The sequence below is a fragment of the Variovorax atrisoli genome, assembly GCF_014195185.1.
GTDB classification, from domain to species: domain Bacteria; phylum Pseudomonadota; class Gammaproteobacteria; order Burkholderiales; family Burkholderiaceae_C; genus Variovorax; species Variovorax atrisoli.
Map to the genome: position 1 here is coordinate 552657 of NZ_JACIBG010000001.1, position 55415 is coordinate 608071.

Annotated in this window: 56 protein-coding genes (2 of these 56 cut by a window edge); 39 read left to right on the top strand and 17 right to left on the bottom strand. The window is 68.4% G+C overall.

Annotation, left to right across the window (positions count from 1 at the left end):
• The 8 genes from FHY06_RS02770 to FHY06_RS02805 all read left to right on the top strand — a co-directional run.
• Positions 1–249, top strand: the final stretch of a protein-coding gene (locus FHY06_RS02770; protein ID WP_184603249.1) for a sensor histidine kinase. It extends 1233 nt beyond the left edge of the window; only the last 249 of its 1482 coding nucleotides appear in the window; the start codon falls outside the window, past its left edge; its stop codon occupies positions 247–249.
• A gap of 23 nt (positions 250–272) precedes the next feature.
• Positions 273–917 (top strand): response regulator transcription factor, encoded by a 645-nt coding sequence (locus FHY06_RS02775; RefSeq protein WP_019652780.1) that lies wholly within the window; start codon positions 273–275, stop codon positions 915–917.
• Positions 918–1035: 118 nt separating this feature from the next.
• The gene (locus FHY06_RS02780; RefSeq protein ID WP_184603250.1) at positions 1036–1548 is read left to right on the top strand and encodes a GlcG/HbpS family heme-binding protein; all 513 of its coding nucleotides are present in this window, start codon (positions 1036–1038) and stop codon (positions 1546–1548) included.
• A complete protein-coding gene (locus tag FHY06_RS02785) occupies positions 1548–2246 on the top strand; it encodes an ankyrin repeat domain-containing protein (protein WP_184603251.1) in 699 nt (232 codons plus the stop codon). Before FHY06_RS02780 ends, FHY06_RS02785 begins: the two co-directional genes overlap by 1 nt.
• Positions 2247–2299: 53 nt before the next feature.
• Positions 2300–2944 (top strand): FMN-binding negative transcriptional regulator, encoded by a 645-nt coding sequence (locus FHY06_RS02790; protein ID WP_132750945.1) that lies wholly within the window; start codon positions 2300–2302, stop codon positions 2942–2944.
• 1 nt (position 2945) lies between these two features.
• Positions 2946–3170 carry a hypothetical protein gene (locus FHY06_RS02795; protein WP_145759274.1) on the top strand — a complete coding sequence of 75 codons (225 nt, stop codon included), beginning with the start codon at positions 2946–2948 and terminating at the stop codon, positions 3168–3170.
• 19 nt (positions 3171–3189) lie between these two features.
• On the top strand, positions 3190–4278 hold the full coding sequence (tadA, locus tag FHY06_RS02800; protein WP_260309825.1) for a tRNA adenosine(34) deaminase TadA: 1089 nt from the start codon (positions 3190–3192) through the stop codon (positions 4276–4278).
• Positions 4275–5243, top strand: coding sequence for an LD-carboxypeptidase (locus FHY06_RS02805; protein ID WP_184603253.1), 969 nt, complete (start codon positions 4275–4277; stop codon positions 5241–5243). The genes tadA and FHY06_RS02805 overlap by 4 nt, the downstream gene beginning before the upstream one ends.
• Before the next feature lie 61 nt (positions 5244–5304).
• On the opposite strand, the gene FHY06_RS02810 is transcribed toward FHY06_RS02805, so the two are convergent.
• Positions 5305–5640: a hypothetical protein gene (locus tag FHY06_RS02810; RefSeq protein WP_019652773.1), complete on the bottom strand. Its 336-nt coding sequence runs from the start codon at positions 5638–5640 to the stop codon at positions 5305–5307.
• Between the two features lie 340 nt (positions 5641–5980).
• Between FHY06_RS02810 and FHY06_RS02815 the strand changes: the two genes are divergently transcribed.
• The 5 genes from FHY06_RS02815 (at position 5981) to FHY06_RS02835 (ending at position 11393) form a co-directional block, all read left to right on the top strand.
• Entirely contained in the window at positions 5981–6928 is a 948-nt protein-coding gene (locus FHY06_RS02815; protein ID WP_019652772.1) for an adenylate/guanylate cyclase domain-containing protein, read from the top strand.
• A gap of 141 nt (positions 6929–7069) precedes the next feature.
• A complete protein-coding gene (locus tag FHY06_RS02820) occupies positions 7070–7420 on the top strand; it encodes a hypothetical protein (protein WP_019652771.1) in 351 nt (116 codons plus the stop codon).
• A gap of 208 nt (positions 7421–7628) precedes the next feature.
• Positions 7629–9473: a DUF1800 domain-containing protein gene (locus FHY06_RS02825; protein ID WP_184603254.1), complete on the top strand. Its 1845-nt coding sequence runs from the start codon at positions 7629–7631 to the stop codon at positions 9471–9473.
• Between the two features lie 25 nt (positions 9474–9498).
• Entirely contained in the window at positions 9499–10995 is a 1497-nt protein-coding gene (locus FHY06_RS02830) for a DUF1501 domain-containing protein (RefSeq protein ID WP_019652769.1), read from the top strand.
• The gene (locus FHY06_RS02835) at positions 10992–11393 is read left to right on the top strand and encodes a hypothetical protein (protein WP_260309829.1); all 402 of its coding nucleotides are present in this window, start codon (positions 10992–10994) and stop codon (positions 11391–11393) included. The genes FHY06_RS02830 and FHY06_RS02835 overlap by 4 nt, the downstream gene beginning before the upstream one ends.
• 4 nt (positions 11394–11397) lie before the next feature.
• Here the strand turns inward: FHY06_RS02835 and FHY06_RS02840 are convergent, their stop codons facing one another.
• Genes FHY06_RS02840 through FHY06_RS02860 form a run of 5 tightly spaced genes read right to left on the bottom strand, consistent with a single transcriptional unit; the run spans position 11398 to position 17995 of the window.
• Positions 11398–11757 (bottom strand): response regulator, encoded by a 360-nt coding sequence (locus FHY06_RS02840; protein ID WP_019652767.1) that lies wholly within the window; start codon positions 11755–11757, stop codon positions 11398–11400.
• On the bottom strand, positions 11754–13001 hold the full coding sequence (locus tag FHY06_RS02845) for a hybrid sensor histidine kinase/response regulator (RefSeq protein ID WP_019652766.1): 1248 nt from the start codon (positions 12999–13001) through the stop codon (positions 11754–11756). The genes FHY06_RS02840 and FHY06_RS02845 overlap by 4 nt, the downstream gene beginning before the upstream one ends.
• Entirely contained in the window at positions 12991–13608 is a 618-nt protein-coding gene (locus FHY06_RS02850) for a chemotaxis protein CheB (RefSeq protein ID WP_184603257.1), read from the bottom strand. Before FHY06_RS02850 ends, FHY06_RS02845 begins: the two co-directional genes overlap by 11 nt.
• Positions 13605–14477 carry a CheR family methyltransferase gene (locus tag FHY06_RS02855; RefSeq protein WP_080647815.1) on the bottom strand — a complete coding sequence of 291 codons (873 nt, stop codon included), beginning with the start codon at positions 14475–14477 and terminating at the stop codon, positions 13605–13607. The genes FHY06_RS02850 and FHY06_RS02855 overlap by 4 nt, the downstream gene beginning before the upstream one ends.
• Before the next feature lie 14 nt (positions 14478–14491).
• Positions 14492–17995 carry a response regulator gene (locus FHY06_RS02860; protein WP_184603259.1) on the bottom strand — a complete coding sequence of 1168 codons (3504 nt, stop codon included), beginning with the start codon at positions 17993–17995 and terminating at the stop codon, positions 14492–14494.
• Positions 17996–18144: 149 nt separating this feature from the next.
• Between FHY06_RS02860 and FHY06_RS02865 the strand changes: the two genes are divergently transcribed.
• From FHY06_RS02865 to FHY06_RS02875, 3 genes are all read left to right on the top strand, one after another.
• On the top strand, positions 18145–20469 hold the full coding sequence (locus FHY06_RS02865) for an ATP-dependent DNA helicase (RefSeq protein ID WP_184603261.1): 2325 nt from the start codon (positions 18145–18147) through the stop codon (positions 20467–20469).
• Between the two features lie 233 nt (positions 20470–20702).
• Positions 20703–22058 (top strand): family 16 glycosylhydrolase, encoded by a 1356-nt coding sequence (locus tag FHY06_RS02870; RefSeq protein WP_184603263.1) that lies wholly within the window; start codon positions 20703–20705, stop codon positions 22056–22058.
• Positions 22059–22067: 9 nt separating this feature from the next.
• Positions 22068–22757 (top strand): alpha-ketoglutarate-dependent dioxygenase AlkB, encoded by a 690-nt coding sequence (locus tag FHY06_RS02875; RefSeq protein ID WP_019652760.1) that lies wholly within the window; start codon positions 22068–22070, stop codon positions 22755–22757.
• On the opposite strand, the gene FHY06_RS02880 is transcribed toward FHY06_RS02875, so the two are convergent.
• Genes FHY06_RS02880 through FHY06_RS02890 form a run of 3 tightly spaced genes read right to left on the bottom strand, consistent with a single transcriptional unit; the run spans position 22654 to position 23890 of the window.
• Positions 22654–23361 (bottom strand): UdgX family uracil-DNA binding protein, encoded by a 708-nt coding sequence (locus FHY06_RS02880; RefSeq protein WP_184603265.1) that lies wholly within the window; start codon positions 23359–23361, stop codon positions 22654–22656. The two genes, FHY06_RS02875 and FHY06_RS02880, sit on opposite strands and share 104 nt — an antisense overlap.
• Complete coding sequence (locus FHY06_RS02885) at positions 23334–23690, bottom strand: four-helix bundle copper-binding protein (protein ID WP_184603267.1); 357 nt, start codon at positions 23688–23690, stop codon at positions 23334–23336. The genes FHY06_RS02880 and FHY06_RS02885 overlap by 28 nt, the downstream gene beginning before the upstream one ends.
• A complete protein-coding gene (locus FHY06_RS02890) occupies positions 23687–23890 on the bottom strand; it encodes a hypothetical protein (protein ID WP_126181747.1) in 204 nt (67 codons plus the stop codon). Before FHY06_RS02890 ends, FHY06_RS02885 begins: the two co-directional genes overlap by 4 nt.
• Positions 23891–24124: 234 nt before the next feature.
• On the opposite strand from FHY06_RS02890, the gene FHY06_RS02895 reads away from it, so the two are divergent.
• The 5 genes from FHY06_RS02895 to bioD all read left to right on the top strand — a co-directional run bounded on the left by FHY06_RS02895 (position 24125) and on the right by bioD (position 28984).
• On the top strand, positions 24125–24436 hold the full coding sequence (locus FHY06_RS02895) for a hypothetical protein (protein ID WP_019652756.1): 312 nt from the start codon (positions 24125–24127) through the stop codon (positions 24434–24436).
• Between the two features lie 14 nt (positions 24437–24450).
• On the top strand, positions 24451–25317 hold the full coding sequence (locus FHY06_RS02900; RefSeq protein ID WP_184603269.1) for an NmrA family NAD(P)-binding protein: 867 nt from the start codon (positions 24451–24453) through the stop codon (positions 25315–25317).
• Between the two features lie 307 nt (positions 25318–25624).
• The gene (locus tag FHY06_RS02905; protein ID WP_184603271.1) at positions 25625–27010 is read left to right on the top strand and encodes an adenosylmethionine--8-amino-7-oxononanoate transaminase; all 1386 of its coding nucleotides are present in this window, start codon (positions 25625–25627) and stop codon (positions 27008–27010) included.
• On the top strand, positions 26994–28229 hold the full coding sequence (locus tag FHY06_RS02910) for an 8-amino-7-oxononanoate synthase (protein ID WP_184603273.1): 1236 nt from the start codon (positions 26994–26996) through the stop codon (positions 28227–28229). The genes FHY06_RS02905 and FHY06_RS02910 overlap by 17 nt, the downstream gene beginning before the upstream one ends.
• Positions 28226–28984, top strand: a complete 759-nt coding sequence (gene bioD / locus FHY06_RS02915) for a dethiobiotin synthase (RefSeq protein ID WP_145759288.1) — start codon at positions 28226–28228, stop codon at positions 28982–28984. Before FHY06_RS02910 ends, bioD begins: the two co-directional genes overlap by 4 nt.
• On the opposite strand, the gene FHY06_RS02920 is transcribed toward bioD, so the two are convergent.
• On the bottom strand, positions 28967–30019 hold the full coding sequence (locus FHY06_RS02920) for an aldo/keto reductase (RefSeq protein ID WP_184603275.1): 1053 nt from the start codon (positions 30017–30019) through the stop codon (positions 28967–28969). The two genes, bioD and FHY06_RS02920, sit on opposite strands and share 18 nt — an antisense overlap.
• Positions 30020–30276: 257 nt before the next feature.
• Here FHY06_RS02920 and FHY06_RS02925 point away from each other — a divergent pair, with 257 nt between their 5' ends.
• The 4 genes from FHY06_RS02925 to FHY06_RS02940 all read left to right on the top strand — a co-directional run bounded on the left by FHY06_RS02925 (position 30277) and on the right by FHY06_RS02940 (position 35152).
• On the top strand, positions 30277–31269 hold the full coding sequence (locus tag FHY06_RS02925) for an AraC family transcriptional regulator (RefSeq protein ID WP_019652750.1): 993 nt from the start codon (positions 30277–30279) through the stop codon (positions 31267–31269).
• 27 nt (positions 31270–31296) lie between these two features.
• Complete coding sequence (locus tag FHY06_RS02930; protein WP_184603277.1) at positions 31297–32226, top strand: cation diffusion facilitator family transporter; 930 nt, start codon at positions 31297–31299, stop codon at positions 32224–32226.
• A 125-nt stretch (positions 32227–32351) separates the two neighbouring features.
• A complete protein-coding gene (locus tag FHY06_RS02935; RefSeq protein ID WP_019652748.1) occupies positions 32352–33584 on the top strand; it encodes a class I SAM-dependent methyltransferase in 1233 nt (410 codons plus the stop codon).
• Between the two features lie 74 nt (positions 33585–33658).
• Entirely contained in the window at positions 33659–35152 is a 1494-nt protein-coding gene (locus tag FHY06_RS02940; RefSeq protein WP_184603279.1) for an MFS transporter, read from the top strand.
• Between the two features lie 6 nt (positions 35153–35158).
• On the opposite strand, the gene FHY06_RS02945 is transcribed toward FHY06_RS02940, so the two are convergent.
• The gene (locus FHY06_RS02945) at positions 35159–35587 is read right to left on the bottom strand and encodes a GNAT family N-acetyltransferase (RefSeq protein ID WP_184603280.1); all 429 of its coding nucleotides are present in this window, start codon (positions 35585–35587) and stop codon (positions 35159–35161) included.
• A 137-nt stretch (positions 35588–35724) separates the two neighbouring features.
• Here FHY06_RS02945 and FHY06_RS02950 point away from each other — a divergent pair, with 137 nt between their 5' ends.
• The 3 genes from FHY06_RS02950 to FHY06_RS02960 are packed head-to-tail and all read left to right on the top strand — an operon-like array spanning position 35725 to position 38688.
• Positions 35725–37344, top strand: coding sequence for an FAD-dependent oxidoreductase (locus FHY06_RS02950; RefSeq protein WP_184603281.1), 1620 nt, complete (start codon positions 35725–35727; stop codon positions 37342–37344).
• A complete protein-coding gene (locus FHY06_RS02955) occupies positions 37341–37670 on the top strand; it encodes a 4Fe-4S dicluster domain-containing protein (RefSeq protein ID WP_019652744.1) in 330 nt (109 codons plus the stop codon). The genes FHY06_RS02950 and FHY06_RS02955 overlap by 4 nt, the downstream gene beginning before the upstream one ends.
• Before the next feature lie 34 nt (positions 37671–37704).
• Positions 37705–38688 (top strand): ABC transporter substrate-binding protein, encoded by a 984-nt coding sequence (locus FHY06_RS02960; protein ID WP_184603282.1) that lies wholly within the window; start codon positions 37705–37707, stop codon positions 38686–38688.
• An 18-nt stretch (positions 38689–38706) separates the two neighbouring features.
• Here FHY06_RS02960 and FHY06_RS02965 read toward each other — a convergent pair whose 3' ends face one another.
• The 4 genes from FHY06_RS02965 to FHY06_RS02980 are packed head-to-tail and all read right to left on the bottom strand — an operon-like array spanning position 38707 to position 42278.
• Complete coding sequence (locus FHY06_RS02965) at positions 38707–39582, bottom strand: substrate-binding periplasmic protein (protein ID WP_184603283.1); 876 nt, start codon at positions 39580–39582, stop codon at positions 38707–38709.
• Positions 39575–40402 carry an ABC transporter permease gene (locus tag FHY06_RS02970; RefSeq protein ID WP_126181759.1) on the bottom strand — a complete coding sequence of 276 codons (828 nt, stop codon included), beginning with the start codon at positions 40400–40402 and terminating at the stop codon, positions 39575–39577. The genes FHY06_RS02965 and FHY06_RS02970 overlap by 8 nt, the downstream gene beginning before the upstream one ends.
• Entirely contained in the window at positions 40399–41208 is an 810-nt protein-coding gene (locus FHY06_RS02975; RefSeq protein WP_132798813.1) for an ABC transporter ATP-binding protein, read from the bottom strand. The genes FHY06_RS02970 and FHY06_RS02975 overlap by 4 nt, the downstream gene beginning before the upstream one ends.
• Positions 41209–41222: 14 nt before the next feature.
• Complete coding sequence (locus FHY06_RS02980) at positions 41223–42278, bottom strand: ABC transporter substrate-binding protein (RefSeq protein WP_184603284.1); 1056 nt, start codon at positions 42276–42278, stop codon at positions 41223–41225.
• Between the two features lie 243 nt (positions 42279–42521).
• On the opposite strand from FHY06_RS02980, the gene mgrA reads away from it, so the two are divergent.
• The 10 genes from mgrA (at position 42522) to FHY06_RS03030 (ending at position 52264) form a co-directional block, all read left to right on the top strand.
• Entirely contained in the window at positions 42522–43562 is a 1041-nt protein-coding gene (mgrA, locus tag FHY06_RS02985; RefSeq protein WP_019652738.1) for an L-glyceraldehyde 3-phosphate reductase, read from the top strand.
• A gap of 76 nt (positions 43563–43638) precedes the next feature.
• Positions 43639–43878, top strand: coding sequence for a hypothetical protein (locus tag FHY06_RS02990; RefSeq protein WP_020722953.1), 240 nt, complete (start codon positions 43639–43641; stop codon positions 43876–43878).
• Positions 43879–43916: 38 nt separating this feature from the next.
• Positions 43917–44453 (top strand): P-loop nucleotide/nucleoside kinase family protein, encoded by a 537-nt coding sequence (locus FHY06_RS02995; RefSeq protein WP_184603285.1) that lies wholly within the window; start codon positions 43917–43919, stop codon positions 44451–44453.
• A 104-nt stretch (positions 44454–44557) separates the two neighbouring features.
• Positions 44558–45571, top strand: a complete 1014-nt coding sequence (locus FHY06_RS03000; RefSeq protein WP_184603287.1) for an LLM class flavin-dependent oxidoreductase — start codon at positions 44558–44560, stop codon at positions 45569–45571.
• A 54-nt stretch (positions 45572–45625) separates the two neighbouring features.
• Complete coding sequence (locus tag FHY06_RS03005; protein WP_132750968.1) at positions 45626–46981, top strand: LLM class flavin-dependent oxidoreductase; 1356 nt, start codon at positions 45626–45628, stop codon at positions 46979–46981.
• Positions 46981–47523, top strand: a complete 543-nt coding sequence (locus tag FHY06_RS03010) for a GNAT family N-acetyltransferase (protein WP_184603290.1) — start codon at positions 46981–46983, stop codon at positions 47521–47523. Before FHY06_RS03005 ends, FHY06_RS03010 begins: the two co-directional genes overlap by 1 nt.
• The gene (locus tag FHY06_RS03015; RefSeq protein WP_184603292.1) at positions 47520–49343 is read left to right on the top strand and encodes an amino acid ABC transporter permease/ATP-binding protein; all 1824 of its coding nucleotides are present in this window, start codon (positions 47520–47522) and stop codon (positions 49341–49343) included. Before FHY06_RS03010 ends, FHY06_RS03015 begins: the two co-directional genes overlap by 4 nt.
• 35 nt (positions 49344–49378) lie before the next feature.
• Complete coding sequence (locus FHY06_RS03020) at positions 49379–50299, top strand: ABC transporter substrate-binding protein (RefSeq protein WP_184603295.1); 921 nt, start codon at positions 49379–49381, stop codon at positions 50297–50299.
• Between the two features lie 10 nt (positions 50300–50309).
• On the top strand, positions 50310–51248 hold the full coding sequence (locus tag FHY06_RS03025; RefSeq protein ID WP_184603297.1) for an ABC transporter substrate-binding protein: 939 nt from the start codon (positions 50310–50312) through the stop codon (positions 51246–51248).
• On the top strand, positions 51245–52264 hold the full coding sequence (locus tag FHY06_RS03030; protein ID WP_184603299.1) for an LLM class flavin-dependent oxidoreductase: 1020 nt from the start codon (positions 51245–51247) through the stop codon (positions 52262–52264). Before FHY06_RS03025 ends, FHY06_RS03030 begins: the two co-directional genes overlap by 4 nt.
• 131 nt (positions 52265–52395) lie before the next feature.
• Here the strand turns inward: FHY06_RS03030 and FHY06_RS03035 are convergent, their stop codons facing one another.
• A complete protein-coding gene (locus tag FHY06_RS03035; RefSeq protein WP_184603301.1) occupies positions 52396–54048 on the bottom strand; it encodes an ankyrin repeat domain-containing protein in 1653 nt (550 codons plus the stop codon).
• A gap of 252 nt (positions 54049–54300) precedes the next feature.
• Between FHY06_RS03035 and FHY06_RS03040 the strand changes: the two genes are divergently transcribed.
• Positions 54301–55104 carry a tetratricopeptide repeat protein gene (locus FHY06_RS03040; RefSeq protein WP_184603303.1) on the top strand — a complete coding sequence of 268 codons (804 nt, stop codon included), beginning with the start codon at positions 54301–54303 and terminating at the stop codon, positions 55102–55104.
• 12 nt (positions 55105–55116) lie between these two features.
• Here the strand turns inward: FHY06_RS03040 and FHY06_RS03045 are convergent, their stop codons facing one another.
• Positions 55117–55415: the 3' end of an esterase/lipase family protein gene (locus FHY06_RS03045; RefSeq protein WP_184603305.1), read on the bottom strand. Its footprint extends 1648 nt past the window's final position; the window shows 299 of its 1947 coding nt (coding positions 1649–1947); the start codon falls outside the window, past its right edge — the gene reads right to left on this strand; it ends in the stop codon at positions 55117–55119.

The following is a 55415-nucleotide window of genomic DNA, read 5'->3' on the forward strand; positions in this document are numbered from 1 at the left end:
GTGTTGTCCGTCGATCGCAAGGGACGGGAAGGCGTCCTGACCGTGACCGACAACGGCCGCGGCATCGCCCCCGAGGCGCTGCCGCGTCTCTTCGAACCCTTCTTCAGCACGCGCGAGGGCGGGCTTGGCCTCGGCCTGAGCCTCAGCGAGACGCTGGCCAGCGGCATGGGCGGCAGCCTGAGCGCCGCCAATGCCTCGCCGCGCGGCGCGTGCTTCACCTTGCTGCTGCCGCTGGCCGATCCGCCGTAGTCGCCGTAGTCGTCTTCCTCGTCGTGAACACTACAAGCATCCATCCGCCGCAATCCCCGCTCATCCACCTGATCGACGACGACCAGGCGGTGCGCGACGGCCTCTCGCTGCTGATCGGCACGGTCGGCCTGCGCGTGCAGGCGTGGGCCGACCCGCAGGCCTTCATCGACGGCTTCGACCGCGCCAGCGTCGGCGCCATCGTGCTGGACGTGCGCATGCCCGGCATCAGCGGGCTCACCGTGCTCGACCGGCTGGTGGCGCAGGGCGTCGACCAGCCGGTGATCATGCTGACGGGCCACGGCACCGTCGAGATGTGCCGCCGCGCCTTCAAGGCCGGCGCGGCGGAGTTCCTCGAGAAGCCGGTGGACGACGAGCAGCTGCTCGAGGCGCTGCAGCAGGCGGTGCGCCAACATGTGCGCTCGCGCGAGCGCTCGCAGGCCGACAACGCCGCGCGTGAGCGTGTGGCGCAGCTGTCGGAGCGCGAGCGCGAGGTGCTGGCCTTCATCGTGCAGGGGCTCACCAACAAGGAGATCGCGCGCACGCTCGCGCTGTCGCCGCGCACGGTCGAGACGCACCGTGCCAACCTGTTCGCCAAGCTCGACTGCGATTCGCTCGCGCAGCTGATCCGGCGCTATGCGGTGCTGGTGGACGGGGAGGGCGCTCCGTAGAACTACGGAGCGCCGGGCGTAGCCGTACGAATGGCACGCGCGGACAGCGTTTTCTACAGTGGCACAGCCGTCGGCAAGGGCCGGCGCAACAACCCGAATCCACTGGAGATAACGAACAATGCAATCCATCTTCCGCCTCGGCGGCGTCGCCGTCCTGCTCGCAGCCTCCGCCGCCCAGGTGCAGGCCCAGGCCCAGGCGCCCGCGCCGGCCGTGCGCACCGAGAAGAACATCTCGCTCGCCCTGGCCAACCAGATCGCCGCCGAAGCCGTGGCCGCCTGCGCCGCCAACGGCTACAACGTGGCTGCCACCGTGGTCGACCGCGCCGGCACCGTGCGTGCCGTGCAGCGCGCCGACAACGCAGGCCCGCACACATTGGCATCGAGCGAGCGCAAGGCGTGGACCTCGGCTTCGGCCAAGAGCCCCACGCAGGCCATGATGGAAGGCGCGCAGAAGAACCCTGGCGCCGCCAACCTGGTGTACCTGCCGGGCTTCCTGCTGCTGGGCGGCGGCGTCCCGGTCAAATCGGGCAATGAGGTGATCGGCGCGGTCGGCGTGGGCGGCGCGCCCGGCGGCCACCTCGACGAGCAGTGCGCCAACGCGGCGCTCGAGAAGGTCAAGGGCCAGCTCTGATGACCGCACGCGGTATCTGGCCGGGCCTGCTGGCGGTTGCGCTCGGGCTGGGCGTGCCGGCCGCTGCGCCTGCCCAGGTGCCGCCGCTGGCGGCCGAGGTGCTGGCCTTCGAGGGGCTGCACCAGGCCGCCTGGCACGGCGACCTGCAGAAGCTGAAGTCGCTGATCGCCTCGGGTGCGAACCTCGATGCGCGCGATTCGCGCGGGCGCACGCCGCTGCACGTCGCCACCTTCGCCCGGCAGCGCGAGGCGATCAGGCTGCTGGCCAAGGCCGGCGCAGACCTCGACCTGCTGGAGGACGACCGCTACGACGCCGTCACCATCGCCGCCGTGGCCGACGATGCGGCCACGCTCTCGGTGCTGCTCTCGCTCGGCGCCAAGGCCGGGCAGACCACGAGCCGCTACGACGGCACCGCCCTCATCGCAGCCGCGCACCTCGGCCACGACGAGGTGGTGCGCAGGCTCATCGCCGCGGGCGCCCCGCTGGACCACGTCAACAACCTGCACTGGACGGCGGTGATCGAATCCATCGTGCTCGGTGACGGCGGCCCGCGCCACCAGCGCACGCTGGCCGCATTGGTCGAGGCAGGCGCCGACCTCAAGCTCACCGACCGTCAGGGCAACACGCCGCTGCAACTGGCGAAGGCGCGCGGCTACACCGCGATGGCCAAGCTGCTGGAGGCACCGCGCGCAAAGTAGGCGGCTCGGGGAGAATGGGGCCTCGCCACGAGGCGCCAGGAGGAAATCGCCCCATGTACATGCCCCCGCAGTTCAATGCGAAGGACCCGGCCATCGCGCTGGAGTTGATGCGTTCGCATCCCTTCGCAAGCCTGATCTCGAACGACGACGACGGCCTGCCGTACGTCACGCACCTGCCGCTGGTCGCCGAGCAGCGAGCGGGCGACGAGCTGGTGCTGTGGGGCCATTGCGCCAAGCCGAATCCGCACTGGCGTTACCTGCAGGCCAGGCCTCGGGCGGTGGCCACCTTCCTCGGGCCGCACTCCTATCTCTCTCCTTCCGTCTACCCGGACCTCGCGCGCGTGCCGACCTGGAACTACCTGGCGGTTCACTGCACCGTCGAGGCGCGGCTGATCGAGGAGCCCGCCGAAAAGGATGTGCTGCTCAAGAAACTCATCCATGACCACGAGCCCGCCTACGCGCAGCAATGGCGCGACCTCGGCGAGGAGTTCCAGCTCAAGATGCTTGCCGGCATCGTGGGCTTCGAGCTGCGCGTGACGGCGCTGCAATGCAAGATCAAGCTCAACCAGCATCGCCGCGAATCGCATGCCGCGATGCATGCCGTCTACAGCGCGGGCACGCCCGACGAGCAGGCGCTGGCAGCGTGGATGGGGCGCCTGGGCATGACGGCCGGGGCGCCGGTCGCGGAGGGCGGCTGAGGTGCGGGGACTCGGTCTGATCGGACTCGTGCTCGTGCTGGCGATCGTCGGGCTGGTCGCGAAGAAGCAGCTGAACGGCGTGGCCTCTTCCGCTCGGCCGGCGGTGCCCGGCGTCGAGGCGCCCGCTGTCGGCGGTGCGGCTGCGAACCCGCAGCAGGTGCAGCAACAGGTCAAGGAAGCGCTGGACGCCGCCGTCAAGACGCGCCAGATGCCGGATGACAACTGAGGCGATCCACTCCCAGGAGATGCACGACGACGCACACTGGATGGCGCTCGCGCTCGCCGAGGCGCGCCTCGCGGCCGAAGCCGGCGAAGTGCCGGTGGGCGCGGTGCTCGTGAAGGACGGCCGGCTGATCGCGACAGGGCGCAACACGCCGGTCGCGCAGCACGACCCCAGCGCGCATGCCGAGATCAATGCACTGCGCGCAGGAGCCCTGGCGCTGGGCAACTACCGCCTCGACGGCTGCGAGCTGTTCGTGACGCTCGAGCCCTGCGCGATGTGTTCGGGAGCGATGCTGCATTCGCGGCTTGCCCGCGTGGTTTACGGCGCAGCCGATCCGAAGACCGGTGCTGCCGGCTCGGTGCTCGATCTTTTCGCAGAGCCTCGTCTGAACCACCGCACGCTGGTGCAGGGTGGGGTGCTGGCCCAGGAGTGCGCCGAGGTGCTGCAGGCTTTCTTCCAGCAGCGGCGCAGCGCCGCGCGCGCACAGGCCGAGCCCTTGCGCGACGACGCGCTGCGCACGCCGCCCGCACGCTTCGATGCGCTCGCCGGCTACGACTTCGCACCGCACTACGTGCAGGACCTGCCGAGCCTTCAGGGCTGGCGCATGCACTATGTCGACGAAGGCGCCGGTGACGATCCGGCTTGCTGCCTCTGCCTGCATGGTCCGGGCGAATGGGGCTATCTCTTCAGGCACCTGGTGGGCGTGACGGGCCTGCGCACGCTGGTGCCCGACCTGATCGGCTTCGGCAAGAGCGACAAGCCCAAGCGCGAGGCAGCGCATCGCCTGGAGTGGCATCGCGACGTGCTGCTCGAATGGCTGGACCGCGTGCGGCCCGATGCGTCGGCGCTGGCGCTCGTCCACAGCCGGGCTGCCTCCGGACTCGCCACGCTCCTGCAGGCGGCAGCGCCCGGTCGGTTCGCGGTGGTGCTCGTCGCGCCCGACGGGCATGAGCGCGCCGATGATGCATGGCGCGCGCCCTTTCCCGACAGAGGGTTCGAGGCAGCGCTGCGCGCGCTCGGCCCTGTCTCCAAGGCCTCGGGGCCGACGCCGGAACAGGCTGCGGCGCTCGCGCTGCAGCTGAGAAACGCAATGGGATACTCGAACGCGTGACCAAACACATCTACATCTACTCTCCCTCCAGCGCGGTCCGCGACAAGGCCGCTTTCCGGCGCGGCGTGAAGCGGCTCAAGGCTCTGGGCCATGAAGTCGAGGTCGACGATGCGGCACTCTCGGTGCACCAGCGCTTCGCGGGCGACGACGCCACGCGGCTCGCGGCGATCTCGCGCGCGGCTGCCAGCGGCGCCGACGTGGCGCTCATCGCGCGCGGCGGCTACGGCCTCACGCGCATCCTCGACGCCATTCCCTACAAGGCCCTGGCCAAGGCGATCGAGAAGGGCACCGAGTTCGTCGGCTGCAGCGACTTCACCGCGCTGCAGAACGCGCTGCTGACGAAGACCGGCGCGGTGACCTGGTCGGGTCCTGCGGTCGGAGAAGACTTCGGCGCCGAGGCCGGCCCCGACGACATCATGGAAGCCTGCTTCGACGACCTGATCACGGGGCAGGGCGAAGGCACCGGATGGCGCATGCCGGCGCGAGACGTCGACCTCGAGTTCAAGCCCGTGCAGGATGCGGTCCTGTGGGGCGGCAACCTTTGCGTGCTCACCAGCCTGCTCGGCACGCCGTACTTCCCGGCGGTGGACAAGGGCGTGCTCTTCATCGAGGACGTCAACGAGCACCCTTACCGCATCGAACGCATGCTCGATCAACTGAAGATGGCCGGCGTGCTCGCGCGCCAGCGTGCCGTCGTGTTCGGGCAATTCACGGGCATCCGCAAGGTGCCGGGTTACGACCGCGGGTTCGGACTGAACACGGTGATCGACCGGCTGCGCGCGTCGCTGAAGGTGCCGGTGCTGGCTGGCCTGCCATTCGGTCACGTTCAAACAAAAGTTTTATTGCCGGTGGGGGCGAAGGTGTCGATGGCCGCAGAGGGGCGTGATATTTTTCTCGTTTGGGGCCACAGGGACGCACATGGCCATGACGATCACGATGGACATGACCATGATCACCCCCACTGATTGAGACACAAAGGGAATAAAACGTTAAAAATAAAAACGGCCCCGAGGGGCCGTTTCAGATTCAATTGTTTTTGGTGAAGCGCTGATGCGTTCGCGGCCCCATCGAGCCGGGCAGTCCGCCCTTGAACATGCTATTGATCGCTTTCATCTGGCGGCGCGCGGCGGTTTCACCGTCGATGGCGCTCAGCGCGATCATGACGTCCTGCCGCAGGTACCACAGCGCCTCGACGTCGGCGGCAAACCGCACGCGCTGGCTCACCCGCTGGACCGAGTGACCGCCATGGCCCTGGAGCGCCGAAAGCATCGCGGTACGGATGCGCCCCAGCTGGCTCTCCGTCGCTCGGTGCGATCCGGAGCCGGGTACGTTCAGCAAACGAAGAAGACGGCGAAAGAACATGGGACGGGCGTTGTGGCGCCGAAAGCGGGAACGGACGCTACCTTAAGCCTGAGTTAACCATTCCACAAGATGTGAAACGATGTTTCTTGTTTGCAAACAACACGCTTTACTTATCGTTTTCGCTGGCCGTTGAATTTTGTTTTCCAAAGTACTACAAATTGAGCGTGACTCCTTTTATGCCCGTCTCGCTGCCACTGACACTTGCTGAATACTGAAGCCATCGATCCATTTCGTGCGTATAGGAACGGATGGAGATGGAATGTCCGCAAAGGTGGCGGGACCGGGGTACGAGGGGCCCGGGCATTTACAACGATCGACAGAAATCGAGAATCAAAACGGTATGGGTGTCAATTCCACAGTCGTGTTCGCTGATTTGACGGGAAGCACGAGGGTCTTCGAGGCGATGGGCAACGCGCGCGCCACGGAAACCGTGACCCGTCTGACGCAGTGGATCGGCGGCGTGTGCCAGGCGCACGGCGGCCGCGTGGTGAAGTCGCTCGGCGACGGCGTCTTCGCGATCTTCTCCAGCGGGGCGGCGGCCACGCATGCCGTCATCGAGCTGCAGCGCTATCACCAGAAGCGGCTGCTCGCATGGCCGGCGCCCCTGCGCATGGCGCTGCAGATCGGGGTGGCCAGCGGCGAGGTGGTGGAGGTGGAAGGCGACTGCTATGGCGATGCCGTGAACCTCGCCTCGCGGTTGAGCGACCTTGCGGGGCCCGGCCAGATCTGGGTGACGGCCGCCGTGATTTCACAGCTGCGCGAAGGCTCCGTGCAGCATCGCGACCTGGGCCTGATCAACATCCGCGGGCGCAGCGAGATGTCGGTGGTGCACCGCATCGACTGGCAGGAGGACGTGACGTCCTTCCTCACCGTGCCGGCCGCGCTCGCGCCGCTGCGGATGCCCGATTCCTCCTTCGGCCAGATCGAGCTCGCGTGGCTCGACGTGCGCTCCATGTTCCGCACCGAGGAGCTCCCGATCCATCTCGGCCGCGTCGACGACGCGCAGTTCGTGGTGAAAGACCCGCGCGTCTCGCGGCTTCACGCCCGCATCGAGTTGCGGCACGGCAGCTGCGTTCTGATCGACGTCAGCACCTACGGCACCTGGGTGCGCTTCCACGGCAACGACGGGCCCAGCACCGAGATAGCGCTGCGGCGCGAGGAGTGCGTGCTGCATGGCCGGGGCGAGATCGGCCTGGGCGCGCCACTGAGCGATTTCAGCGCGCCGACCATCGCCTTCAACACGAGCAGCGGCGACGTGCTGCTGTCGCGCCGCGAAATCGCACGCTGAGCGTCGATCTGCGCTGCAGCGTCACTGCCTGCGGTGCCGACATTTGGCTAGGATGCCTGGCTGACACCGGGTGCACCGCGCGCACGTATCGGGCGTTGCGTATCCACTCGGGCGTGTCCGCCCCTCAGGCCTGGAGCCACTGTGAACCTCAAATCGCAATCTTCTGTTTTCAAGCTGGCGGCCATCGGTGCCGTCGCCTTCGGTGCGCTGCTGGCGGCGGGAGCCGCCGATGCGCGCGGAAGCTGGTCGGTGCAGATCGGCACTCCCGGCTACGTGGTCGGCGGCTATCCGGCGCCGTACTACGCTCCGCCGCCGGTCTACCCCTATCCGGCGCCGATCTATTACGAACCGCCCCCGCCGGTGTACTACCGGCCACCGCCTCCTGTGTACTACCGCCCCGCACCGGTCTACACGCCGCCTCCGGGACGCATCTACTACGGGCCCGGCTATCCCTACCGCCCGCCGAACGGCTGGGACGACGAGCGCGACTGAAGCGCCCCCTGCTGAATCCTTTCTGAAGCGCTGGCATGCCCTCTGGCATGCCAATTTTGTTTCAAGGAGTGACTAAAAAGTCACATTGCTACACATTTTTGTGGCGACCTGACCGCTCCTGGACACCTGTCCTGCCGTTTTTGCGCAGGGCATGCCGCTTGCCTTTGATCGCTCCGACAGGCGCCGATGCGCCACAGGAGCGAGGATCATGTTGGAACAGCTGGAGGCCGGGCCCGCAACACCGGCCGACGAGGTGGTGTACGTCGCGCAGACGGCAAACGCCCGGGAAGACGCAGCGGCGCCTCACGGCTCCCGCCCACTGAAGGCAGCGGCTGCGTTCTCGATCGCATCGGCGCTGGCCGCCTGCGGCGGCGGAGGTGGAGGAGGGAGCGGCGGGGCCGGCGGCTTCGGCTTTCCTATCGGCGGCGGTGGCGTCGCACCCGGCTCCAACCCGGCCACCCCAACGCCCGATACCGGCCCCTACCACTACACCCAGGCCCAGTCCGACGCGGAGGCCGCGCGCTTCCTGCTCCAGGCCCAGTTCTCCGCTTCCGAGGACGAGATCGTCGCCGTGCGCGCCAAGGGCTACCTGCCGTGGCTCAGCGAACAGCTCGCCGCGCCGCGCCAGCCGTCGGCCTGGGAGTGGGTCAACAGCAAGACGTATGGCAAGGTGGAAACCGATGCCATGATCTGGCGCCAGCTCATGATGGCGGCGGATCCGGTGCGCAAGCGCATGGCGCTGGCGCTCAGCGAAATCTTCGTGGTCTCGGGCACCGAGATCGGATCGAGCTGGCCCACGGCCATGATGGCCCAGTACTGGGACATGCTCGCCAACGGCGTCACCGCCAACTTCCGCCAGCTGCTGGAAGACGTGACGCTGAATCCCGCGATGGGCTTCTATCTCAACACCCGCGGCAACAGAAAGGAAGACGCTTCCGGCCGCCAGCCCGACGAAAACTACGCGCGCGAGGTCATGCAGCTCATGACCATCGGCCTCTACCAGCTCGAAGCCGACGGCGCCGTGAAGACCGGCGCCGATGGCCAGCCGATCGAGACCTACGTGCAGAACGACGTGACCAACCTCGCGCGCGTGTTCACCGGCTACGACCTCGACATCCGCTCGTCCGAGCGCAACGGCTTCACTCCTCCGGGGGCCAGCTACACCATCGAGACCAACGCGTGGACCACGCGTCCCATGGCCTTCACGGCCGCCAACCACTCGATGCTGGAGGCACGCTTCCTGGGCGCCACCGTTCCCGCCGGAACGGCCGGCCCGGCGGCGCTGAAGATCGCGCTCGACACGCTCTTCAACCATCCGAACGTCGGGCCCTTCATCGGCCGGCAGCTGATCCAGCGGCTGGTCACCAGCAACCCGAGCCCAGCCTATGTGAAGCGCGTGGCCGACATCTTCGCGAACAACGGCGCGGGCGTGCGCGGCGACATGAAGAGCGTGTTCGCCGCCGTGCTGATCGACGACGAGGCGCGCGGCCCCGCTGGCCTTGCCGATCCGAACTTCGGCCACCTGCGCGAGCCCATGCTGCGGTTCGTGCAATGGGGGCGCACCTTCGGCATCGGCTCGGCATCGGACAACTGGAACATCGGAAATACCTTCGATCCGAGTTCGAGCCTGGGCCAGTGCCCGCTGCGCTCGCCCTCGGTCTTCAACTTCTTCCGGCCGGGCTACGTGCCGCCCTCGACCGCGATCGCCAGCAACAAGATGGTCGCGCCCGAGTTCCAGCTGGTCAACGAGACCAGCGTGGGCGGCTATCTCAACTTCCTGCAAGGCAAGCTGCAGAACGGCTTCGACAACAAGGACGTGATCGCCACCTATACGGCCGAGAAGGCGCTGGTGAACGATCCCGCCGCGCTGGTGCGCCGGCTCAACCTGCTGCTCACCGGCAACCAGCTCTCGGCCGCCACGGTCGCGCTGATCACCGACGCGCTGAGCAAGGCGCCGCTGGCGAACCCCACCACCGACGCCCGCAGGCTAGACCTCATCTGCGCCGGCGTGCTGCTGGTGATGGGCTCGCCCGAATACCTCGTGCAGAAATGAAGACAGAAGCCGGAGCGAACCGAACATGCACCTGATCGATCCCGCCCGCCACACGCGCCGCGCGTTCCTGCGCCGCTCGGGCCAACTCGCGATGGCCGGCACCGCGCTGCCTTTCGCGCTCAACCTCGCCGCCATGGGCGAGGCCGCGGCCCAGGCCGCACCGGGCGACGACTACAAGGCGCTGGTCTGCGTCTTCCTCTTCGGCGGCAACGACTACGCCAACACGCTCGTCAACTTCGACACCGACAGCTACAACAAGTACAGCACCATCCGCGGCGGCATCGCGCTGCCGTACGCGGGCCTCGCAGCCACCGAACTCAAACCCGACGTGGCGCTCGGCAGCGGCCGCAAGTACGCGCTGAACCCGACGATGGGCGGCCTTGCCACGCTCTTCGACCAAGGCAAGATGGCCGTGCAGCTCAACGTCGGCCCGCTCATCAAGCCGCTCACGCGCGCGCAGTTCAACAGCACGAACCGCCGGGATTTCCCGATTCCGCCCAAGCTCTTCTCGCACAACGACCAGCAGTCGATCTGGCAGTCGTCGTCGCCCGAGGGCTCGACCATCGGCTGGGGCGGCAACCTCGGCGACCTGATGCTCGGCGGACAGCGCAATGCGTCGCTGTTCACCTGCATCTCGGTGGCGGGCAACGCGGTGTTCCTGTCGGGCGACGAGGCGCTGCAGTACCAGGTCGGCACGGGCGGCGCGGTTCGCATCAACAGCGTGAGCCCGGCAACCGGCAGCGTGTACGGCTCCTCGGCCGTCAAGGCCGCCATGCAGCAGATCGCGCAACAGGCGCGCGGCCATACGCTGGAGAACGAATACAACAAGGTCACGCTGCGCGCGGTGGAGGCGGAAGGAAGGATCACCTCCGCCATCCAGTCCGATGTCATGGACGTCACCTTTCCCACCAACGGCAACAACCTGGCCGCCCAGCTCAAGATGGTCGCCCGCCTCATCCGCGGGCGCGCCTCGCTGGGCGTGAAGCGCCAGGTGTTCTTCGTTTCCATGGGCGGCTACGACCTGCACGACGACCTCGACACCAAGCAGGGGCCGCTGATGCAGCGCCTGTCCGACGCCCTGGTCGCATTCCAGGCGCAGATGGAAGCCCTCCAGATCGCCGACAAGGTCGTGGCCTTCACCGCCTCGGACTTCGGCCGCACCCTGTCGAGCAACGGCAACGGTTCCGACCACGGCTGGGGCAGCCATCATTTCGTGATTGGCGGTACCGGCCCTGACAAGGGTTCGGGCAAGGGCCCGGGCGCGGTGAAAGGCAAGGCCTTCTACGGCACGCCGCCGCCGGTGAGCGTGGGCAACACCTCGGCCGACGACGACCAGTGGCACGTCGGGCAGGGGCGGCTGCTGCCGACCACCTCGGTCGACCAGTACGCGGCGACGCTGGCCAAGTGGTTCGGCGTGCCCGATTCGGACCTCAACGGCATCCTGCCGAACCTGAAGAATTTCAACAACATCACAGCGCCGAGCGGCATCAGCTACCCGCGCGACATGGGGTTCATGACATGAACACAGCAATGAGCAGCATGGCCAGCATGAGCGCCATCGGCGGCCTCAACGGCATGGAGGGCGGCGCCAGCGTGAACTTCAGCGCCGAGCCCCACGACGAACCGCGCACTCCCGAGCGCAGCAAGGGCGTGACCCACGTGCGCCCCTTCACCAGCGTGGACGCGGCCATCGCGGCGGTGGAGTCGCTGGACCGCGAGCTCAGGAAGTTCGAGCTCGCCGTGGCCGACAGCCTGCAGGACTACCTCGGCGTGCAGATGGCGCAGATCACCGACTGCGCGCTGGCGCGCGGCTGGGAGCCGGTGAGCTTCATGCAGCGCGAGGGCTTTCGCGTCTATCGCTACGAGGCGATGCGCAGCCCGCGCAAGGGCAGGAAGGAAAGGCGCAGCCGCGAGGGCTGAGCGCCTAGCCGCCGGCCGCGAGGATCTGCTCGAGCCTTGCGAAGTCGACCGGCTTCTGCAGATGGTGGTCGAAGAGCCCTTCGGCAGAGCGGCCGTTGGAGTCCTGCACCGAGAAGCCCGAGATCGCGATCAGCAGCCTGGGCGTGCCTTCGCGGGTGCTCTCGCGCAGTTGTCGCGCCACTTCGGTTCCCGGCAGGTCGGGAAGGCTGAGGTCGATCAGCGCCGCATCGAAGCTTCCGGCGGCGGCCGCGTCAAGCGCCTGCCGCGCCGTGTAGGTGCAGCGCGCGGTGTGGTCGAGCAGGCTCAGCAGCTCCTGCAGCAGGTCGGCCGAGGCCTGGTTGTCGTCGACGATGAGCACGTTCACTGGGAGCTCTTCTTTCCGTCAGGTTGGGTGTCAGATGGGTTGGCAAGCACGGCGGGCACCTGCAGCGGCAGCTCGACCGTGAAGCGCGACCCCTCTCCGGGTGCGCTCTCCACGTCGATGCGCCCGCCGTGCAGGTCGACGATCTTGCGGGTGATGAAGAGGCCGAGGCCCAGGCCGGCCGCGTGCTTGCGGCTGTCGTCGGTGCGCTCGAACTGCTCGAAGATGCGGGCCTGGTCTTCCGGCGCGATGCCGATGCCCTGGTCGCGCACGCTCACGCGGGCCGTGTCGCCCGACTGTTGCACGAGCATTTCGACGGGCTTGCCGCCGCCGTAGCGCATCGCGTTGGTCAGCAGGTTGGTCAGCACCTGCTCGATGCGGAATTCGTCCCATGCGCCGCGCAGCTCGGCCGGCGCCGACAGCGTGACGACCGTGCCCGCGGCCTCGGCCTGCTGGCGCAGGTTTTCCACCACTGCCTTCGCCAGGGCCGAGAGATCCGTCGGCTGGGGCTTGATGGACAGCGCGTCGCGCCTGAGCCGCGTGACGTCGAGCATGTCGTCGATCAGCCGCACCATGTTGCGGATCTGCCGCTGGTCCCGCTCGATCATCGCGGGCAGCCGTTCGGGCGAGAAGCTGGCGAGGTTGCCCTTCGAAAGATGCAGCTGCCGCAGTTGCGCCTCGAGGTAGAGGGTGTTCAGCGGCGTGCGCAGCTCGTGCGACACCATCGACATGAAGTCGTCGCGCATGCGCACCGCGCGCTCCAGGTCGTGCTGCGTCTGCTGCAGCTGCTGCACCAGCTCTTCCTGCTTCTTGTGCGCGGCGGCCAGCAGGTCCATCTCGTGGCGCAGGGCCTTGCGGTGCTGGTAGAGGTCGACGAACACGTTCACCTTGCTGACGACGGCGTGCGGGTCCAGCGGCTTGTGCAGGAAGTCGACCGCGCCGCTCTCGTAGCCCTGGAAGGCGTAGTTCAGTTCGCGGCCCGCCGCGCTCACGAAGATGATGGGAATGTGCCGCGTGCGCTCGGTGCCGCGCATCAGTTCGGCGAGCTCGAAGCCGTTCATGCCGGGCATCTGCACGTCGACGATGGCCAGCGCGAATTCGTGCTCCAGCAGCAGCGCGAGGGCGGCCTCGGCCGAGCCCGCGCGGTAGGCGGTGCGGCCGGGCGCGCGGATCAGCGCCTCCAGGGCCAGCAGGTTTTCCGGCAGGTCGTCCACGAGCAGCAGCTTGCTTTCGATGTCAATGTTCATGGACGGCCTCCAGTTGGAGCAGCAGGGCGCGCAGGTCGCGCAGCGGCAGCACGTAGTCGGGGAGATGGCGCGCGATGGCGGCCTGGGGCATGGTGGGAATCTGTGCTTCCTCCGGTTCCTGGACGGCCGTGAGCCCGCCGGCCAGATGGATGCGGTGCAGGCCTTCGGCGCCATCCTCGTTCGCGCCGGTCAGCAGGAAGCCGGCCAGTGCCGATCCGTAGACGTCGGCGGCGGAGCCCATCAGCAGGTCGATGGACGGGCGCGAGAAGAGCACCGGCGGTTCGCAGCTCAGCGAGAACGCACGCTCGCGCTCGATCGACAGGTGATAGCCCGGCGGCGCGAAATACAGGCAGCCGGGCGCGAAGGGCATCTTGTCGTTGGCCTCGTGCACGGGAATGGGCAGCCGCTGCGCGAAGATCTCGGCCAGTCGGCTCTCGTGTTCCTCGGGCAGGTGCAGCACCACCGCCATCGGAATGTGCCAGCTGGCGGGCAGGTCTTCCAGCAGCACCGAGAGCGCATCGATGCCGCCGGCCGAGGCGCCCAGCACCACGGCATCGACGCGCTTGCGCACCGGCGAACGCAGCTGGCGTTTCATCTGGCGCGTCATGTGGCTTTCTTGCGGTAGATGCGTTCGGCGCGCGCATGCGCGTCGAAGCGGTCGGCGTAGCTCGAGAAATCGATGCTTTCCTTCGACCCGAGCCCGAGAAAGCCGCGGTGCGACAGCGACTCGTGGAACAGGCCCAGGGCCCGGTCCTGCAACTCGCGGTTGAAGTAGATCAGCACGTTGCGGCACGACACGAGCTGGGTTTCCGCGAACACGCTGTCCGTCGCCAGGCTGTGGTCGGCGAAGATCACGTCGGCGCACAGCGAGGGGTCGAAGCGCGCGGCCTCGTAGGCGGCGGTGTAGTAGTCGGAGAACTCGCCGCGCCCGCCGGCTCGCTGGTAGTTCGCGGTGTAGCCGCGGATGGCCTCCAGCGGGAAGATGCCCTGCCTGGCCTTCTCCAGCGATGCGGGGTTGATGTCGGTGGCGTAGATCTGGGTGCGCGCCAGCAGCCCTTCCTCGCGCAGCAGGATTGCCAGCGAGAACACTTCCTCGCCCGTGCTGCAGCCTGCCACCCAGACCTTGACCGAAGGGTAGGTGTGCAGGATCGGCACCACGTGCTGCCTGAGCGCCAGGAAGTAGGACGGGTCGCGGAACATCTCGCTCACCGGGATCGTCAGGAACTGCAGCAGCCGCCCGAAGAGCGCCGGGTCGCGCAGCACGCGCTCCTGCAGCGCGGAGATGTTGGCGAATCCCAGCTGGTCGAGCGCGTACAGCACCCGGCGCTTCTGCGAGGCGGTGGTGTAGTTGCGGAAGTCGTAGCTGTACTTGAGGTAGATGGCCTCCATCAGCAGGCGCAGCTCGATCTCGGTGTCGCTCAGCGGAGGCAGCGGCGCTGCATTCGCTGCAGTCGCCGGTGCGCCGGCCCTGGACATGTCGTTGCGTGCGATCACAGCCGCTCCATCTTCGGCAGCCAGACGCGCAGCAGCGAGAACAGGCGCTCCAGGTCCACCGGCTTGGCGAGGTAGTCGTTGGCGCCCGCGGCCAGGCACTGCTCGCGGTCGTCCTTGGTGGCCTTGGCGGTGATGGCGATCACCGGCATGTCGGCGAAGCGCGGGTTGCCGCGCAGGCGGCGCGTGGCTTCCAGACCGTCCATCTCCGGCATCATCACGTCCATCAGCACCAGGTCGATCTCGCTGACCTGGTCGAGCCGCTCGAGCGCCTCGCGGCCGTTGCGGCCGATCTCGACGATGGCGCCGCGCTGTTCCAGCGCGCTGGTCAGCGCGAAGATGTTGCGCACGTCGTCGTCCACCAGCAGGATCGTGCGGCCCTCGAAGATGCGGTCGCGCCCGCGCGCCGTCTTCAGCATGCCCTGGCGCTCGCTCGACAGCTCGGCCTCCACCTTGTGCAGGAACAGCGTCACCTCGTCGAGCAGGCGCTCGGGCGAACGTGCGCCCTTGATGATGATCGAGCGCGAGTAGCGCTGCAGCTCGGCTTCTTCCTCGCGCGTGAGGTTGCGCCCGGTGTAGACGATGACCGGCGGAAACGACACGATCTCCTCCGCCGCCATCGCCTTCAGCAGCTCGCTGCCCTGCATGTCGGGCAGCTTGAGGTCGGTGATCATGCAGTCGAAGACGCGGGTGCGCAGCAGCTCCAGCGCCTCCTCGCCGGAGCCGACGGCGACGATCTCGATGTCGTCGTCGCCGATCAGCTGGATGACGCTCTCGCGCTGCAGCTCGTCGTCTTCCACCAGCAGCACGACCTTGACCTTCTGCGTGAGCTTTTCCTCCAGCCGTGCGAACACCTTCATCAGCTCGTCGCGGGTGGCCGGCTTCAGCGCGTAGCCGACCGCGCCCATCTGCAGCGCCGCGCCCTGGGCGCTCTCGGCGGCCGACACCACGTGGATCGGGATGTGACGGGTGTGCGGCGAATCCTTCAGCCGCTGCAGCAGGTCGAGGCCGGTGCTGTCGGGCAGGCGCATGTCCAGCAGGATCGCGTCGGGCAGGAACTGCGTGGCCAGCTCGAAGCCATCGGCCGCGCCGTGAGCCACGAGGCACCTGTAGCCCAGCTCGTGCGCCAGGTCGTAGAGGATGTGGGCGAACTGAGGCTCGTCCTCGACCACCAGCACGCGGCGGACCTGGTCGCGCGGCAGGCTGCGGTCGTCGGCGAACTGCGGCGCCGGCACCGGGGCAGGGGGCTTGGGTGCCAGCGAGGGATGCGCGGGCTGCGCAGGGGCCGGCGAGTGCGCGGCCCGGTGCGCCGGAGTGGCCGGCGGCCTGGGCTGCTGCTGATGGCCGGGCGAGGCCTGGGGCGCCTGCGCCGGCAGCTGCAGCGTGAAGGTGCTGCCCTGGCCGGGCGTGCTCTCGACCGTGAGCGTGCCGCCCAGCAGCTGCGTGAGGTCGCGCGAGATCGACAGGCCGAGGCCGGTGCCGCCGTAGCGCCGGCTGGTGGTGCCGTCCGCCTGGCGGAAGGCCTCGAAGATCAGCTCGTGCTGCGTCGGGTCGATGCCGATGCCCGAATCGGACACCGCGAAGGCCGCGCCGCCGTCGGCCGTGGGCGAGATGGCGAGCCTCACTTCGCCGCTGTCGGTGAACTTGATCGCGTTCGACAGCAGGTTCTTCAGGATCTGCTCCACCCGCTGCCGGTCGGTCAACAGCGAAGCCGGCGCGTCGGGGCTCAAGTCGAGCCTGAAGCCGAGCTTCTTCTGCATGCAAAGGGGCGCGAAGGTGTTCTCCAGGCTCTCGGCCAGCTTGGCCAGGGGCACGTTCTCGGTCACCACTTCGAGCTTGCCGGCCTCGACCTTCGCGATGTCGAGGATGTCGTTGATCAGCACCAGCAGGTCGTTGCCCGACGCGTAGATCGATTCCGCGAACTTCACCTGCTCGGCCGTCAGGTTGCCCTGCGGGTTGTCGCCCAGCAGCTTGGCGAGGATCAGCGCGCTGTTTAGCGGCGTGCGCAGCTCGTGCGACATGTTGGCAAGGAATTCCGACTTGTAGCGGCTCGCGCGCTGGAGTTCGTCGGCGCGGTCCTCCAGGTCGCGCTGTACGCGGCGCAGCGCGTTGTTGCGCTGGTCGAGCGCCTCGGTGCGCTCGGAAAGCTGGCTGTTCGTCTGCTCCAGCTCGGCCTGCTGGTTCTCGAGCATGGCCTGGGAGGCGCGCAGCGCGCGCGACTGTTCCTCCAGCTCCTCGTTGGCGGTGCGCAGCTCTTCCTGCTGCACCTGCAGCTCCTCGTTGAGCTGCTGGGTTTCGGCCAGCACATCCTGAAGCTGCTCGCGGTAGCGCGCGGCCGCCAGCGAGGTGCCGATGTCGTCCGCCACCATGTCCACGAGCTGGCTGCCGCGCTCGTCCAGCGTGCCGGGCAGGCCGAGCTCGACCACGCCGTTGACCATGCCGCTGCTGCCCACCGGCACCAGCAGCACCGCCTTCGGCGCCATCTCGCCCAGGCCGGAGTTGACCTTCAGGTACGCGGCGTCGATCGGATCGATCAGCATGCGCCGGTTCTCGGCGGCGGCCTGGCCGACCAGGCTTTCGGTGGGCGAGAAGACCTGCGGCATGGCCTCCGCGGCACTGGAGAAGCCGTAGCTCGCCGCCCGGCGCAGCGGACCGTGGCGCTCGCGCACATAGATGGCGCCGACCGAGGTGCCCAGGTGGCGGGAGAAGAAGGAGAGGATCTTGCGCCCCATGTCCGGTGCGCTGAGCTCCCCGACCAGGTCGCCGACCAGCTCGGTCTGCGTACCGCGCAGCCAGGCTTCGTGCGCGAGCCGGTCGTTGTGCTCGGCCTGCTTCTTGAGCACCACGTCGTAGCTGTCGGACAGCCGCACCAGCTGCCTGCGCCCGAAGTAGGCCACCAGGCCGGTGAAGCCCAGCGTGAACAGCAGGAAGAGCCCGACCACCCACCAGGCGGTGCGGTTGGCGTCGCTGTTGCGCTGGAAGCGCAGGGCCTGCTCGGTCTCCATGAAGGCGGTGAACTCGGCCCGCATGCTGTCGGTCAGGCGCTTGCCGCGGCCCACGCGCACCTGCAGCTGGGCGTCGTCGCCCTTGCGGCGGGCGGCGATCAGGTCGGCGGCGTACTGGTTCCAGGTCTCCTGGATGGCCGCGATGCGGTTGACCCGCTCCACCTGCTGGCGGTTGTCGGAGACCAGTTCACGCAGCGCCGTCGTCCCGGCCTTGACCCGAGGCAGCGCATCGCGATACGGATCGAGGAAGCTCTCGTCCCCGGTGATCACGAAGCCGCGCATGCCGGTTTCCATGTCGATGCTCTGGCGCTGGAGCTCGCTGGCGGCGCGGCTGACCCGGTCGGTGTGCTCGACCCATCCGATGGTCGACAGCAGGAACAGGATCAGCCCCACGAACACCACGGCGCCGAACAGACCGCCGATCAGGGGAAGCTTGATGTTGCGGCTCAGGAGCCGCTCGAAGTCGTCGGGATCGATCGCGGTGGGTGTTGTCGTCATCGGTGCCGTTTGTAAGCAAATCTTTTCAAGTTTGACCGAGAAAAACGCGCGCCCCTGTCGGAGAAGTTCCCGACAGACGAGCCCGGGCTGCGCAGCGACGAGAAAAAAGGGCGCCTCGCTATACTGTGATTTCGTACAGTGAGTGCCAGATGGGCTCCGAACCCCTCCATCCGCAAGACGCGCCTCCAGCTCCCGCCGTCCATACCGTGTCCGTCAAGGCCCTGTGCGCCTTCGGCGCGAAGGCGGGCGACCTGGACCTGCGCTTCGTGCCGGCGCCCAGCGCGCTCGAAGGCATGGCCGGCCATGCGCTGGTGCAGCACAGGCGCGGCGGCGACTACGAGTGCGAGGTCGCCCTCGAATCCACCTGCGGCAGCGTGCATGTGCGGGGCCGCGCCGACGGCTACGAGCCCGACAGGGCCAGGGTCGAGGAGATCAAGACCTTCCGCGGCGACTTCGACGCCATCCGCGGCAACCACCGCGCGCTGCACTGGGCGCAGGCCCGCACCTACGGCTGGATGCTGTGCGAGCGCGACGGACACGACGAAATGGCCGTGGCGCTGGTCTATCTCGACGTCGCCACCGGCGAGGAAACCGTGCTCGAAGAGCATCACACCCGCGAGGGCCTGCGCGAGCACTTCGAACTGCTGTGCGGCCGCTATGCCGCCTGGGCCGCGAGTGAAGCCGAGCACCGCGCCGCGCTCGACGGTACGCTGGCCACGCTTTCGTTTCCGTACGGCAGTTTCCGGGCCGGCCAGCGCGAGCTTGCCGAGGCCGTCTACCGAGCCGGCGCAGGGGGACGCTGCCTGCTGGCGCAGGCGCCCACCGGCATCGGCAAGACGCTGGCCACCATCTTTCCGCTGCTGAAGGCGCGCGCGGCCCGGAAGGTCGACCGCCTGTTCTTCCTCACTGCCAAGACCTCGGGCCGGCCGGTGGCGCTGCACGCGCTGCGCATGCTGGACAAGGGCAGGGGGCCGGCCAGGCTGCGCGTGCTCGAACTCGCGGCGCGCGAGAAGGTCTGCGAATACCCCGACCGCGCCTGCCACGGCGACGCATGCCCGCTGGCCAGGGGCTTCTACGACCGCCTGCCGGCCGCGCGCGAGCAGGCCGTGCAGGTGGCATGGCTCGATCGCGAGGCGCTGCGCGAGATCGGCCTTGCGCACGAAGTCTGCCCGTATTTCCTTGCGCAGGAGATGGCGCACTGGGCCGATGCCGTCGTCGGCGACTACAACTACTACTTCGACAGCAGCGCCTTCCTCTATGCCGTGATGCGCGAGGCCGGCTGGCGCGCCGCCGTGCTGGTCGACGAAGCCCACAACCTGCTCGAACGCGCACGCGGCATGTACACGGCCGAGCTCGACGGCGGCGCACTGGAGGAGGCCCACCGCGCGGCGCCCGCCGTGCTGCGCGGTCCGCTCGCGCGGGTGTTCCGCGAATGGGACACGGTGCAGCAGTCGCAGCAGGCCGACTACGAAGCGGCAGACGAGATCCCGGAGCGCTTCCTGCGCACGCTGCAGGCCGCCAACACCGCCATGGCCGAGCATTTCGCCGCCACGCCCGAGTCTTCGCAGGGCCCCTTGCAGCGCTTCTTCTTCGACGCGCTGCACTTCGCCCGGCTGGCCGAGGCCTTCGGCGACCACTCGGTGTTCGAGCGCACGCTAGGCGCCACGCAGCAGGCGCGCCGCCTGGCCATCCGCAACCTCGTGCCGGCGCCGTTCCTGCACAGCCGCTTCGCGGAGGCGGCGTCGGTCATCTGCTTCTCGGGCACGCTGTCGCCTTTCGAGTTCTATCGCGATGCCCTTGGCGTGCCGGAGGACGCTGCATTGCTCGACGTGGCCTCGCCGTTTCGCAGCGCGCAGCTGCACGTGGAGGTGGCGACCGGCGTGTCGACGCGCTTTCGCGATCGCGCGGGCTCGCTGCGCGACGTGGCCGACATCATCGGCGCTCAGTTCGAGCGACTGCCCGGCAACTACCTGGCCTTCTTCAGCAGCTTCGACTACCTCGAGAAGGCCTGCGCGGCTTTTTCGCTGAGGCACCCCGGCGTTCCCGTGTGGACCCAGACGCGCGGCATGCGCGAGGCCGACCGCCAGGGCTTCGTGGCGCGCTTCGAGGAGGGCGGGCAGGGCATCGGCTTCGCGGTGCTGGGCGGCGCTTTCGGCGAGGGCATCGACCTGCCGGGCAGCCGCCTGATCGGGGCCTTCGTGGCCAGCCTGGGCCTGCCTCAATACAACGCGATCAACGAGATCACGCGCGAGCGCATGCAGGCGCGCTTCGGCAAGGGCTACGAATACACCTACCTCTACCCCGGCCTCCAGAAAGTGGTGCAGGCCGCCGGCCGCGTCATCCGCACCGAGGAAGACCAGGGCGTGCTGCACCTGCTGGACGACCGCTTCGCACGCGCCGAGATCCGAGAGCTTCTGCCGCGGTGGTGGCAGGTGCAACTGGTTGGCCGGAGTCAGGAATACCGACATGGATGAGCGTGGCGTGCGCGTTATCGGCGGCCGCTGGTCGGGTCGAATTGCGGTGCGACTGAGCCGTTCGTGCTTGCATATCTTTTCTGTCTGCAAATTGCGAGTTGTTGGCGATTGTTTTCGGTTTTCCGGATAATGAATTTATGTGATTTAAACGATCGAAATGAGCAGTTTTTCTCTGGGCCGTCTTTCAGGCTGCTTAGACTCGAAGAGGTAATTCATCAATTAGCTATCTCTTCATGAAATCAATCTTTTCAAACTCTGAATCGGAAATCCCGAAAAACTCTCGCCGGCAGTTCCTGCAAAAGGGCGCACAAACTGCCACTGCGATTTGGGGCGGCCTGGCGCTGACGGGATGCGGAGGAGGAGGAGGAGGAGGAGGAGGAGGAGGAGGAGGAGGAGGAGGAGGAGGCGCCATCACTCCAAGTGGTGCGGGACTGTTTCCGGCTTCCGGGAACTCAAATGGACAGGCGGCGGTGCCGGCTCTCGAAAACTCGGCGCCGCAATCCGTAAACAATTCGAATGCCGAGAATTCGCCTGGACCCGCTGCAGGTGGCACTGTCGACGAGAGTTTTTCCTCTGTCACGACACACCCGGTCATTCAGTCTTTCGTTCCTTCGGCCGAGGTTCCGGGAAAATTGATTGTTATCACTGGCGCCAAATTCGACTCTACAGCTGTCGTCAGCTTCGGCGGGGTGGCGGCAACGAAAGTCAGCGTCGATTCGGACACGCGGATTTCGGTCACGGTGCCCGCGTTGGCCGCGTCCGGGCCAATCACCGTAAAGACGACGGCGGGAGCCAGTCAGTCGAGCGCCCAGTTCTCCGTGCTGTCGGCACCCGCGCCGGCTGCTGGTTATCGGCTCGCCTGGCACGACGAGTTCGATGGCACCAGCTTGGACAAGAGGCGCTGGAGAGCACATGGCGGTACCCGGGGCGATGCCACCCATGCGCCCGATGCGATTGAGGTCGCCAACGGCGTCCTGACGATTTCGACCTATACGGATCCCGAGACGGGCAAGCACTGCACGGGCTTCCTGGACACGAACACCGGTGACCAAGGCAGGTTCACCTTCGGCTATTTCGAGGCCCGCGTGCGCTTCGTGAGCATGCCCGGCCAGTGGTCGGCCTTCTGGCTGATGTCGAACATGAACAAGGTCTACGTGCCCGAGGACCCCAGTCTCGGGGTGGAGATCGACATCATCGAACATCGCGCGGTCGTGGAGAACAACGCAGGAAACGTCCGCAACCAGCATTCCAGTGCAATTCACTGGAATGGCTACGCGAAGGACGAGATGCAGACAGTCGGCAGCGGGCAGAAGCAACTGCCGGCGGGCCAGTCGTTCGCCGAATGGCATACCGTGGGTGTACTTTGGACTCCCTCGGGCTACCAGTTCTTCTTCGATGGAAATCCATACTGGGACACGACGATGGGGCTCTCCATGTCCCCGGAGTTCATCCGGCTCACCAGCGAAATCAAGGATCTCTACTGGGCTGGCAATATTCCGGCCGAAGGCTACGGCCGGCTGGGCGCCAGCACCAACGGGACCATGCAGATCGATTGGGTTCGCGTCTGGCAACTTCCCACACCTCCCTGACGGACCCTCATGACGCGCGCCGCCAGACGCCTCGAACACGCCGGACAGCCTGACCTGTTCGGCGAAGCGCCTGCGGCTGCGATCGAAGGGCTGCGCTATGAGAACGGGTTCCTCTCGCGTGAGGAGGAAGCCGGCCTGCTGGCCATCGTGCAGGCCCTGCCGCTCAAGGAGATGCGCTACAAGGAATACACCGCCCGGCGCAGGGGCACGAGCTTCGGCGGCAGCTACGACTTCGACACCAACCGCCTGAAGCCCGGCGCGCCGCTGCCCCCTGAGCTGCATCCGCTTCGCGACAAGGCGGCGGCCTGGGCCGGCATCGCGCCCGAAGAACTCACGCACATGCTGATCGCCGAGTACCGGCCGGGCACACCGCTAGGCTGGCATCGCGACGTGCCTGATTTCGAGGACATCGTCGGCGTGTCGCTGCACAACGATGCCGTCATGCAGTTCAGGCCCTACGTGCCTGGCGCGTCCTCTTCGGGGCCACCAACGCTCGAGTTCCTGGTGGAGCCGCGCTCCATCTATCTGCTGCGCGGACCCGCGCGGTGGGCCTGGCAGCACGCGATCGCGCCCACCGAGGCGCTGCGCTACTCCATCACCCTGCGAACGCGGGCTCGACGCGAACGGACTTCTTCTCTTTCTGTTCGTCCTTCTTCCGCCGGGGAGCGAAGAGAGACGCCGCCGCCGAGAGGTCGCTGATCCAGGCGTTCCAGGCCGCTTCGCGCTGGGCCGGATCGCCGCGCAGCAGCGCCGACGGATGCAGCGTGACAAGCACTCGCCGTCCCGCCGCATCTTCCTGCCACTGGCCGCGCAGCTTCGTCACGGCCACGGTGCGTCCGAGCAGCGAGCGGGCGGCCGTCGCGCCCAGCGCGACGATGGCGCGCGGCCGTACCAGCTGAAGCTCGCTCTCCAGCCAGTGATGGCAGGCCTCGGCTTCTCGCTGGCCAGGGGTCTTGTGCATGCGACGCCTGCCGCGCCATTCGTACTTGAAGTGCTTGACCGCGTTGGTCACGTACAGCTTCTCGCGCGACCAGCCGAGTTGCGCCACGGCCCGGTCGAAGAGCTTGCCGGCCGGCCCCACGAAGGGGCGGCCGGCGAGGTCTTCCTTGTCGCCGGGCTGTTCGCCCACGAACATCAGTACCGGGCGCACAGGGCCCTCGCCGAACACGGACTGCGTCGCGTACTGTCCGATCGGGCACTCGCGACAGGCGTCGGTCGCCTCGTCGAGCGCCCGCAGCGCAGCCTGCGCCTCGCGAACGGTGATGCGCCGGCCGTTCAGGCCGCTGCCGCCATGGTCCGGCATTCTTCCTCGCACTGCCTGCAGGCTTCGGCGCAGCGCTGGCAGTGATCCGCGTCGTGGCTGCCGCATTCGGCGGCGCAGCGCTGGCAGATTTCGGCGCACATGCCGCATGCGACCACGACGTTGTCGCTGCCCCGTGCCATCAGGCCGGCAGCGAAGGCGCAGGCCGCGGCGCAGTCGATGTCCAGCGCGATGCATCGCGCCATGCCGCTCATTCCTTCGGCAAGGCAGGCGGCGGCGCATCGGTTGCATGCCAGGGCGCAGTCGTTGCAGGCAGCGATGCAGTGGTCGATGGAGCTGCCGGCAGTACTGGCAGAGGTCGCCGGCGTCATCTCGAACCTCCGCGCCGGGCCTGAAGCTGGTTGCCGGCGCCGACGTGGCTCTCGCGGTCGTTGCGGCTTTCGGGCGTGCGCCGCGGCTCGTTCCTCGGCGTGGGCGGCTGGTTGCCTGCCTTGTTGTGTCGGGTGGGCAGGGTGTCGTGCTCGTCGGTGGTGACGGCGTCGGGGTCTTGATGCTGCTTGGCGGATGTCATGGGATGGAACTCCTTCGTGGAAAGTCGGGGAGGCCACTTGCCTCTCGTATCTCTTGTGCGTCTGCCCCTGCATGGCGCATGTGGGAATGGGCCCACCCTGCGCGTCGGCCCGGTGGAAGCCGGCCGGGCAACCCACGACGGACGGCTCCGACGCTCGGCGCGCTCTTCTTCTTACCCGCGCAGCCTGCGACGCGCACAGCATGAAAGCTCCTCAACCAACCGCAGGAGCAACGCATGCCTAGAGGCGACAAGTCGTCCTATACGGACAAGCAGAAGCGACAGGCCGAACACATCGAGAAAGGCTACGAACATCGCGGCGTCGGCAAGGGCGAGGCGGAACGCCGGGCCTGGGCGACGGTGAATGCCGAGACCGGCGGAGGCAAGAAGAGCGGCTCTGGCCGCGGCAAGTCGGAGAACCACGGACCCTCGCGCAAGGGCGGAAAGCTCGGCGGCGCTGCGGCGGCGCATCGCACCGCGGCCGAGCGATCGGCCTCCGCCAGGAAGGCCGCCGCCACGCGCAAGCGCAACGCCGAGAAGCGCGGCTGAGCGCGGGGCTGCCGATGCACATCGTCCTGGGGGCGACCGGCCATGTCGGCTCGGCGGTCGCGCAGGCCCTGCTGGAGCGCAGCGAGCCGGTCACCGTGGTCACGCGCGATGCGCACAAGGCCCAGGCCTTGCGTACCAAGGGAGCGCACGTGGCGCAGGTAGACGTGTTCGACACGCATGCGCTGCGCCGGGTGTTCATGGGCGGTCGGCGCGTCTTCGTGCTGAACCCGCCGGCGCCGCCTTCGTCGGACACCTCGGCGCACGAGTCGAGGAGCGCGCACGCCATCGTTGCGGCGCTCGAGGGTTGCCAGCTCGAGAAGATCGTCGCCGAGTCGACCTACGGTGCACAGCCTGGCGAAGGCGTCGGCGACCTCAGCGTGCTGTACGAGCTCGAAAAGGCGCTCGCCGCCGGCCCGACGCCGTTCAGCGCACTTCGCGCCGCCTACTACATGAGCAACTGGGACGCCTCGCTGGACACCGCGCGCAGGCAGGGCAGGGTCCACAGCATGTTCCCGAAGGACTTCAAGCTGCCGATGGTGGCGCCGCACGACATCGGCCAGTTCGCCGCGAAGCTGATGCTGGGCCCGGCCGAATCATCGGGGCCATTCCATGTCGAGGGGCCTGAGCGCTACTCGCCGGGCGACGTGGCGCGTGCGTTCTCCGAAGCGCTCGGCAAGCCGGTGGAACTGGTCGAAACGCCTCGCGAGCAACTGGAGCAGGCCTTCTCGTCGCTGGGCTTTTCCGAGGCCGCCGCGAAGTCGTATGCCGCGATGACGCGGGCCACGATAGACCAACACTACGAACCGGCGACCAGGCCGGTGCGCGGTGCGATCACCCTGCGCGAATACATCACCGCGCTGGTGAGGAGAAGCTCCGGTTGACACGGTGGGGCGGGGGCTTCGAAAACCCGCCAGGATGCATGTCCGAAATTCGTGCGCGGCGCGATGAAGCCCCGGAAACCAGACATTCGCGACCTGTTTCTGGCGCCAGCCGGACAACTTTCGTTTTCCCGCCGCTCGCATGCGGCGGCAAGAAGCCTGCTCGATCCGCGACGTTGCCCTGAACCTGGCGGCTATGTCGCGCAACGTCGCCGATCACCGCGCCTTCGTGCGCGCCCGGATGAGGTTTGTAGCAGCTCGAACGCGTCGATACGATCCCGCGCCTTGCCCTCATGAAAGGACTTCGCGGGTGCTTCCGACCGACGTTTCTTCCCCATCCTCCAACGCCGACCTGCAACAGCGCAGCCGGCGCCATGTCTGGCATCCGTGCACGCAGAGCATCCGCCTGGAGGCGGTGCCGCCGCTTCCCATCGCGCGCGGCGAAGGCGTGTGGCTCTTCGACCAGGAAGGCCGCCGCTACATGGACGCCACCAGCTCATGGTGGGTCAACCTCTTCGGCCATGCGCATCCGGCGATCAACGCCGCGCTGAAGCGGCAACTCGACACACTCCCGCACGTGATGCTCGCCGGCTGCACGCACGAGCCGGCGGTGGAGCTCGCGCAGCGGCTGTCGGGGCTCACGGGTGGCGTGCTCGGGCACTGCTTCTACGCCTCCGACGGCGCCTCGGCGGTCGAGATCGCGCTGAAGATGAGCTTTCATTTCTGGCGCAACGCGGGCCGCGGCGACAAGCGGCGCTTCGTCGCGATCAGACACGGCTACCACGGCGAGACGCTGGGCGCGCTGCATGTGACCGACGTGCCCGTGTTCCGCGACGCCTATGCGCCATTGCTCGCCGATTCGCTCCTGGTCGCTTCACCCGATGCGCGCAATGCCGCTGCGGGCGAGAGCGAAGCCGATGCCGCCCACCGCGCAGCCGCCGAACTGGAGGCGGTGCTGGCCGAGCAGCACGGCACCATCGCCGCCGTGATCGTCGAGCCGCTGGTGCAATGCGCCGCCGGCATGGCGATGCACGATCCCGAATACCTGCGCTGCGTGCGCGCGCTGTGCGACCGCTACGGCGTGCACCTCATCGCCGACGAGATCGCCGTGGGCTGCGGGCGCACCGGCACCTTCTTCGCCTGCGAGCAGGCAGGCATCTGGCCGGACTTCGTGTGCCTGTCCAAAGGGATCAGTGGCGGCTACCTGCCGCTGGCGCTGGTGATGACGCGCGACGCCATCCACGACGCCTTCATCGACGACGACGCGACGCGCAGCTTCCTGCATTCGCACTCGTACACCGGCAACGCGCTGGCCTGCCGCGCGGCGCTGGCGACGCTGGACCTGTTCGAGGCCGAGAACGCATTGCAGCGCAACCAGGGCAGGGCGGCGCGCCTGCTCGAGCGGTTGCGGAAGGGCCTGGAAGGCCGGGAGGTGGAGCACCTGAGGCAGCGCGGAATGATCACCGCCTTCGACGTGCGCGAGCCGGGCGAGCGCTTTGCGGAGCGCTTCCATCTTGCGGCGCGCGCGCAGGGGCTGCTGATGCGGCCCATCGGCAATACCGTCTACCTGATGCCCCCCTACGCCATCGGCGACGACGAGATCGACCTGCTGGTCGACGGCACGCTCGCCACGCTGGACGCCGTCGCGGCCACGAACCCGAAGATGGAAGGAGCCCGCTATGTCGCGCTTGCTTGACCGACTGCAGGGCGAGATCGACGCGCTCGACGCCCAGTCGCTGCGCCGCCGCAGGCAGGTCGCCGAGAGCGCCTGCGCGCCGGTGCAGACGCTCACGCTGGCCGGCACCTCAGCGCCGCGCACCATGCTCTGCTTCAGCAGCAACGACTACCTCGGCCTGGCGGCGCACCCCGCGCTGGCGATGGCCCTGGCCGAGGGCGCCGCGCTGTACGGCGCGGGCAGCGGCGGCTCCCACCTGATCCTGGGGCACTCGCGTGCGCATGCGCAGCTCGAGGAAACGCTCGCCGGATGGATGGCGCCCTTCATTCCCGAGGCGCGCAGCCTTTTCTTCTGCACCGGCTACATGGCCAACCTCGCGGTGCTGACCGCGCTCGGCGGGGCGGAGGCGGTGATCTTCTCGGAGGAGCTCAACCACGCCTCGCTGATCGACGGTGCCCGGCTGGCGAGGGCGCGCGTGGAGCGCTATGCGCACTGCGACGTGGCGGCGCTCAATGCGCAGCTCGCCGCCTGCGACGCACCGGTGAAGCTCATCGTGAGCGACGCGGTGTTCAGCATGGACGGCAACGTCGCGCCCGTGGCCGAACTGCTGGCGCTGGCCGAGAAGCATGATGCCTGGCTGGTGATCGACGATGCGCACGGTTTCGGCGTGCTGGGCGCCAGCGGACGCGGCGTGCCCGAGGCGCTGGGCCTGCATTCGCATCGGCTGGTGCTGGTGGGCACCCTTGGCAAGGCGGCGGGCGTGTCCGGCGCATTCGTGGCGGCGCACCGCACCGTCATCGACTACCTGGTGCAGCGCGCGCGGCCTTACATCTTCACCACGGCCGCGCCGCCGGCGCTCGCGCATGCGCTGCTCGCGAGCCTGGCGCTGATCGGCGGTGAGGAGGGCGCCGAACGCCGCGCGCGGCTCAGGGAGCGCATAGCCCAGCTGCGAAGCGGGCTGGCGTCGGTGCTGCCGGCCGACGGCAGCGCCTGGCTTCCCGAGTCGCCGACCGCGATCCAGCCGCTGATCGTGGGGGACAACACGCGTGCGATGCGGACGATGGCGCAGCTCGATGCGCACGGCCTGCGCGTCGGCGCGATCCGACCGCCGACGGTGCCCGCGGGCACGGCGCGGCTGCGCATCGCGCTGTCGGCCAGCCATACCGAGTCCGACGTCGCGCGATTGGTCGATGCGCTGGGCGAGGCCCTGGCCGGGCAGCGCTCGAAGGAGGCCGCATGAGCATGACGCAGCCTCGGCGCCGCTGGTTCGTGACGGGCACGGACACCGGCATCGGCAAGACGCTGGTGAGCAGCGCCATGCTGAGCCTGCTGGCCGGATCGGGCCTGCGCGCGGTCGGCATGAAGCCGGTGGCGGCAGGCCTCGAGGAGGTCGACGGTGCCTGGCGCAACGAAGACGTGGAGCAGCTGCAGGCCGCCGGCAATGTCGATGCACCGCTGGCACTGCGCTGCCCTTATCTGCTGCGCGCGCCGATGTCGCCGCATCTGGCGGCAAGGCAGGAGGGCGTGCAGATCGCGCTGCAGCCGCTGCTCTCGGCCTTCGAAGAACTTTCGGAGCGTGCCGACGCGGTGGTGGTCGAGGGTGTGGGCGGCTTCTGCGTGCCCTTCGGCGACGACCTCGACAGCGCCGACCTCGCTGTGGCGCTGGGGCTGCCGGTGATCCTGGTGGTGGGCCTGAGGCTGGGCTGCCTCAACCACGCGCTGCTGAGCGCCGAGGCGATCCGCGCGCGCGGCCTGGTGCTGGCCGGCTGGGTGGCGAGCATGGTCGATCCGTCGATGCTCGCGCCGCAGGCCAACCTGCAGACGCTGCGCGCGAGGCTCGGTGCGCCGCTGCTGGGCGTCGTGCCGCATCTGGAGAAGCCCGATGCGGCAGGCGCGGCCCGCCACATCGACCTGCGCGCGTTGCGGGCGACGGCGGGGCATGCAGCACGCCGCAGCGCCTTGCTGCAGGCAGCGGCATCAGCCGCGGCGTGCTGACTCTTCCAGCCGCTTGCCGCGCACGCCGCCCTGGCGCTCCAGCATCCAGCCAGGGTATTCGGCCGGCAGCGCGCTCACCTTGTCCAGCGCGGCGAGCTCGTCGGCCGTGAGCTTGATGGCGGTGGCCGCGATGTTGTCGTCCAGCTGCTCGACGCGCTTGGCGCCGATGATCACGCTGGTCACCACCTGCTGGTGCAGCAGCCACGCCAGCGCGATCTGCGCCACCGACACGCCGCGCGATTCGGCCAGGCCGCGCATCACGTCGATGCAGTCGTAGGCGCGCTCGACGTTGACCGGCGGAAAGTCGAAGTTGGTGCGGCGGCTGCCTTTCTCGGCCTCGGTGTTGCGGCCGTACTTGCCGCTGAGCAGGCCGCCCGCGAGAGGGCTCCACACCATCAGGCCGACGTTCTCGCTGCGCAGCAGCGGCACCAGCTCGCGCTCCAGGTCGCGCCCGGCGATGGTGTAGTAGGCCTGCAGCGACTCGAAGCGCGCCAGCCGGCCGCGTTCGGCGATGCCCAGCGCCTTGGCGATCTGCCAGGCGGCCCAGTTCGACACGCCCACGTAGCGCACGTGGCCTTGCCGCACCAGGTTGTCGAGTGCGTGCACCGTCTCCTCGATGGGCGTGACGGGGTCGAAGCCGTGGATCTGGTAGAGGTCGATGTGGTCGAGCTGCAGGCGCTGCAGGCTGGCCTTCACGCCGTCCATGATGTGGAAACGCGAGGCGCCGGCGGAGTTGACGCCCTTGCTGCCGGTCTCTCCCAGCACCTTGGTGGCCAGCACGAAGCTGTCGCGCGGCACCTTGAGGTTCTTCAGCGCCTGGCCGGTGATGACCTCCGACTGGCCCTCCGAATACACGTCGGCCGTGTCGATGAAGTTGATGCCGGCGTCCAGCGAGCGGCCGATCAGCCCCTCGGCCTCCGACTGCTGCAGGTTGCCGATCTGGCCCCAGATGCCGGAGGAGCCGCCGAAGGTCATGGTGCCCAGGCAGAGTTCGGAGACGAATAGGCCGGTGCGGCCGAACTTGCGGTATTGCATGGAAAGGTTCCTTTGTGGGAAGGGGCCGAAGGGAAAGAAGGCAGGGAAGGAGCGAAAGGCCCGATCCGCCGGAAAAGTATCCCGCCGGCTTCCGTTCCCCGGCGAGCGCGTTCCTGCAAAGTATTTGCCTGATTCTCCAGACCTCCCGCGCGGGGCGTGCGAAGCGGCGGGAGGAGCGCTAAGCTTCCGATCGCTCATTCCTCCAGGGGCCGTCCGGTCGTTTCCGCGGCTCCCCATCGCGACAAGGCTCCAGAAACATGTCCGACGAAACACCCGAAATCGCCGCCGCCATCGCCCAGCCGATGCCGCTCGACCCCGAACTCGAAGAAGCCCGCAAGCAGCTCGTGGCGCTCATCGAGCACATCACGCAGGGGCAGGAAGGCACCGTCGTCACCGCCGTCCCCGGTCTGCAGGTGTTCTGCATCCGCAAGCCCGAAGGGCCCAAGCACGGCTTCGCGTCCCCCGCTTTGGGGCTGATCGCGCAGGGCTCCAAGCGCATCATCGTGGGCGACGACATCTACGTGTACGACCCCATGCACTACCTCGTGACTTCCGTCGACCTGCCCGTGTGCGGCCAGGTGTGCGTCAAGAGCGAGGACGAGCCCTACCTGGGCGTGCGGCTCGAGCTGGCGCTCGACGAGATCGGCGACCTCATCGGCGACGAGAAGCTGCCGGCCAAGGCCAACGCGCCGGCCTCGCGCGGCATGTACGTCAACCGCATCGCCATGCCGGTGCTGGAGCCGGTGCTGCGCCTGCTGCGGCTGCTCGATACGCCGGAAGACGTGCCCATCGTCGCGCCGCTGATCAAGCGCGAGATCATGTATCGCCTGCTGGTCAACGGCGAGGGCGCCCGGCTGCGGCAGATCGCCCTGCAGGACAGCCACACGCAGCGCATCACCAAGGCCATCAGCGCGCTGCGCATGAACTATGCCCAGTCGCTGCGGGTGGAAGACATGGCGCGCGCGGTGCACATGAGCGTGTCGTCGTTCCACCACCACTTCAAGGCGGTGACCGCGATGAGCCCGCTGCAGTACCAGAAGCAGCTGCGTCTGCAGGAGGCGCGCCGGCAGATGCTGATCGCAGGCGCCGACGTGGCGAGCGCCGCGCACAGCGTGGGCTACGAGAGCACCTCGCAGTTCGCCCGCGAGTACGGCCGCATGTTCGGCGCGCCCCCGCTGCGCGACAAGCGCCGCTGGCTGGGCGAGGCGGGCAACGACGCGATGGGCGCCGCTTCCATGGAGGCTGCGTGAGCCTGCCGGCACGCGGAGCTGCGCCGCGTGGCTGAATCGAAGATCGCCATCTACGGCGCCATCGGCGCCAACGTGGCGATCGCGGCCACCAAGTTCGTCGTCGCGGGCATCACCGGCAGCTCGGCGATGCTGTCGGAAGGCGTGCATTCGGCGGTCGACACCTTCAACGGCGTGCTGCTGCTGGTGGGCCTGCACCTGAGCAAGCGGCCCGCGACGGCGGAGCACCCGTTCGGGCACGGCAAGGAGCTCTACTTCTGGAGCCTGATCGTCGCGGTGCTGATCTTCGGCCTGGGCGGAGGCGTGTCGTTCTTCGAGGGCGTGCAGCACATCCGCCAGCCGGAGCCGATGCGCGATCCGTTCTGGAATTACGTCGTGCTGGCCGCTGCGGCGCTCTTCGAGGGCACGAGCTTCCTGATCGCTCTGCGGCAGTTTCGCGCGCAGGCACGCGGATTGCCCCTCTGGCAGGCGCTCGACCGCAGCAAGGACCCGACCACCTACACCGTGCTGGCCGAGGATTCCGCCGCGCTGGTGGGCCTGGCGGTCGCCGCGCTCGGCATCTACCTGAGCCATGCGCTGGACATGCCCGAACTCGACGGCGTGGCCTCGGTGATCATCGGCGTGCTGCTGGCGGGCGTGGCGGTGGTGCTGGTCGCGCAGGCGCGCGGGCTGCTGATCGGCGAGGGTATCCGCCCCGAGACCGCCCGCGCCATCCGCGCGATGGCCATGGAGCAGGAATGCGTGGAGGAGGTGGGGCACATCCTCTCGATGTACATCGGCCCCGACGAGGTGCTCGTGATCGTCGACGTCAACTTCAAGGACGACACGCCCACCGGCGAGGCGGCCGATGCCATCGCGGCCATCGAGAAGCAGGCGCGTGCGCGTTTCCCGATGATCAGGCGGATCTTCATCGAGGCGAGCGAGGCACCCGCACCGGCCAGGACCAGCGACGCCTTGTAGCACTTGCCGCGATTTCTTGCGTCGTCCCGGCCATGCAGGCTTCGCGAAACTTCGCTATCGTTTTGCCCGCTGCAGCAACCCGCCCGCCCCTTCGGGCGGGAGAACTCAACAACACGGAGAAATGCATGCTTTGGGAAAAGAAGCTGGCGCAGTGGAGCGCCGCGGTCCGCGAGCGCGCCAACCTGCCGGCGCGGCTCACCCTGTGGGATGGCCAGTCCTTCGACTTCGGCACCTTCAGCGGACCCGCCGTCACGCTGCACGTGAAATCGCCAGCCGCGCTGTCGCTGATGCTGCAGCCCACGCTCGACAACCTGGGCGAGGCCTACGTCAAGAGCAAGATCGACATCGAGGGCAAGCTCAGCGACGTGATCGACATCGCCTACGGCCTGGCCAGGACATCGATCGACAAGCCGGGCGGCGCGCTGCAGAACATGGCGCGCTACTTCACGCACACCAAGTCCTCGGACAAGAAGTCCATCCAGTACCACTACGACGTTTCCAACGAGTTCTACCAGCTGTGGCTCGACCCGAACATGGTGTACTCGTGCGCCTACTTCGAGAACGGCGATGAAGACCTTGCCACCGCGCAGCTCAAGAAGATCGACCACATCCTCACCAAGATCGAGCTGAAGCCGGGCCAGACCCTGCTCGACATCGGCTGCGGCTGGGGCGCGCTGGTGATCCGCGCGGCACAGAAGTTCGGCGCGCGCTGCGTGGGTGTGACGCTGTCGCAGAACCAGTTCGACCTCGCGACCGAGCGGGTGAAGGCCGCCGGTTTGGAAGACCGCATCGAGATCCGCCTGCAGGACTATCGCGACGTGACAGGCCAGTTCGACCGCATCACCAGCGTCGGCATGTTCGAGCATGTAGGCCGCAAGAACCTGCCCGACTACTTCAGGCGCGTGCAGCAGCTGCTGGCCGACGACGGCGTGGTGATGAACCACGGCATCACCTCGTCCGACCCCGAAGGGGGCGGCGTGTCGTACGGCGGCGGCGACTTCATCGACCGCTACGTGTTCCCCAACGGCGAGCTGCCGCACATCAGCCTCGCGCTGCAGGCCATGCAGCAGGGCGGGCTCGAGGCCTTCGACGTGGAGAATCTGCGCCGCCACTACGCGCAGACGCTGCGCTTCTGGAGCGACGCCTACGAGGCCAACAGCGAGAAGGCGCGCGCCCTGGTCGACGAGGAGAAGTTCCGCATCTGGCGCGTATACCTCGCGGGCTGCGCCTATGCCTTCGAGAACGACGACGTGGCGATCTACCAGGTCGTCGGGCGCAAGGCGGGCAGGCCGGCGAAGACGCTGCCCTGGTCGCGCCGCTACATCTACGACGGCACTTCGGCGCTGAACGCCGGCTGAGCTCGCTCGGGCTCGGGCGCCCGAGAGCCCGAGCCAGCGACAGGGGCTCATGGCGTCTATAGCATGCACGGCTCATGACCTCCACGACCCCCAGAACAACAAGCCGCCCACTGGTCATCGCCTCGATCATGGCCTCCATGGCGATGGTGGCCATAGAAGCCACCATCGTCTCCACCGTGATGCCGCAGATCGCCTCCGAGCTGGGCGGGCTGCATCTCTACAGCTGGGTGTTCGCCTCCTTCCTGCTGGCGCAGACCGCGATGACGGTGGTGTTCGGCAAGCTCTCCGACCTTTACGGCCGCAAGCCCATCATGTTCGTGGGCATCGCGGTCTTCGTCATCGGCTCGGTGCTCGCGGGCTTCTCGTGGTCGATGCCGGCCATGATCTGCTTCCGGCTCATACAGGGCATCGGCGCGGGCGCGATCCAGCCGGTGGCGCTCACCATCGTGGGCGATCTCTATCCGGTGCGCGAGCGCGGCAAGGTGCAGGGCTGGCTCGCGAGCGTGTGGGCGGTGTCGGCGGTGCTGGGGCCGATGATCGGCGCGCTCATCGTGCAGAAGCTCTCGTGGGCGTGGATCTTCTGGGTCAACGTGCCGATCGGCCTCGCGGCGGCGGCGGGATTCTGGTTCTTCCTGCACGAAGCGCCCACGGTGCGGCGCTCTTCCATCGACATCGTGGGCGCCGTGCTCTTCACCATCGGCATCGCGGCGCTGATGATCGCGCTCACCGAATTCGGCGTGGGCAACTCGGGCGTGGCGCTCGCGTGGGCCGGGTTGTTCGCCGTCACGCTGGTGCTGTTCATCGCGCAGGAGCGCCGCGCGGCCGACCCGATGGTGTCGCTGCGCCTGTGGGGCGCGCGGATGATCGCCATCGTCAACGGCGCGGCCATGCTCGCCGGCATGGTGCTGATCGGCATCACCACCTTCCTGCCGATGTACGTGCAGGTGGTGCTGGAGCGCTCCTCGGTCACGGCTGGCCTCACGCTCACGATGGTCATGCTGGGCTGGCCCATCGGCGCGACGCTGACATCGCGCACCTTCCACCGCATCGGCCTGTGGCGCATGGTGGTGACCGGCGCGGCGCTGATTCCGGTGGGCGCCTCGACCTTCGTGCTGCTGGGCTCGGGCAGCTCTCCCGTGCTTCCTGCGATCGGCTCCTTCATCATCGGACTGGGCATGGGCGTCATGAGCCTGAGCTCGCTCATCCTCATCCAGGAGGGCGTCGATCTCGCGCAGCGCGGCATCGCCACCGCATCGAACGTGTTCTCGCGCAACCTCGGCAGTGCGCTGGGCGCTGCCTTCTTCGGGGCGGTCTTCAACTTCGGGCTCACGCACGGCGACGGTCGGCCGATGTTCTCCGACGAGCAGCTGCGCATGCTGCTGCAGGGCGTGCACGGCTCCGTCGCGGGCGATTCGGCCATCCGCCTGGCGCTGGGCGGATCGCTGCACCTCACCTTCGTGATGATGCTGGTCGTGAGCCTCGGCGTGATCGCGCTGGCCTTGCTGCTGCCCAGGGAAGGGCTGGTGGAGAGCAGAGCGGTGGCAGCCGGGGAGGCTACGCCGAAGTAGCCCGCCTCAGGGCGCCTGCAGCGCTTTCTTCATGTACGCGAGATAGAAGCCGGGCGCGTAGTCGTCGATGCGCCCGTATTCCTCGTAGCCCTGCTTCAGGTAGAAGCCGCGTGCCTGCCACTCGAAGGTGGACAGCTTCGCGTTCCTGGCGCCGAGCGTGATGGCCTGCCGCTCGGCTTCGGCCAGCAGGCGGCTGCCGAGGCCTGCGCCCCGGGCATCTTCCTCCACGAAGAGTACCTCGACATCGAGCCAGTACAGGAACACGAAGCCGCGCAGCCCGCCGAGCAGACGGCCGTTCTCGTCCCTCGCATCGAGCCGGATGTATTCCTGCTTCGGGTATTCGCCGACGAAGCCGTAGTTGTAGCGGCGCAGCTTGAGGCCCAGTTCGCCGGAGCGCAACTGTTCCTCGGTAGGGGGCGACAGGGTGATGTTCATTCTGGTGCTGCCTCGATCCTGGGGAGGCGGCATTCTGCCCGCACGCGCGGACCGCATATCGATCCGCGCTTTCCTTCTTTGTGCGCTTCGGCAGCCGTTGATACGGTCTCGCTCTTTGCATTGCGAGGCGATCGACCATGGGCGCGAGGGATTTCGAGCGGCATCTTCTTTCGGGAGCGGACGGCTCCGCGCGGCACGAGGCCGATGTCCTGGTGATCGGCGGCGGGCCGGCCGGTGCATGGGCTGCCGTGAGCGCAGCCGCGCAAGGGGCGCGCGTGCTGCTCGCCGACAAGGGCTTCTGCGGCACGTCGGGCGCGACGGCGCCTTCGGGCACGGGGCTCTGGCACGTGTCGCCCGAAGGCAAGGCACGCGAGGAGGCCAAGGCCAGCCGCCTGGCAATGGGCGGCCACCTGGCCGAGCACGCCTGGATGGACCGCGTGCTGGAGCAGACCTGGGAGAACGTCGAGCGGCTCAAGGACTGGGGCTACCCCTTTCCCGCCGACGACCAGGGCGCACTGCGCTGCACCTCGCTGCAGGGTCCCGAATACATGCGGCTGATGCGCAAGCGGGTGAAGGAATCCGGCGCGCGCATCCTCGACCACAGCCCCGCGCTCGAACTGCTGGTGGACGAGCACGGCACCGTCTGCGGCGCCACCGGCGTCAACCGCCAGACGGGCGAGAGCTGGGTGGCGCGCACCGGTTCTGTGGTCATCGCCACCGGCGGCTGTGCCTTCCTGAGCCGCGCGCTCGGCTGCAACGTGCTCACGGGCGACGGCCAACTGATGGCGGCGGAGGTGGGCGCGGCGCTCTCGGGCATGGAGTTCTCGAACGCCTACGGGCTCGGGCCGGCGTTCTCGTCGGTGACCAAGTCGCTGTTCTACAACTGGGCGACCTTCTACACGGCCGACGGCGTGGCCATCGAGGGCGCAGGCTCCTCGAAGGGGCGGGGCGTGATCGCGCAGACGCTGCAGTCGCAGCCGGTCTTCGCATGCCTCGACCGCGCCGATGCGCAGATCCGCGCGTGGATGCGCACCGCGCAGCCCAACTTCTTCGTTTCCTTCGACCGGCAGGGCATCGACCCCTTCACGCAGCACTTTCCCGTGACGCTGCGGCTCGAAGGCACCGTGCGCGGCACGGGCGGCCTGCACCTGGTGGACGACAGCTGCGCCACCTCGGTGCCGGGCCTGTACGCCGCAGGCGACGCCGCGACGCGCGAGCTGATCTGCGGCGGCTTCACCGGCGGCGGCAGCCACAACGCGGCCTGGGCGCTGTCTTCCGGCTTCTGGGCCGGCGCAGGCGCGGCGGCCTTCGGGCGCGATGCGCGCGCCAGGTCGCAGCGCACCGCACTGCGCGCGGGCGGCGCGGCGCTTTCGACGCGCGGTGCGACGGCCTTCGACAGCCAGGAAGTCGTTCGCGCGGTGCAGGCCGAGGTCTTTCCGTACGAGCGCAACTGGTTCCGCGAAGGCGATGCGCTGCGCGATTCGCTCTCGCGGCTCGACGCCTTGTGGGAGCGCCTGCGCACCAGCGCGCCGGCCGCCACTGCCACCGAGGCGGTGCGCGCACGCGAAGCGGCGGCCATGCTCGCCACCTCGCGCTGGATGTATCGCAGCGCGCTGCAGCGCACCGAAACGCGCGGCATGCACCGCCGGCGCGAGCACGGCACGCTCGATCCGTCGCAGCGGCACCGGCTGCTCAGCGGCGGGCTCGACGAGGTCTGGGTGCAGAAGCACGCAGTGAATGAAGGGGTGGACGCATGATCGAAGTCATCAGCGCCGAGCGCTGCACCGCCTGCAACATCTGCGTGAACGCCTGCCCGACGAACGTCTTCGAGGCCGTGCCGGGCGCAGCGCCACGCATCGCCCGGCAGGACGACTGCCAGACGTGCTTCATGTGCGAGCTGTACTGCCCGGAAGACGCGCTCTACGTCGCACCTATCGCGGACCGCAGCGCCACCGCCGAGGAGCGCGATGCCGCGGCGGCGGCCCTCATGGGCAGCTACCGCAGCGCCGTCGGCTGGGGCCGCGGCCGCCAATCGACCGCGTCTGCCGATGCGAGCTTCGAGCTGCTGCGGCGCGCGCACTGAGCCGCCTTTATTTTCTTTCCAACTGAGCTTCTCGATGTCCGATCTTCCAAGCCGCCGCCGATTGCTGCGCGGCGCCGTCGCCGCAGCCGCCGCGAGCGCGTTGCCCGTCTTCTCCATTGCCCAGCAGCAGGGCAGCAGCAGCCAGGTGCTGCGCCTGGGCTACATCGGCCCCGGCAAGAAGCCCGCCAACGCCACCGGCTGGGCGCTGCGGCAGGGGCACCTGCTGCGCGAGCTGGCGCCGCTGGGCTTCAAGGAAATCACGACGCGCAACTTCCCGAACGGGCCCGACCTCAACGAAGCGTTTCTCTCCGGCGCGCTCGACGTCGGCATCTACGGCGACACGCCCGCCGTGGTGGCGCGCTCGCGCGGTCTCGACGGGCAGCTCATCGGCTTCGACGCGGTCGGCATGAACGTGTGGCTGCTCACGCCGCGCAATGGCGTGCGCAGCGTGAAGGAACTCGAGGGCCAGTCCATCGGCGTGGCGCGCGGCTCCTACATGCACCGCTACGTGCTGGGCCTGCTGAAGGAGAACGGCCTGCAGAAGTCGGTCAAGGTGATCCACATGTTCCCGCGCGACGGCGAGGCGGCGCTCGACCAGGGATCGATCGCGGCGTTCGCGGCGCAGATCGACGTGGGGCCGCTGCTGGCCTCGCGCGGCTATCCGGTGATCGACGAGGCGGAGAAGCACCCGACGCTGCGTGGCACCTCGGTGATCGTCGCCTCGGGCAAGCTTCTGGCCGCTGCGCCGGGCCTGCCCGCTGCATGGACGCGCGCACGGCGCACCGCGCTGCAGGAGATCCGTCGCAACAGCGCCGACTACTACGCCTTCCATTCGGAGGTGAGCGGCTTTCCGCTGGAGATCGTGAAGGTCTCGCACCCGCTGTCGCACTTCCCCGAGGCTGCGTATCCGCCCGAAGGGCTGGCGCTGCTCGACGAGGTGAAGAAGTTCCTGCTGGCCGAGAACCTCGTGAACCGCGATTTCGCGCTGTCCGAGTGGCGCGCTCCGCAGCAGGCCTGAAGCGCGCCGCGGCGCTGCTCAGGAATGGCAGACGAGGCCGTCCTTGAGCAGCGTGATCTCGAACTGCAGGTTACCCGCGCGTGCGCCGCGCGCCTTTGCCAGCGTGCCGTCCGCGCGCCATTGGCGCAGCGCGGCGGCCAGGTAGTCGCGAGACGCCTCGTCGCCCTGCGGCAGGCGGATGGCCGCGTCCGAAGGCGGGCGCAGGCCGCTTGCCAGCGGCTTGTAGAAGCGCCATTCCTCGTTCTTCAGCAGCCGCTGAAGCACTTCCTCGTCTTCGGCCAGCGCCGTGCACTCGCCCGCCATGAAGGCCGACACCGCATGCACGGACGAGGGGTAGCTGCGGGGCTGCGCGCCGTAGCGCAGCGACACCGCGCCGGCATAGCCCGAGCCTTCACCCACGCAGACCGAGGCGCCGCGCAGCGAGTCGGCATCCTGCACGCGGCCCTTGCGCAGCGCGACCACGAGGCCGCTGCCGGTGTCGTAGCTGCCGGGTGCCGCGTCGATGCCCTTGGGTGCGGCCGTGGCCGGAACACCTGCCACCAGCAGGTCGACGCGACCTTCGCGCAAGGCCGCCTCCTGGGTGGCGGTGTCCAGCCCGACCAGCTCGAGCTTGACGCCGAGCGAGCGTGCGAGCTCGAGCGCCAGCGTGGCGTCGAAGCCGTCGGGTTCGGGCGGCGTGGGTGCTTCTGGAGGGGCAGGACGGGGATAGCGGCGCACGCCCACGACGAGCGTGCCGCGCTCGATGGCCCTGGCGAGCACCGGCCCCTTGGGCAGTTCGCTCAGCCGGCCGCCCGAGGCCCACGAAGCGCCCAGGCCCGCCAGCGCGGCGGCCGCGGCGAGCGAGGCGCCCGCCAACGCGAACCTGCGGGGGCGCGTGGAGATGGCTTCACTCATCGAGGCTCAGCCCCCGCCGCCAGCGCAGCAGCCGCCGCTCCAGCAGCGCAAGAAGGTAGTTGAGCAGCAGCCCGAGCGTCGCCAGCAGCAGGATGCCCGCATACATGGTCGGTATCTGGAAGGTCTCCTGCGAGTTCAGCGTGAGAAAGCCCAGCCCGGAATGCGCACCGATCATCTCGGCCGCCACCAGCGCCGTGATGCTGTAGGCGCCCGCCAGCCGAACGCCGGTGAAGATCGAAGGCAGCGAAGCCGGCAGCACCACCTTGAAGAAGACGAAGCGGCGCGAGGCGCCCATCGACAGCGCCGAGTTCACCAGCAGCCGGTCGACCTGCTTCACCCCGCCCACCGTGCTCAGCAGCACCGGCCAGAACGAGGCCCAGAAGATGATCGCCACCTTCGACAGCTCACCGATGCCCAGGAACAGGATGAACACCGGAAACAGCGCAAAGGCCGATGTCTGGCGGAACAGCTGCAGCACCGGATCGACGATGGCCGCGAGCCTCCTGAAGCCGCCCACGAGCAGGCCCAGCACCACGCCCGCGACGCTCGCGAGTACCAGTCCCCAGAGCGAACGCTGCAGGCTGGCGGCGACATGCTTCCAGAGCTGGCCGTTCTCCAGCAGTTGCACGATGCTCGCGAGCACGGCCGAAGGCGGGCTCAGGTAGGCGTCGCTCACGATGCCCAGGCGCGGCAGCGCTTCCCACAGCGCGAGGAACAGCACGATGCCGATGCCGCGCTCGGCCACCCGGCCGAGGCTGCGTGCCAGCTTCAGAAGCCGGCTGGGCGACCGCACCACCGGCGCGTCGAGCACCGCGCTCACGACACCACTCCTTCGAGCGACCGGGGCCGCAGGCCGAGCTGCACTTCGTCCTTCAGCACCTCCCAGGCGCGCTGGCGCAGCGCTGCGAACTCGCCCGAGTGGCGCAGCTCCGCCGAGCGCGGGCGCGCTAGAGGGATGTCGATGATGTCCTTGATGCGGCCGGGCCGCTGCGTCATCACCGCCACGCGGTCTGAGAGGTACACGGCTTCCTCCAGGCTGTGCGTGATGAACACGATTGTCTTGCGGTGCTGCTCCCAGATGCGCAGCAGCTCGCCCTGCAGCACCTCGCGCGTCTGCGCATCGAGCGCGGCGAAAGGTTCGTCCATCAGCAGCACGTCAGGCTCGTAGGCCAGCGAGCGCGCGATGGCCACGCGCTGCTTCATGCCGCCGGAGATCTCGTGCGGGTAGCGCTCGCCGAAGCCCTGCAGGCCGACGAGCTCCAGGTATTCCTGCGCCGTGCGGCGGCGCGCGGCCCTGGCCACTCCGCGGATGTCCAGGCCCACCGCGATGTTGTCGAGCACCGTCAGCCACGGAAAGAGCGCATAGCCCTGGAACACCACGCCCTGGTTGCGGTTGATGCCCGAAAGCGGCTGGCCATTGATGGCGATGCGCCCGCCGGTGCGCTCGGTGAGCCCGGCCAGGATGCCGAGGAAGGTCGACTTGCCGCAGCCCGAGGGGCCGAGCACCGAGAGGAACTCGCCTTCGCGCACGTCGAGGTCGAAGCCTTCGAGCACGCGCACCCGTTCGCTGGCGCCGCGTGCGGCGTAGTCCATCCGCACGTCGCGGGCGGAGATCTTGATGCTCATCGCTTGGTGCCCGCTCAGGCCTTCGTGGCGAAGGGGTTGAACTCGTTCGTGTACACGTCCTTCACCGACACCTTGCCGGTGGCGAGCTTGCCCTCGGACTGCAGGATGTCGATGTAGTACTGGATCGGCGGCTCGGTCACCACCAGGTCGTCGACGTAGGCGTAGCGGTCGACGTTCTTCAGCTCCATGTTGATGCGCCTGGCCACCAGCTTGCGGGCTTCCTCGGTGTTGGCGTTGACCCAGTTGCCGGCCTTGGCCAGCGCGGTCACCACGTCGCGCACCGCCTCGGGGTGCTGGCGGATGAACTGGCCGTGCGCGCTGTACGGCGCCATGCCGCCCAGGCCGCCGTCGAGGTCGAAGTCGCTCCACAGCCGCACCAGCGAGTCGGCGTTGTCGGCGCGGCCGGAGAAGGGCGCGTGGATGATCGCCAGGTCGGTGTTGCCGGTCACCAGCGTCTGCTCGGCCTGCTCGTCAGGGATGACGACGAAGTTGATCTTGTTGACGTCCACGCCGTGCTGGCGCAGGTACTTCTTGGTGACGAACTCGGCGCAGGCGCCGAAGCTGTTGAAGCCGATGGTCTTGCCCTCGAGGTCCTTCGGCGCGCGGATGCCCGAGTCCTTGCGGACGAAGTACTTCATGTGCGGCGCTTCCTGCAGCGTCTTGCCGCCGGCGGCCACCACCTTGAGGTCGGCGCCCGAGGCGATGGCCGAGATCACCAGCGGCACCATGCGGCTGCCGAAGTCGATCTCGCCCGTGCCCACCAGCGGAATGATCTGCGGCGCGGCGATCTTGCCGACGTAGTCGGGCCGGGTGTTGGTGCCCTCGAAGTAGCCGAGCTCGTCGGCCAGGTAGATCAGGTCGAAGGAGGGGTTGTTCGGGTACTTGAACGCGACCTTGTCGCCGGTCTTCTTCACCACCGCCGGAGCACTGCCGGCGGATGCGGTCTTGCCTTCATCGCGCGAGCAGCCCGCGAGCAGCAATCCGCCGAGGCCGCCGGCGGCGCCGAGCGAAGCGAAGGTCTTGAGCGCGCGGCGGCGCGAGGGAAGGGCGGGAGTGGACGGGTTGGACATGGCGGCGCGCCCCCGGGGTCGGGGCCGGTCTGGGAAGTTGGCTAGGCGCCGATGCTAGGAAGCGGCGCGCACGCCTCCAACGAAGAAATCCGCGCATGCATATGCGGCGACGGATAAGTGCGACAGCGGCGTGGAAATGCTTGCCCCGCGCGGCAGGCGGGGGCATCCTCAAAAGTTTCCCGCGATCTCCTTTCGTTCGGTCGCCCTTTCTTCTTTCTTCCATCGCCAGGACCAGACACACCCATGACCTACCACGCCGACCCCAAGCGCTACGACGCCATTCCCTACCGCCGCGTCGGCCGCAGCGGGCTGGTGCTGCCCGCCATCTCGCTCGGGCTGTGGCACAACTTCGGGGACACCACCTCCATCGCCACGCAGCGCCAGCTGCTGCGCACCGCCTTCGACCTGGGCATCAACCACTTCGACCTGGCCAACAACTACGGCCCGCCCTACGGCAGCGCCGAGACCAACTTCGGCCGCCTGCTGCGCGAAGACTTCAAGCCCTACCGCGACGAGCTCATCATCTCCAGCAAGGCAGGCTGGGACATGTGGCCGGGCCCCTACGGCAAGGGCGGCGGCTCGCGCAAATACGTGCTCGCCAGCCTCGACCAGAGCCTGCAGCGCCTGGGCCTGGACTACGTCGACATCTTCTACTCGCACCGCTTCGACCCCGAGACGCCGCTGGAGGAAACGGCTTCCGCGCTGGCCCAGGCGGTGCAGCAGGGCAAGGCGCTGTACATCGGCATTTCGTCTTACTCCGCCGGCAAGACGCGCGAGATCGCCGCGCTGCTGCGCGAGTGGAAGGTGCCGCTGCTCATCCACCAGCCGGCCTACAACCTGTTCAACCGCTGGATCGAGAAGGACCTGCTGAACGCAACGGAAGAACTCGGCGCGGGCGTCATCGCCTTCACGCCGCTGGCGCAGGGCCTCCTGACTGACAAGTACCTCAGCGGCATCCCGGCCGACTCCCGCATCAACCGGCCCGGCGGCGGCTCGCTCAAGCAGGAGCACCTGTCGGAGGCCAACGTCGAACGTGCCCGCGCGCTCAACGAGATCGCACGGCGCCGCGGCCAGTCGCTGGCTCAGCTCGCGCTGACCTGGACGCTACGCGATGCGCGCGTGAGCTCGGCGCTGATCGGTGCGAGCCGGCCCGAGCAGATCGTCGACAACGTGGCGGCGCTGTCGCATGCGCCGCTGAGCGCGGAGGAACTGGCCGAGATCGACAAGTACGCGGTGGAAGGCGGCGTGAACCTCTGGGAGAAGCCCTCGACGGACTTCGCCTGAGCCGCTTCTCTGCTTTGTCTTCTCAGGGACCGCATCAGGTAACTCGGAATCCGTCTTTGGCAAAGGCGGGTGCGCTTTGCAGAATCGGCGCAAGCATTCGTTCGATTCATTGATTGCCATGCAATTGCGCACCCATTACGTCTCCCCCGCCGCCCAGGCGCGCCATGTCCTGGCCCTCACCGCGAAAGCCTGGCATGTGCCACCGGCTTCGCCGCACGCGCTGGCGCGCCGCGCACCGCACGGCTACGTGCCTGTGCGCGCGCTTCGGCGCCTGCATGCGGCCGCCATGTTGAGCCTGCTGCCCCATTCGTGGTGAACTCGGCGCCAGGACATTGAACCTGGAGATGACCGAGCATGCTGATCGTTCTGAGTGGGCTGCCCGGCAGCGGCAAGACCACCATCGCCCGCGAGATCGCCGCGCTGCTGCCTTGCGCGTACCTGCGCATCGATGCCATCGAGCAGGCGCTGCGCTCTGCCGGCGCACCCGGTGGCATATCTGACGGTACTTCCGACGGAACATCCACCAGAGAGCTCGGCCCGGCCGGCTACATCGTGGCCTATGCGCTGGCTGGCTCCAATCTTTCCCTGGGCCAGGCGGTTCTGGCCGACTGCGTGAACCCCTTGCCCGTCACGCGCGAGGCCTGGCGGGACGTCGCGGCGCGGGCTTCTTCACCCATCGTCGAAGTCGAGGTCGTGTGTTCCGACGCTGCCGAGCACAGGCGCCGCGTCGAGCAGCGGCACGTCGACATACCCGGCCTCGTGCCACCCACGTGGGAGTCCGTGCAGCGGCACGACTACGAGCCGTGGAGCACGCCGCGCATCGTCATCGACACCGCCGCAATGAGCGCGCGAGAGGCTGCGCAGGCCATTCTTTCCCTCACGAGACACTGAGCATCCAGCAGATATCGATATAGGAATTCAGCGCAAGCGGTGCGCGCAATGCCCCAGAGAATTCGCAGCAATTCTTCATCAAGGGGCGTCAGCCACCGCACACCGTGTCCTATTCGCTGTCCCTGCTCGACAAGAGCCTGATCCCGGAAGGCGCCGACGCCGCACAGGCGTTCCAGCACACCATCGCGCTCGCGCAGGCGGCCGAGCGGTTGGGCTACCGGCGCTACTGGCTCGCCGAACATCACGGCAACAGGAACTACGCAGGTTCGGCGCCCGAGGTGCTGGCAGCGCACCTGCTGGCAAAGACTTCGCGCATCCGCGTGGGCACCGGCGGCGTCATGCTCCAGCACTACAGCCCGTTCAAGGTGGCCGAGGTGTTCCGCGTGCTGGCCTCGCTGGCGCCGGGCCGCGTGGACATCGGCATCGGCAAGGCGCCCGGTGGCCTGCCGCTGACGAGCAAGGCGCTGCAGTGGCTGCACGATCCCGCCAGGAGCAGGAGCGAGGACTTCGGCGTGCGCCTGTCGGAGCTCGATGCCTTCCTGGACGACGGCGTCGCCTCCGGCCATGCGCTCGCTGGCGCGGTGGCCACGCCCAATCCACCGCAACTGCCGCAGCGCGTGCTGCTGGGCGGCAGCCCCGAGAGCGCGGTGCTTGCCGCGCGCCTGGGCTGGCAGTTCACCTATGCAGGGCACTTCAATGGCGACCCCGTGAACCTTGCCCGATCGGTCGAGGCCTACCGCGTGGAAACGGGGCGGGCGCCGCTGCTGGCGCTCTTCGCCTTCGCGGCAGAGACGAGCGAGAAGGCCGCGGAGCTCGTGGGCGCGCTGCGCAGCTTCCGCGTGCACCTGCCCACCGGCCAGAGCGTGAACCTGCCAAGCCTCGAAGCAGCCGCGGAGTTCGCACGGCAGGCGGGGGTGAGCGACTACCGGACCGAGGAGCGCCGCCCGCATGTGATCGCCGGCACCGGCGAAGAAGTGCGCGATGCGCTCGATGCATTGAGCGAGCAGTACGGCATCGAGGAGTTCGTCATCGACATCCCCGTGGCCGGCTTCGCGGAGCGCCGTGCGTCGGTCGAACTGCTCGCCGCGGCGCGCGAGGCCGTGCCTGTCGCAGCCTGAGCCATTCCTTCCTTCCTTCTTCCCATTGCGAACCCCTCGAAGCGAGCCATCGTCATGAGCAACGACAACAGCAACAAGAGCATCAAGTTCGGCGTCATGCTGCAGGGCGCCGGCAGCCACATGAACTCCTGGAAGCATCCGGGCGGGCCGGCCGATGCCAGCGTCAACCTCGGTTTCTTCGTGCGCACCGCGCAGAAGGCCGAGGCTGCCGGCATCGCCTTCGCGTTCGTGGCCGACGGGCTCTACATCAACGAGAAGTCGATCCCGCACTTCCTCAACCGCTTCGAGCCGATCTCGATCCTGTCGGCGCTCGCCACCGTGACCTCGAAGATCGGCCTCGCCGGCACCGTCTCCAGCTCCTACAGCGACCCGTTCACGGTGGCGCGCCAGTTCGCCTCGCTCGACCTCATCAGCGGCGGGCGCGCGGGCTGGAACGTGGTGACCACGCCGCTGGAAGGCAGCGCGAAGAACTACAGCCGCGCACACCCCGAGCACGCCTTGCGCTACGAAATCGCCGACGAGTACCTCGCGGTGACGCAGGGGCTGTGGGACAGCTGGGACGACGACGCCTTCGTGCGCGACCGCGAGAGCGGCCGCTTCTTCGATGGCGGCAAGCTCCACACGCTGAATCACAAGGGCCGCTTCTTCGAGGTGTCGGGGCCGCTGAACATCCAGCGCTCGCCGCAGGGCCAGCCGGTGATCTTCCAGGCCGGCTCGTCCGACGCGGGCATCGGGCTGGCCGGCAAGTACGCCGACGCCGTGTTCACCCATTCGCCCTCGCTGGAGGACACGCGCAGCTTCCTGCGGCAGGTGAAGGCCAGCGCCGTCGCGCAGGGCCGCCAGGCCGGCGACGTGAAGATCTTCCCGGGCATCGGCCCCGTGGTCGCCGCCACCGAGGAAGAGGCCGAAGCCAAGTACCGCGCCATCCGCGAGCTGTTGACGGTGGAGGAAGCCCTGGCCTACCTGGGACGCTTCTTCGACCACCACGACTTCAGCCAGTACCCGCTGGACGCGCCGTTCCCCGAACTGGGCGAACTGGGCCGCAACAGCTTCCGCTCGACTACCGACCGCATCAAGGCCAACGCCAGGGCCAAGGGCCAGACGCTGCGCGAAGTGGCGCTCGAAGTGGCCACGCCCCGCACGCAGTTCGTGGGCACCGGCGAGCGCATCGCCGACGAGATCATCCGCTGGGTGGACGAGGGCGCGGCCGACGGCTTCATCCTCGGCTTCCCGGTGCTGGGGCAGGGGCTGGACGACTTCATCGAGTTCGTGATCCCGGCGCTGGAGGCGCGCGGGCGCTACCAGCGAGAGCTTCCCGGGCAGACGCTGCGCGACCACCTGGGCCTGCCGCGCAAGGCGAGCCGCTACGCGGCGCAGGAAATTGCGCCCGCCGTGCAGAAGGCCGCGTGATGAGCGAACAGTTCGTCTACACCACGCCGCTCGATCCGCGCGCGAAGCCGCTGATCGAAGGACTGACCTTCGAGTACGACAGCCGCTACGGCGACGTGATGCGCGAGCCGGGCCAGCCGCGCGAGATGGAGCGCTACCCAGCCGAGGTCTTCACACCGGCACATGGCGGCAACTTCGTGCTGCTGCTGCGCGACGGCGTGGCCATCGGCGGCGGCGCCTTCATGCGCCACGACGAGCGCACCGCCGAACTCAAGCGCGTGTGGACGCATGCCGATCTGCGCAGGCAAGGGCTGGCCAGCAAGGTGCTAGCCGAACTGGAGGCGGAGGTGCAGCGGCAGGGCTACGAGCGCATCTACCTGACGACCGGCTTTCGCCAGCCCGAGGCCGTGGGCCTGTACCTGGGCCATGGATACACGGCGCTTTTCGGTCCGCCCATCGATCCGGAGACGCCGCGCAAGCTGCCTTTCGAGAAATACCTGGACACCGGGCGGCAGCACGCCCCTTCGGCTTCCGGGCAACTGGTCGGAGCGGCGCAGCGATGAACACCACCGTCCTCGACGCGGCCGCCGAGCCGATGAACCCCGCACCGGTGCGCGCACCGCAGCCGCAGCGTTCGCCGGTTCCCGCCGCGGCCCCGGCCAACGGCGACTACTCGCACTTCCGCATCGTGCCGGCGCGCTACCCAGCGCGCACCGTTGGCACCATCTTCGCCGTGCTGGTGATCGGCATCGTGCTGCACTCGACGCTCACCAACCCGCGCTGGGGCTGGGGCGTGTTCGCGCAGTGGTTCTTCGCCGAGCCGGTGCTGCAGGGCCTGGGCCGCACGCTGCTGCTGACGGCGCTGGGCGCGCTGCTGGGCTTCTTCTTTGGCACCGCGCTGGCGCTTGCGCGGGTGTCGCGTTCGCCTCTGCTGGCGCGGCTCGCGTGGGTGTTCACCTGGCTCTTCCGCTCGGTGCCGGTGATCGTGCTGCTGCTGATCATCAACAACCTGGGCTACCTCTACGAGACGGTGACGCTGGGCATCCCGGGCACCGATGTCACCTTCTTCTCGTACCCGACCACGCAGCTCATCAGCCCCTTCGTGGCGGCGCTGCTGGGACTCACGCTGAACCAGGCGGCCTTCGCCTCGGAGATCGTGCGCGGCGGCATTCTTTCGGTGGAGCAGGGGCAGCTGGAGGCGGCTGCGGCGCTGGGCCTGTCGCGCGGGCGGCAGTCGTTCCGCATCGTGCTGCCGCAGGCGATGCGCACCATTCTGCCCACGGCCTTCAACGACATCATCGGGCTCGCCAAGGGCACCTCGAACCTCTACATCCTGGCGCTGCCGGAGCTGTTCTACACGATCCAGATCATCTACAGGCGCAACCTCGAAGTGATTCCGCTGCTGATGGTGGCGACCGTGTGGTACCTCATCATCCTCACGGTGCTGTCGGTGGTGCAGCACTACGTGGAGCGGCATTTCTCGCGCGGTGCGCTGCGCAACCCGCCGAGTTCGCGACTCGGCCGCGTGGCCAGCAGGCTGTGGCGCTCGAAGCCGGCGCCCGTGGCAGAGCCCGTCGCCGTCGTGCCCGCGCAGGTCCCGCGCTGGACCGACCCGCTCACGCAGGGCGGCGAGGTCAGAATCCACGGCGTGTCGAAGAGCTTCGGCGCGCTCAAGGTGCTCGACGACGTCACGCTGACGGTGGGGCGGGGCAGCGTGACGGTGATCCTCGGCCAGTCGGGCTCGGGCAAGTCGACGCTGCTGCGCGCCATCAACCACCTGGAGCGCGTGGACGACGGTTTCATCTCCATCGACGGCGAACTCATCGGCTACCGGCGCGACGCCGACACACTCTACGAACTGCGCGAGCGCGACATCCTGAAGCGCCGCGTCGACGTGGGCATGGTGTTCCAGAACTTCAACCTGTTCCCGCATCTGACGGTGCTGGAGAACATCGTCGAGGCGCCGATCTCCGTGCGCGGCCTCTCGCGGCCCGAAGCCGAGGCGCTCGCTTCCGAACTGCTGGTGCGCGTGGGCCTGGGCGACAAGACGCATGCGTATCCGCGACAGCTCTCCGGCGGCCAGCAGCAGCGCGTGGCCATCGCCCGCGCGCTGGCGCTCAAGCCCCAGGTGCTGCTCTTCGACGAGCCCACCTCGGCGCTCGACCCCGAGCTGGTGGGCGAGGTGCTGGCCGTCATCAAGGAGCTGGCGCGCTCGGGCACCACGCTGCTCATCGTCACGCACGAGATCGGCTTCGCACGCGAGGTGGCCGACAACATCGTCTTCATGGAGCGCGGCCGCATCCTGGAGACCGGCTCGCCCGACAAGGTGTTCAACGCGCCGGAGCATCCGCGCACGGCCGAGTTCCTGGCCAAGGTTCTCTGACCTTCTTCCTTCCCGACTTCATTTCATCGACCTTCATGATCCATCGACGAAACATCCTGTCCGTTGTCCTTGCCGCGCTGCTGGCACCGCTGGCCGCATCGGCCCAGCCCGCTCCGGACCTGAGCCCCGAGCAGCCGGGCCGCCCGCGCGCGCAGAAGATCGACGAGGCCGTCCGGCTCGCGAAGGACTTCAAGTTCCAGAAGGAAGGCGTGCTCGTCGTCGGCACCACCACCGGCCGCCTGCCGTTCGCGGCCTACGCCACCGACACCAAGACACCCGTGGGCAACGCGCCCGACATCGCACAGCTGGTGGCCGACAGTCTCGGGCGCAAGCTGGAGCTGGTCTCCACCGCCTGGGTCGACTGGCCGCTGGGCCTGCAGTCGGGCAAGTTCGACCTGGTGGTCTCGAACGTGACCGTGACCGAGGAGCGCAAGGAGAAGTTCGACTTCTCGACCTATCGCAACGACCAGCTCGGCATCTACGTGAAGTCCGACAGCAAGCTCGGCGCCATCAAGGAGCCGAAGGACATCGCGGGGCTGAAGGTGATCGTGTCCGCCAGCACCAACCAGGAGCAGATCCTGCTGCGCTGGAACAAGCAGAACGTGGCCGCCGGCCTGAAGCCGGTCGAGATCCAGTACTACGACGACGATGTGGTGCAGCGCCTGGCGCTGCAGTCGGGCCGTGCCGACGCCTACCTGGGGCCGAACGCCATCGCCGCCTACGAGGCGCGCGACGGCAAGACCATGCTCGCGGGCCTGTTCTCGGGCGGCTGGCCGCTGAACGCAGAGATCGCCGTCACCTCGCGCAAGGGCTCGGGCATCGCCGAAGCCGTGACGCTGGCCCTGAACACGCAGATCAAGAACGGCAACTACGCCAAGGCGCTGTCGCGCTGGAACCTGGATTCGGAGGCCATCGCGGTCTCGCGCACCAATCCGCCCGGCCTGCCGAAGAACTGAGGCGATGGCCATGAATCTCTTCAAGAAAACCTGGATCGCCCGCGGCCTCGCCGCGCTCATGCTCGTGGCGGGCGCGGCCCATGCCGCCGACAAGTTCGACTTCAGCCCCGAGCAGAAGGGCCGCCTGCGCGGCCAGAAGGACGCCGAGGCGGTCAACGCGATCCCGCCCAGCTTCAAGTTCGTGAAGGAGGGCGTGCTGACCATCGCCATCGCGCCGTTCGCGCCGCCGATCTCGACCTACGCGTCGGACGCGAAGACCGTCGTCGGCTTCGACCCCGACTTCGCGCTGCTCGTCGCCGACGCGCTGGGCCTCAAGCTCGAACTGCAGCCCATCGCCTGGGCCGACTGGCCGCTCGGCCTGAGCTCGGGCAAGTACGACGCCGTGATCTCCAACGTGGGCGTGACCGAGCAGCGCAAGGAGAAGTTCGACTTCTCGACCTATCGCCTCGGCCTGCATGGCTTCTACGTGAAGACCGACAGCGCCATCAAGTCGATCAGGGAGCCGAAGGACGTTGCGGGCCTCAAGCTGACGACCGGCGCCGGCACCAACCAGGAGCGCATCCTGCTCGAGTGGAACCGGCAGAACGTGGCGGCGGGGCTGAAACCGGTCGAGATCCAGTACTACGACGACGATGTGACGCGCACGCTGGCGGTGGTCACCAAGCGGGTGGACGCCAATTTCAATCCCAATGCGCCGCAGGCCTACGAGGCCGCGAAGAACGGGCAGATCAGGCTGGTCGGCACCGTCAACGCGGGCTGGCCGCTGAAGTCGGACGTGGCCATCGCCACGCGCAAGGGCAGCGGCCTCGCCGCGGCGCTAACCACCGCCACCAACAACCTGATCCGCAACGGCACCTACGGCCGGGCGCTCGCGCGCTGGAGCCTGACGGAAGAGGCCTTGCCGAAGTCCGAAACCAACCCGCCCGGCCTGCCGAAGTTCGCGCCGTGAGCAGCAGCATCCGCCATCTCGCCTTCCTCACGCCGGGCAACTACGCCGAGGCCGATCCGTTCGCCGGACTGGAGGCCGCCTTGAAGCTCTTCGAGTTCGGCGAGAAGCACGGTTTCGACAGCGCATGGGTGCGGCAGCGCCACCTGGAGCGCGGCGTCTCGTCGGCCGCGACCTTCCTGGCCGCCGCCACGCAGCGCACGCGCCGCATCGAACTGGGCGCGGCGGTGATCCAGATGGGCTACGAGAACCCGTTCCGCCTCGCCGAAGACCTGGCGACGGTCGACGTGCTCTCGCGCGGCAGGCTGCAGGTGGGCCTGAGCGCCGGGGCGCCGCTGCACGGCGCCCTGCTGGGCAACCGCTTCCACGATGCAGCGCCCCACACCGTCGACTACAGCCACAAGCGCGTGGGGCGGCTGAAGGCCAATCTCGAGGACGTGCTGCTCGGCGACGACCAGACTTTCGTGGAATCGGCCGGCGGACGCGTGCGCCCGCGCGTGCAGCCGTACGCGCCGGGTCTCACGGGGCGGCTCTGGTATGGCGGCGGCTCCCTGCGTTCGGCCGAATGGGCCGGGCGCAACGGCTTCAACCTGCTGCTGGGCAACGTGCTCACGGGCGAGAACACCGACGACTTCCTGCAGGCGCAGGTGGGCCTGGTCGAGCGCTACAAGGCCAGCGAGGCTGACAGGGACGCGGGCAGGGGCAGGGTGGCGCTGGGGCGCGTGATCGTGCCGCTCGACGGTGCAGACACCGTCACCCGCAAGCGCTATCGCGAGTTCGCTGCCGGCCGCGTCGAGCGCACGCTGGCGCCGCAGGGCGAACGCCGCACGCTGTTCGCGAACGACCTCGTCGGCAGTTCCGACGAGATCCTCGAACGCCTGCGCCGCGACCCGGTGCTGCCGCTGGTGAGCGAGTTGCGGGTGGAGCTGCCCTACAACTTCGGCAGCGAAGACTACGAGCAGATATTGACCGACCTCTCCCGCCGCATCGCGCCGGAACTGGGTTGGCGCGCGGCTTGAAATGCAGGAGGAGAAACGGGGGAAGCAGGAGCAACGACAGGAGTTGAGTTCGAGGTGAGTCGGAGTCGGGTTGCGTTCTTCGCGATTCGACGGACGGCTTTGGGCGGGCCCTCGGGCCCGCTTTTTTTTCGTCAGCCTCGCAGGGCGGATGCGCCGAGCAGGAAATCGGTGACCTCGTCCGAGAACACATAGCGCTGCCCGCCGATGAGCACGCCGTCCGGGCTCTCCGGATCGGGCTGCGCGGCGGGCATGCCGTGGGCCACCAGCGCTTCGGCGCAGCCGAGCCAGTCGCCTTCGCCCTCCGGCTCGTTGCACGAGGCCCAGGAAAGGCCGCCGCAGGCGTTGTCGTCGAAGCCGTGCCGCTCCTGCCAGCTGGCGCCGTGTTCCAGCAGGAAGCGCACGAGGTCGGCGTCGCCGCGGAATACGGCCTTGTTCAGCGCCGAGGCATCCCAGTCGCCACCGCGCGTGGCGATGGGCCAGCCGAGCCTGACCATCAGCTTCACCGCATCGGCGCAGCCTTGTGCAGCGAGTTCGGGCAGCAGGCGCAGCTGTGCTTGCGAGAGCGAACCGACGATGTCCGGGTGTGCAGCCTGGACGGCGCGGGCCGCGGCCTCGTCGCCTTTTGCGCAGGCGGCGATGAAGGCCTCGTCCACCGGCAGTGCGACGCCGCCTCCCGCTTGCTCCAGGAGGCTGGCGACTTCGGGGAGGCCGAAGCGCAGCGCAGCGACGTAGGCGCTCGTTCCGTCGCGCGTTGTCGCCTTGGGATCGGCTCCTGCCGCGAGCAGTGCCTCGATGTGCGCGGGCGAGCGGCGCCGGCGTATGGCCCACAGCAGCAGGGAGCCCCAGTCGCTGGTGGGCGGGCCCATGGGCGGTTCGTTGGCATCGCCGCCATGCGCGAGCAGCAGGCGCAGCGTGTCGACGTCGTCGAGATCGAGCACGCGATAGAGCGCGTTCGTTCCCGCGATGCGGGCTCCAGCCTCGAGCAGCAGGCGCGTGCAGGCCGGGGTTTCGAGCGAGTGGTAGAGCGATTCGCCGTCGTCGGGATCGGCGCCCGCATCCAGCAGCAGCCGGGTGAGCGCGGCATCGCGGTTCTGGCCGGCAGCGCCGTAGAGCGCGGACAGCCGCTCGGTCTCGTCGGGCTGGGCGAGCGACGCGGGCGGCCAGCGGTTGCCCACCGATTGATTCGGGTCCGCGCCTGCGTCGAGCAGCAGCTTGGCGCAGTGGCGCAGGCGCTCCTTGTGGTCCGGCAACTGCAGCAGGCCCGAATGGGTGAGCGCCACGAGCGGCGGCAGCGCGAGCGGGCCGCCTGCGCGGTTCACCCAGCCGGGGTCGCGTTCGATGGCCTGGCGGATCAGGGCTTCGTTGCCGACCGCGCAGGCGAGGATCGGGTCATCGCCCCGCAGGCCCGGGCTCTCTTCGAGCAGGCGCAGGGCCAGCGCTGGCCGCGCGCGGTTCGTGCCCCCGGCGATGTCGCCAGCGTAGACGAGGCGCAGCCATTGCAGCACGGCCTTCGCCGGATCATCCGCATGCGCGCGGCGTGCGAGGACGAAGCCCTGCAGGTCGGCCCAGGACGGGAATCCGTATTCGCGCGCGATGCACGACTGCGCGTCGTGCAGGCGAAGGCCGAGCGCGGCAATCGCCGAATCGCTCTTGCTGGCAGCGGCGGGAAGGGCTTCGCGAAAGCGCGCGGTGGCGGCGGGATCGTTGCTTCGGTAGAGCGCAAGCAGTTCCTTGGCTTGCTTCTTCAGATGGCCCAGGTCGGGCCGGGCGGGCATGCGCTTCATGTGTACCTCCGTGCATCAGACGCCGTCGGCCCGCAAATCCGGCTGCACAAAAGGCGAATGGCTCGGCATATGGAGGCAAGTGGGTTCAACCCTTCCCGCGGGCCCGGGCGCGGCTTGCACCGCGGCGGCGATGTTAGGCCACGTCGAGCGCGAAGGTCAATGCGCACGACCGACTGGCGGGAGCGGCTAAAGTGGCACGCTGCTGCCCGCCATCGTCTCGCACGTCCAATCTCCAAACGGATACCCGACACCATGCTGCCCAGATTCCTCAAGCGGCTTGCCGCACGCTTCGCCGGCTCGACGCCGCCACCCGAAACGCCTGCGACCGGCGGCACAAGGACGCCGGCATTGAAGAAGGGCGACGTGCTCGCCTACCGCAGCGACAAGGCCTGGCGCGCCGTCTGGGTTCTCGAAGTCGATCCGTGGCCCGACGGAACAGCGGTGGCGCACTGCCTGAGCTATCAGCCGCTGGACCAGAAGCCCACCGTCGAATCGCTGAAGCACGCCGAGGTGCTGATATGGCATTCGCCCATCGATGCCGACGGCGTGAGCCGGGGCAGCGAACTCATCGGCAACAGGCAGCCCGCCGAGGACGACCTGATCGGCTTCGCCGAATACCTGAGGCTCACCGACTTCCCGAGGTATCTGGAGCTGATGGGCCAGGACGGCCACGAGATCGTGCGCGAGGCCAATGCGCACTATCTGCGCGGCAACGAACTCTGCGAGCAGGGCCGCAAGCAGGAGGGCATCGCCGAGTACGACGCGGCCGTGGAGCTTTTTCCGCTCTTCTTCGAGGCCATCGACAACCGCGCCTTCACGCGCATGGAACTCGGCGACTTCCAGGGCGCGCTCGAGGACTTCGAGCAGTCGCTGCAGGTGAATCCCGACGGCGAGGCCGCGTTCTTCTCGAAGGGCGAATGCCTCATGCGGCTCGGCCAGCTCGCCGCCGCGGAGTCGACCTTCAAGGAGGGCAGGGAGCGCTTTCCGGGCAAGAAGGCGCTCTTCGACGAATTCCTGGAGCGCGTGCGGGCGCAGCAGCGCTCGGGGAGCAAGTAGGAGCGACGCCGCTCAGCGCGCAGCCTCGGGCTGCAGCTGCTCCCTGAGGATGCGGCGGATCTCCAGGATCGCCAGCGGGTTCTCCTGCACGCTGTGCGCCGACGGGATCACCAGTTCGGAGGCCGCGCCGTCGAGGTGCGCGCTGGCATAGGGCACGATGCCGTCGCTCGACAGCGCCTGCGCCACGCCGGGCGTGTCGTTGCCGATGATCGAATGGAAGCGCACGCGCGGATTCATCGGCAGGCCCGACGACAGCCGCACGAACGGATCGCGGTCGCTGAGGTTGTCGATGCTGTTGGGGATGCGCAGCG

Excerpts from the sequence above, each read along its gene's own strand:
- bioD (WP_145759288.1), top strand. The coding sequence starts at position 28,226 with ATGAGCATGACGCAGCCTCGGCGCCGCTGGTTCGTGACGGGCACGGAC.
- FHY06_RS03035 (WP_184603301.1), bottom strand. The coding sequence starts at position 54,048 with ATGAAGCGCATGCCCGCCCGGCCCGACCTGGGCCATCTGAAGAAGCAA.
- FHY06_RS02920 (WP_184603275.1), bottom strand. The coding sequence starts at position 30,019 with ATGCAATACCGCAAGTTCGGCCGCACCGGCCTATTCGTCTCCGAACTC.
- FHY06_RS02890 (WP_126181747.1), bottom strand. The coding sequence starts at position 23,890 with ATGACATCCGCCAAGCAGCATCAAGACCCCGACGCCGTCACCACCGAC.
- FHY06_RS02955 (WP_019652744.1), top strand. The coding sequence starts at position 37,341 with ATGATCGAAGTCATCAGCGCCGAGCGCTGCACCGCCTGCAACATCTGC.
- FHY06_RS02870 (WP_184603263.1), top strand. The coding sequence starts at position 20,703 with ATGAAATCAATCTTTTCAAACTCTGAATCGGAAATCCCGAAAAACTCT.
- FHY06_RS03005 (WP_132750968.1), top strand. The coding sequence starts at position 45,626 with ATGAGCAACGACAACAGCAACAAGAGCATCAAGTTCGGCGTCATGCTG.
- FHY06_RS02850 (WP_184603257.1), bottom strand. The coding sequence starts at position 13,608 with ATGACGCGCCAGATGAAACGCCAGCTGCGTTCGCCGGTGCGCAAGCGC.
- FHY06_RS02830 (WP_019652769.1), top strand. The coding sequence starts at position 9,499 with ATGCACCTGATCGATCCCGCCCGCCACACGCGCCGCGCGTTCCTGCGC.
- FHY06_RS02995 (WP_184603285.1), top strand. The coding sequence starts at position 43,917 with ATGCTGATCGTTCTGAGTGGGCTGCCCGGCAGCGGCAAGACCACCATC.
- FHY06_RS02950 (WP_184603281.1), top strand. The coding sequence starts at position 35,725 with ATGGGCGCGAGGGATTTCGAGCGGCATCTTCTTTCGGGAGCGGACGGC.
- FHY06_RS02875 (WP_019652760.1), top strand. The coding sequence starts at position 22,068 with ATGACGCGCGCCGCCAGACGCCTCGAACACGCCGGACAGCCTGACCTG.
- FHY06_RS02785 (WP_184603251.1), top strand. The coding sequence starts at position 1,548 with ATGACCGCACGCGGTATCTGGCCGGGCCTGCTGGCGGTTGCGCTCGGG.
- FHY06_RS02810 (WP_019652773.1), bottom strand. The coding sequence starts at position 5,640 with ATGTTCTTTCGCCGTCTTCTTCGTTTGCTGAACGTACCCGGCTCCGGA.
- FHY06_RS02895 (WP_019652756.1), top strand. The coding sequence starts at position 24,125 with ATGCCTAGAGGCGACAAGTCGTCCTATACGGACAAGCAGAAGCGACAG.
- FHY06_RS02945 (WP_184603280.1), bottom strand. The coding sequence starts at position 35,587 with ATGAACATCACCCTGTCGCCCCCTACCGAGGAACAGTTGCGCTCCGGC.
- FHY06_RS02935 (WP_019652748.1), top strand. The coding sequence starts at position 32,352 with ATGCTTTGGGAAAAGAAGCTGGCGCAGTGGAGCGCCGCGGTCCGCGAG.
- FHY06_RS03040 (WP_184603303.1), top strand. The coding sequence starts at position 54,301 with ATGCTGCCCAGATTCCTCAAGCGGCTTGCCGCACGCTTCGCCGGCTCG.
- FHY06_RS03015 (WP_184603292.1), top strand. The coding sequence starts at position 47,520 with ATGAACACCACCGTCCTCGACGCGGCCGCCGAGCCGATGAACCCCGCA.
- FHY06_RS03025 (WP_184603297.1), top strand. The coding sequence starts at position 50,310 with ATGAATCTCTTCAAGAAAACCTGGATCGCCCGCGGCCTCGCCGCGCTC.
- FHY06_RS02845 (WP_019652766.1), bottom strand. The coding sequence starts at position 13,001 with ATGAACATTGACATCGAAAGCAAGCTGCTGCTCGTGGACGACCTGCCG.
- tadA (WP_260309825.1), top strand. The coding sequence starts at position 3,190 with ATGCACGACGACGCACACTGGATGGCGCTCGCGCTCGCCGAGGCGCGC.
- mgrA (WP_019652738.1), top strand. The coding sequence starts at position 42,522 with ATGACCTACCACGCCGACCCCAAGCGCTACGACGCCATTCCCTACCGC.
- FHY06_RS02910 (WP_184603273.1), top strand. The coding sequence starts at position 26,994 with ATGTCGCGCTTGCTTGACCGACTGCAGGGCGAGATCGACGCGCTCGAC.
- FHY06_RS02790 (WP_132750945.1), top strand. The coding sequence starts at position 2,300 with ATGTACATGCCCCCGCAGTTCAATGCGAAGGACCCGGCCATCGCGCTG.
- FHY06_RS02960 (WP_184603282.1), top strand. The coding sequence starts at position 37,705 with ATGTCCGATCTTCCAAGCCGCCGCCGATTGCTGCGCGGCGCCGTCGCC.
- FHY06_RS02980 (WP_184603284.1), bottom strand. The coding sequence starts at position 42,278 with ATGTCCAACCCGTCCACTCCCGCCCTTCCCTCGCGCCGCCGCGCGCTC.
- FHY06_RS02880 (WP_184603265.1), bottom strand. The coding sequence starts at position 23,361 with ATGCCGGACCATGGCGGCAGCGGCCTGAACGGCCGGCGCATCACCGTT.
- FHY06_RS02965 (WP_184603283.1), bottom strand. The coding sequence starts at position 39,582 with ATGAGTGAAGCCATCTCCACGCGCCCCCGCAGGTTCGCGTTGGCGGGC.
- FHY06_RS03010 (WP_184603290.1), top strand. The coding sequence starts at position 46,981 with ATGAGCGAACAGTTCGTCTACACCACGCCGCTCGATCCGCGCGCGAAG.
- FHY06_RS02975 (WP_132798813.1), bottom strand. The coding sequence starts at position 41,208 with ATGAGCATCAAGATCTCCGCCCGCGACGTGCGGATGGACTACGCCGCA.
- FHY06_RS02855 (WP_080647815.1), bottom strand. The coding sequence starts at position 14,477 with ATGTCCAGGGCCGGCGCACCGGCGACTGCAGCGAATGCAGCGCCGCTG.
- FHY06_RS02835 (WP_260309829.1), top strand. The coding sequence starts at position 10,992 with ATGAACACAGCAATGAGCAGCATGGCCAGCATGAGCGCCATCGGCGGC.
- FHY06_RS02815 (WP_019652772.1), top strand. The coding sequence starts at position 5,981 with ATGGGTGTCAATTCCACAGTCGTGTTCGCTGATTTGACGGGAAGCACG.
- FHY06_RS02940 (WP_184603279.1), top strand. The coding sequence starts at position 33,659 with ATGACCTCCACGACCCCCAGAACAACAAGCCGCCCACTGGTCATCGCC.
- FHY06_RS02780 (WP_184603250.1), top strand. The coding sequence starts at position 1,036 with ATGCAATCCATCTTCCGCCTCGGCGGCGTCGCCGTCCTGCTCGCAGCC.
- FHY06_RS03020 (WP_184603295.1), top strand. The coding sequence starts at position 49,379 with ATGATCCATCGACGAAACATCCTGTCCGTTGTCCTTGCCGCGCTGCTG.
- FHY06_RS02925 (WP_019652750.1), top strand. The coding sequence starts at position 30,277 with ATGTCCGACGAAACACCCGAAATCGCCGCCGCCATCGCCCAGCCGATG.
- FHY06_RS02865 (WP_184603261.1), top strand. The coding sequence starts at position 18,145 with ATGGGCTCCGAACCCCTCCATCCGCAAGACGCGCCTCCAGCTCCCGCC.
- FHY06_RS02860 (WP_184603259.1), bottom strand. The coding sequence starts at position 17,995 with ATGACGACAACACCCACCGCGATCGATCCCGACGACTTCGAGCGGCTC.
- FHY06_RS02885 (WP_184603267.1), bottom strand. The coding sequence starts at position 23,690 with ATGACGCCGGCGACCTCTGCCAGTACTGCCGGCAGCTCCATCGACCAC.
- FHY06_RS02900 (WP_184603269.1), top strand. The coding sequence starts at position 24,451 with ATGCACATCGTCCTGGGGGCGACCGGCCATGTCGGCTCGGCGGTCGCG.
- FHY06_RS02825 (WP_184603254.1), top strand. The coding sequence starts at position 7,629 with ATGTTGGAACAGCTGGAGGCCGGGCCCGCAACACCGGCCGACGAGGTG.